The organism is Rhizobium sp. Leaf453 (assembly GCF_001425605.1).
In the GTDB taxonomy this organism is placed as follows: Bacteria; Pseudomonadota; Alphaproteobacteria; order Rhizobiales; family Rhizobiaceae; genus Pararhizobium.
This window is the reverse complement of sequence record NZ_LMRG01000002.1, coordinates 171,748-229,418: the sequence shown is the minus strand read 5'-3', so window position 1 is coordinate 229,418 and position 57,671 is coordinate 171,748. Positions and strand designations below refer to the sequence as shown.

47 protein-coding genes (2 of these 47 only partly in view) are annotated in these 57,671 nt (G+C 60.9%); 12 read left to right on the top strand and 35 right to left on the bottom strand.

The annotated features are described in order from the left end of the window. The 3 genes from ASG68_RS05705 to ASG68_RS05695 form a co-directional block, all read right to left on the bottom strand. Positions 1-466, bottom strand: the start of a protein-coding gene (locus ASG68_RS05705; protein WP_062585358.1) for a M24 family metallopeptidase. Its footprint begins 815 nt before the window's first position; 466 of the gene's 1,281 nt are visible here — the first part of the coding sequence; its start codon is at positions 464-466; the stop codon falls past the left edge of the window. Positions 467-537: 71 nt separating this feature from the next. Then, entirely contained in the window at positions 538-1,572 is a 1,035-nt protein-coding gene (locus ASG68_RS05700; RefSeq protein WP_413813990.1) for an FAD-binding oxidoreductase, read from the bottom strand. 40 nt (positions 1,573-1,612) lie between these two features. Further along, a complete protein-coding gene (locus ASG68_RS05695) occupies positions 1,613-2,866 on the bottom strand; it encodes an aromatic ring-hydroxylating oxygenase subunit alpha (protein WP_062585356.1) in 1,254 nt (417 codons plus the stop codon). A 164-nt stretch (positions 2,867-3,030) separates the two neighbouring features. Here ASG68_RS05695 and ASG68_RS05690 point away from each other — a divergent pair, with 164 nt between their 5' ends. Beyond that, positions 3,031-3,924, top strand: coding sequence for a LysR substrate-binding domain-containing protein (locus ASG68_RS05690; protein ID WP_062585355.1), 894 nt, complete (start codon positions 3,031-3,033; stop codon positions 3,922-3,924). 97 nt (positions 3,925-4,021) lie between these two features. Continuing rightward, on the top strand, positions 4,022-4,651 hold the full coding sequence (locus ASG68_RS05685) for a 5-formyltetrahydrofolate cyclo-ligase (RefSeq protein WP_062585352.1): 630 nt from the start codon (positions 4,022-4,024) through the stop codon (positions 4,649-4,651). Here the strand turns inward: ASG68_RS05685 and ASG68_RS05680 are convergent. The 19 genes from ASG68_RS05680 to ASG68_RS05590 form a co-directional block, all read right to left on the bottom strand. Further along, complete coding sequence (locus ASG68_RS05680) at positions 4,642-5,706, bottom strand: LLM class flavin-dependent oxidoreductase (RefSeq protein WP_413813989.1); 1,065 nt, start codon at positions 5,704-5,706, stop codon at positions 4,642-4,644. The two genes, ASG68_RS05685 and ASG68_RS05680, sit on opposite strands and share 10 nt — an antisense overlap. A gap of 81 nt (positions 5,707-5,787) precedes the next feature. Then, complete coding sequence (locus ASG68_RS05675) at positions 5,788-6,765, bottom strand: ketopantoate reductase family protein (RefSeq protein ID WP_062602483.1); 978 nt, start codon at positions 6,763-6,765, stop codon at positions 5,788-5,790. 61 nt (positions 6,766-6,826) lie between these two features. Further along, positions 6,827-8,008: an acyl-CoA dehydrogenase family protein gene (locus ASG68_RS05670; protein ID WP_062585346.1), complete on the bottom strand. Its 1,182-nt coding sequence runs from the start codon at positions 8,006-8,008 to the stop codon at positions 6,827-6,829. Between the two features lie 96 nt (positions 8,009-8,104). Then, positions 8,105-9,208, bottom strand: coding sequence for an LLM class flavin-dependent oxidoreductase (locus ASG68_RS05665; RefSeq protein WP_062585345.1), 1,104 nt, complete (start codon positions 9,206-9,208; stop codon positions 8,105-8,107). A 170-nt stretch (positions 9,209-9,378) separates the two neighbouring features. Next, positions 9,379-10,461 (bottom strand): LLM class flavin-dependent oxidoreductase, encoded by a 1,083-nt coding sequence (locus tag ASG68_RS05660; RefSeq protein WP_062585344.1) that lies wholly within the window; start codon positions 10,459-10,461, stop codon positions 9,379-9,381. Beyond that, positions 10,458-12,164, bottom strand: a complete 1,707-nt coding sequence (locus tag ASG68_RS05655; RefSeq protein ID WP_062585343.1) for an ABC transporter ATP-binding protein — start codon at positions 12,162-12,164, stop codon at positions 10,458-10,460. Before ASG68_RS05655 ends, ASG68_RS05660 begins: the two co-directional genes overlap by 4 nt. After that, positions 12,143-12,988, bottom strand: a complete 846-nt coding sequence (locus tag ASG68_RS05650) for an ABC transporter permease (RefSeq protein ID WP_062585338.1) — start codon at positions 12,986-12,988, stop codon at positions 12,143-12,145. The genes ASG68_RS05655 and ASG68_RS05650 overlap by 22 nt, the downstream gene beginning before the upstream one ends. Beyond that, complete coding sequence (locus tag ASG68_RS05645) at positions 12,985-13,995, bottom strand: ABC transporter permease (protein WP_062585336.1); 1,011 nt, start codon at positions 13,993-13,995, stop codon at positions 12,985-12,987. Before ASG68_RS05645 ends, ASG68_RS05650 begins: the two co-directional genes overlap by 4 nt. Positions 13,996-14,033: 38 nt before the next feature. Beyond that, entirely contained in the window at positions 14,034-15,686 is a 1,653-nt protein-coding gene (locus tag ASG68_RS05640; RefSeq protein ID WP_062609151.1) for an ABC transporter substrate-binding protein, read from the bottom strand. 117 nt (positions 15,687-15,803) lie between these two features. Continuing rightward, complete coding sequence (locus ASG68_RS05635; protein WP_082478126.1) at positions 15,804-18,206, bottom strand: molybdopterin guanine dinucleotide-containing S/N-oxide reductase; 2,403 nt, start codon at positions 18,204-18,206, stop codon at positions 15,804-15,806. 33 nt (positions 18,207-18,239) lie between these two features. Beyond that, the gene (locus tag ASG68_RS05630) at positions 18,240-19,616 is read right to left on the bottom strand and encodes an FAD-binding oxidoreductase (RefSeq protein WP_062585332.1); all 1,377 of its coding nucleotides are present in this window, start codon (positions 19,614-19,616) and stop codon (positions 18,240-18,242) included. Further along, the gene (sseA, locus tag ASG68_RS05625) at positions 19,613-20,479 is read right to left on the bottom strand and encodes a 3-mercaptopyruvate sulfurtransferase (RefSeq protein ID WP_062585330.1); all 867 of its coding nucleotides are present in this window, start codon (positions 20,477-20,479) and stop codon (positions 19,613-19,615) included. The genes ASG68_RS05630 and sseA overlap by 4 nt, the downstream gene beginning before the upstream one ends. A 77-nt stretch (positions 20,480-20,556) precedes the next feature. Beyond that, the gene (locus tag ASG68_RS05620; RefSeq protein ID WP_062585328.1) at positions 20,557-21,159 is read right to left on the bottom strand and encodes a 2-hydroxychromene-2-carboxylate isomerase; all 603 of its coding nucleotides are present in this window, start codon (positions 21,157-21,159) and stop codon (positions 20,557-20,559) included. After that, positions 21,156-21,740 (bottom strand): TetR/AcrR family transcriptional regulator, encoded by a 585-nt coding sequence (locus tag ASG68_RS05615; RefSeq protein WP_062585326.1) that lies wholly within the window; start codon positions 21,738-21,740, stop codon positions 21,156-21,158. The genes ASG68_RS05620 and ASG68_RS05615 overlap by 4 nt, the downstream gene beginning before the upstream one ends. Positions 21,741-21,924: 184 nt before the next feature. Continuing rightward, on the bottom strand, positions 21,925-23,244 hold the full coding sequence (locus tag ASG68_RS05610) for an NtaA/DmoA family FMN-dependent monooxygenase (protein ID WP_062585325.1): 1,320 nt from the start codon (positions 23,242-23,244) through the stop codon (positions 21,925-21,927). Positions 23,245-23,273: 29 nt separating this feature from the next. Then, positions 23,274-24,125: an ABC transporter ATP-binding protein gene (locus ASG68_RS05605; RefSeq protein ID WP_062585323.1), complete on the bottom strand. Its 852-nt coding sequence runs from the start codon at positions 24,123-24,125 to the stop codon at positions 23,274-23,276. Further along, a complete protein-coding gene (locus ASG68_RS05600) occupies positions 24,122-25,228 on the bottom strand; it encodes a FecCD family ABC transporter permease (RefSeq protein WP_062585322.1) in 1,107 nt (368 codons plus the stop codon). Before ASG68_RS05600 ends, ASG68_RS05605 begins: the two co-directional genes overlap by 4 nt. A 44-nt stretch (positions 25,229-25,272) precedes the next feature. Next, complete coding sequence (locus ASG68_RS05595) at positions 25,273-26,394, bottom strand: ABC transporter substrate-binding protein (protein ID WP_062585320.1); 1,122 nt, start codon at positions 26,392-26,394, stop codon at positions 25,273-25,275. A gap of 304 nt (positions 26,395-26,698) precedes the next feature. Beyond that, positions 26,699-28,024, bottom strand: coding sequence for an MFS transporter (locus tag ASG68_RS05590; RefSeq protein ID WP_062585318.1), 1,326 nt, complete (start codon positions 28,022-28,024; stop codon positions 26,699-26,701). 295 nt (positions 28,025-28,319) lie between these two features. Between ASG68_RS05590 and cyoA the strand changes: the two genes are divergently transcribed. The 5 genes from cyoA (at position 28,320) to ASG68_RS05565 (ending at position 33,333) form a co-directional block, all read left to right on the top strand. After that, the gene (cyoA, locus tag ASG68_RS05585) at positions 28,320-29,438 is read left to right on the top strand and encodes a ubiquinol oxidase subunit II (protein WP_062585313.1); all 1,119 of its coding nucleotides are present in this window, start codon (positions 28,320-28,322) and stop codon (positions 29,436-29,438) included. 88 nt (positions 29,439-29,526) lie between these two features. Next, positions 29,527-31,530 (top strand): cytochrome o ubiquinol oxidase subunit I, encoded by a 2,004-nt coding sequence (gene cyoB / locus ASG68_RS05580; RefSeq protein ID WP_062602479.1) that lies wholly within the window; start codon positions 29,527-29,529, stop codon positions 31,528-31,530. Between the two features lie 4 nt (positions 31,531-31,534). Next, entirely contained in the window at positions 31,535-32,155 is a 621-nt protein-coding gene (cyoC, locus tag ASG68_RS05575) for a cytochrome o ubiquinol oxidase subunit III (protein ID WP_062585306.1), read from the top strand. Next, entirely contained in the window at positions 32,152-32,553 is a 402-nt protein-coding gene (gene cyoD, locus ASG68_RS05570) for a cytochrome o ubiquinol oxidase subunit IV (protein ID WP_062585304.1), read from the top strand. The genes cyoC and cyoD overlap by 4 nt, the downstream gene beginning before the upstream one ends. Before the next feature lie 27 nt (positions 32,554-32,580). Next, a complete protein-coding gene (locus tag ASG68_RS05565) occupies positions 32,581-33,333 on the top strand; it encodes an SURF1 family protein (RefSeq protein WP_062585302.1) in 753 nt (250 codons plus the stop codon). 80 nt (positions 33,334-33,413) lie between these two features. Here the strand turns inward: ASG68_RS05565 and ASG68_RS05560 are convergent, their stop codons facing one another. From ASG68_RS05560 to ASG68_RS05545, 4 genes are all read right to left on the bottom strand, one after another. Then, positions 33,414-37,667, bottom strand: coding sequence for a beta strand repeat-containing protein (locus ASG68_RS05560; RefSeq protein ID WP_062585300.1), 4,254 nt, complete (start codon positions 37,665-37,667; stop codon positions 33,414-33,416). Positions 37,668-37,983: 316 nt separating this feature from the next. Continuing rightward, positions 37,984-39,195: an MFS transporter gene (locus tag ASG68_RS05555; RefSeq protein WP_062585298.1), complete on the bottom strand. Its 1,212-nt coding sequence runs from the start codon at positions 39,193-39,195 to the stop codon at positions 37,984-37,986. A 94-nt stretch (positions 39,196-39,289) separates the two neighbouring features. Next, on the bottom strand, positions 39,290-39,523 hold the full coding sequence (gene rpsU / locus ASG68_RS05550; RefSeq protein WP_062585296.1) for a 30S ribosomal protein S21: 234 nt from the start codon (positions 39,521-39,523) through the stop codon (positions 39,290-39,292). Between the two features lie 119 nt (positions 39,524-39,642). Further along, positions 39,643-42,303: a glycosyltransferase family 39 protein gene (locus ASG68_RS05545; protein ID WP_062585293.1), complete on the bottom strand. Its 2,661-nt coding sequence runs from the start codon at positions 42,301-42,303 to the stop codon at positions 39,643-39,645. A gap of 256 nt (positions 42,304-42,559) precedes the next feature. Between ASG68_RS05545 and ASG68_RS05540 the strand changes: the two genes are divergently transcribed. From ASG68_RS05540 to ASG68_RS05530, 3 genes are all read left to right on the top strand, one after another. Beyond that, a complete protein-coding gene (locus tag ASG68_RS05540) occupies positions 42,560-43,795 on the top strand; it encodes an efflux RND transporter periplasmic adaptor subunit (protein WP_156373712.1) in 1,236 nt (411 codons plus the stop codon). Then, positions 43,792-46,866 (top strand): efflux RND transporter permease subunit, encoded by a 3,075-nt coding sequence (locus ASG68_RS05535; RefSeq protein ID WP_244484114.1) that lies wholly within the window; start codon positions 43,792-43,794, stop codon positions 46,864-46,866. Before ASG68_RS05540 ends, ASG68_RS05535 begins: the two co-directional genes overlap by 4 nt. A 93-nt stretch (positions 46,867-46,959) precedes the next feature. Further along, on the top strand, positions 46,960-47,715 hold the full coding sequence (locus ASG68_RS05530) for a response regulator transcription factor (RefSeq protein ID WP_062585291.1): 756 nt from the start codon (positions 46,960-46,962) through the stop codon (positions 47,713-47,715). A gap of 66 nt (positions 47,716-47,781) precedes the next feature. Here ASG68_RS05530 and ASG68_RS05525 read toward each other — a convergent pair whose 3' ends face one another. Then, positions 47,782-48,630: a MipA/OmpV family protein gene (locus ASG68_RS05525; RefSeq protein WP_062585289.1), complete on the bottom strand. Its 849-nt coding sequence runs from the start codon at positions 48,628-48,630 to the stop codon at positions 47,782-47,784. A gap of 243 nt (positions 48,631-48,873) precedes the next feature. Here ASG68_RS05525 and ASG68_RS05520 point away from each other — a divergent pair, with 243 nt between their 5' ends. After that, positions 48,874-50,196, top strand: a complete 1,323-nt coding sequence (locus ASG68_RS05520) for an ATP-binding protein (protein ID WP_062585287.1) — start codon at positions 48,874-48,876, stop codon at positions 50,194-50,196. A gap of 22 nt (positions 50,197-50,218) precedes the next feature. On the opposite strand, the gene ASG68_RS05515 is transcribed toward ASG68_RS05520, so the two are convergent. From ASG68_RS05515 to uxaC, 8 genes are all read right to left on the bottom strand, one after another. Continuing rightward, on the bottom strand, positions 50,219-50,584 hold the full coding sequence (locus tag ASG68_RS05515; protein ID WP_062585285.1) for a cupin domain-containing protein: 366 nt from the start codon (positions 50,582-50,584) through the stop codon (positions 50,219-50,221). Further along, positions 50,569-51,330 (bottom strand): 2-dehydro-3-deoxy-D-gluconate 5-dehydrogenase KduD, encoded by a 762-nt coding sequence (gene kduD / locus ASG68_RS05510; protein ID WP_062585283.1) that lies wholly within the window; start codon positions 51,328-51,330, stop codon positions 50,569-50,571. Before kduD ends, ASG68_RS05515 begins: the two co-directional genes overlap by 16 nt. Continuing rightward, positions 51,327-52,160 carry a 5-dehydro-4-deoxy-D-glucuronate isomerase gene (gene kduI / locus ASG68_RS05505; protein WP_062585281.1) on the bottom strand — a complete coding sequence of 278 codons (834 nt, stop codon included), beginning with the start codon at positions 52,158-52,160 and terminating at the stop codon, positions 51,327-51,329. Before kduI ends, kduD begins: the two co-directional genes overlap by 4 nt. 19 nt (positions 52,161-52,179) lie before the next feature. After that, positions 52,180-52,962 carry a FadR/GntR family transcriptional regulator gene (locus ASG68_RS05500; protein WP_082478122.1) on the bottom strand — a complete coding sequence of 261 codons (783 nt, stop codon included), beginning with the start codon at positions 52,960-52,962 and terminating at the stop codon, positions 52,180-52,182. A gap of 10 nt (positions 52,963-52,972) precedes the next feature. Further along, a complete protein-coding gene (locus tag ASG68_RS05495; RefSeq protein WP_062585277.1) occupies positions 52,973-54,253 on the bottom strand; it encodes a TRAP transporter large permease in 1,281 nt (426 codons plus the stop codon). Between the two features lie 4 nt (positions 54,254-54,257). Next, complete coding sequence (locus ASG68_RS05490; RefSeq protein ID WP_062585275.1) at positions 54,258-54,872, bottom strand: TRAP transporter small permease; 615 nt, start codon at positions 54,870-54,872, stop codon at positions 54,258-54,260. Positions 54,873-54,995: 123 nt separating this feature from the next. Beyond that, positions 54,996-55,922 carry a TRAP transporter substrate-binding protein gene (locus tag ASG68_RS05485; RefSeq protein ID WP_413813988.1) on the bottom strand — a complete coding sequence of 309 codons (927 nt, stop codon included), beginning with the start codon at positions 55,920-55,922 and terminating at the stop codon, positions 54,996-54,998. 98 nt (positions 55,923-56,020) lie between these two features. After that, entirely contained in the window at positions 56,021-57,427 is a 1,407-nt protein-coding gene (uxaC, locus tag ASG68_RS05480; RefSeq protein ID WP_062585270.1) for a glucuronate isomerase, read from the bottom strand. Between the two features lie 153 nt (positions 57,428-57,580). On the opposite strand from uxaC, the gene ASG68_RS05475 reads away from it, so the two are divergent. Next, on the top strand, positions 57,581-57,671 hold the 5' portion of the coding sequence (locus ASG68_RS05475) for a mannitol dehydrogenase family protein (protein WP_062585267.1). Its footprint extends 1,397 nt past the window's final position; only the first 91 of its 1,488 coding nucleotides appear in the window; its start codon is at positions 57,581-57,583; its stop codon lies off the right edge, out of view.

Sequence of the window (57,671 nt, the reverse complement as noted above, 5' to 3'; positions counted from 1 at the left end):
TCAGGATGTCTTCGATCTCGTCCGCCCAGGCCTTCATTCGGTCTTCGACGAGATTGCCGGCGGTGAAGAAAAGGAAGGATTTGGCCGTGCGCACCTCGTCTATCCCGGGCAAGCTGTCATTGACGTGCTCTGAACCTTCGAATTCGAACATGATCGCCGGACCATCCGCAAGGACCAGCGCATAGCGCGAGGGATTGTGCATCGTCCAGATGCTCATGTTCGAGCAGTCGAAGGCATAGCGGATATTGACGGGATCGTAGAGCAGCAGGGCGGGGCAGTCCCATTCCCGCATCTTCATCCGCAAGCGCTCAAGCCGGTAGAGCCGCGCCGCGTTCAGAGTCGACAGGGGAATCGGGCTGATCAACGGCCGGTCAGCTCCTTCCGGATTGAGATAGGCCTTCTTGCGATCATCCTTGAAAACAGGCGCATCCATTCCGTGCTGCGCACGGTTGACGATTTCGAGCATCTGGCATGTCCTGAAAAGGGAGGGAATGGGCCGCGGCGCCCCATGACCAAATGGCCGGGGCGCCGTCTTCGTCAGCGGTCGATCACGAGATCGCTGAGCGGCTTGGAACAGCAGGGCAGGAACAGGCCGGCGTCGATTTCGCGCTGGCGGATGCCGCCATTGTGGTTCATATCGACCGTGCCGGAAACCAGCTTGGACTTGCAGGTGCCGCAGACGCCATTGGAACAGGAGGACGGCAGCTTGACACCTGCCTTCTTGGCGCAGGAGAGCACCGTCTGTTCGCCGGATACCTCAATCTGGCGTACCTGCTTGGCAAACGATACCTGGAAGGTCCGCGCGGTCGCTTCCTCGATGACGGGAATATCGACCTCGTCGATGACGGCGGCGTCGAAACTTTCCTCGATATAGTTCGACGGTGGCACGCCAAGCTCGGTCGCGATCGCCCGGGCGGCGGCCATGAAGGGAGCAGGGCCGCAGCACATGACGACGCGCTCGGCGACATCCGGCGCCGCGAGCTTCATGTAGTCCGGCGAGATGCGGCCAGTAAGTCCCGGCCAGGACAATTCTCCACTCACCTTTTCCGGCAGGAATTGCAGGCGCAGCCCCTTCATCCGGCTGGCGAGCACGGTCAGTTCGTTGCGGAAAACGAGATCCTTCGGCGTGCGACCGGCATGCAGGAAGACGATATCGGCAGGCTCATAGGTATCGGCAAACTCGCGCACCATCGACATGACCGGCGTGATGCCGGAGCCGCCGGAAAGGAACAGATATTTCTTCGCGTTCGGCCGGACGAAATGGCCAAGCGGACCATTGGCCTTTACCTTGGCGTTAATGGCCAGATTGTCGTGCAGCCAGTTGGAAATCCTGCCGCCTGGAACGCGTTTCACGGTCACAGAGAAGGCATTGGTCCGCCTGGGGGACGAGGAAATGCTGTAGCAGCGGCTTTCCGGTTCGCCGCCGATTTCCAGGTCGAAGAGGAAATACTGGCCGGCCTCGAAGACGAACTGCTTTCCTTCCGGCGACGCGAAGGTGAAGGTCTTCACGTCATGAGTTTCCTGGTGGATGTCGATACAGACGAGATCCTCTCCCGCATCGCGGTTCCACATTTCGCCTTGATGAAGGCGCGGGGCCGGGTTGAAGGTGCTCTTAGTATCCATGAGCACGCATCCGGTCGATGTACCACGTGGCGAACTTGTCGAGGTTCGTCTCGGAGAAGGGCGAATAGGGGCCGGGAATGTAGGCCGGGTCCTCGACGCCGGCATGCGAGCGAGCGACCAGTTCCGCATCCTGTTCAGTCGTGGCGATCCAGACATTGGTCAGCTTGTCGAGATCGTAATCGACGTCCTCGACGGCATTCTTGTGGACGAGCCATTTCGTACGCACCAGTGTCGTGTCGGGCGTGAGCGGGATGACGATCGAGACGACGGCATGGTCGCCCATGAAATGGTTCCAGCTGTTATGGCCCCACAGATGGGTATCGCCGAGATCCTTGCGCGTCATCGTACCGAGCAGTTTCGACGAAGCCGCCGTCGCATCCGGCGTTTGCGATTCACCGGCGCCGGAAATGATCAGGCGCTGGGTGCGGAAGTTTGTGCTGCAATCGACCAGTTGCTCGACGGCGGCGGACGGAAAGCCGTCGGCTTCCCAGCGCTTGGTGCGTTCCTCATAGAGCGCGAAATGCTCCTCGGCCTGCGCCCGGTCCTCGGGGCTCAGGGCATCCGGATCGAAGCCGAAGTCGAGATCGACAAAGGAGACGCAGAGTTCCGGATGGTTGGCCGAGCAATGATAGCATTCGCGGTTGTTCTCGATCGTCAGCTTCCAGTTGCCCTTCTCGACGACATCGACCTCATGGGCGACCTTCGAATTGGCGATATCATAAGGGGCGAGCCGTTCCGCCATGACCTTTTCAAGGTTTACGATATCTTCGGGTGGGTTGTCCGAGAGGCAGGCGTAGACGAGGCCGCCGATCGACTTGAACGACACCTGCTTCAGGCTGCGGCACTCCTTGTCGAAACCCTTGCCCATATGCGGCGCATAGCTCAGTTCGCCCGTCAGTTCGTAGGTCCAGGTGTGATAGGGACAGACGAGCTTGGAGACGATCGACTTGCCGGTATCGAGCAGACGCGACCCGCGATGACGACAGACATTGTGCATGACGCGGATTTCATTGTCGTCGTCGCGCAACAGGATCAGGCTGGTCTTGCCGATATCGACAACTGTCGCGTCGCCCGGCTCCGGCACGTCGCATTCGAGACCGATGCAGATCCAGTGCTTGCGAAAGAAGACGTCCAGGTCGGCCTCGAAGACGTCCTCACGGGTGTAAAGGCCGGCCGGGAGCGAATGGCCTTCGGCGCGTGCATCGAGCAGCGCCGAAATGGAGGAGGCGAACTTTTGCAGCATAATTCAATCCTCATGTCTGCGGATATCAGGAAGTGTCTGAGTGCAGGTTCGCTGATATGCGGTCATCGCTCAACGTCACAAATATGCTTGACAGACATTACCAGATGTAATGCCATGTCTTCAAATCCGCATGGCCGTTCGCGGTGTCGCAGGCAGAGGGAAACATGGCCAATCTGCGCAAGAAAATCCCGCCTTTGACGGCACTTACGGCCTTCGAGGCGGCGGCACGCCTTTCAAGTTTCACGCGCGCGGCGCTGGAACTTGGCGTTACCCAGGCTGCAGTCAGCCGGCAAATCCACCTGCTTGAGGAAGACTTCGGATTTCCGCTGTTCCTTCGACTACATCGGCGGGTCGAACTGACGGAAAAAGGAAAGGTTCTCGCCAGCGCTGCGGGAGAAGCTTTCAATCTGATTGCCGAGACGGTTGCCGATCTCAGGCTGGAAAAACCGGATGACCAACTGGTGATATCCGCGACGATTTCGTTCGCCCATTTCTGGCTGATGCCGAGGATCGGTTCGTTCTCCCAGATGCATCCCGACGTGAAACTCAGGATCATCACACAGGATTCGCGCACGAAGATCGATGACGGGGAGATCGATGTCGCGCTGCGCTACGGCACCGGCACATGGCCGGACGGGCAGGCCGAGTTCCTGTTCGATGACGAAGTCTTTCCGATCTGCAGCGCGGGATATGCCAGGGTAAATGCGCCGGTCGTTACGCCTGCGGACCTGTTGAGGCATCCGTTGATTTCGAGCGATACCGACGACCCGACTTGGACCGGCTGGGACGAATGGCTTGCAGCGCACTCGATCCAGGGCAAGGCTAAGACACGGGGAATTCACTGCAGCTTCTATACCGAGGCGATCTATGCTGCGCTCAACGGTCAGGGCGTTGCGCTGGGATGGAAGCGGCTGGTCGGCGACCTGCTCGATCAGGGCCGCCTTGTGCGCCTGACGGAAGCATCGATCAAGACGAGGGCTGGCTATTTCGTCGTCATTCCCAAGCGCAGGGCCGGTAAGAACTATGTGCAACAGTTCGTCGATTGGCTTGGCCGGTAAGCGCCTGCGATTGTATCTCCAGTCACATCCAAAGTGTTGGGGATTGGGTGTAGAATCCGGAGCAGTCGCAACGTGCCTGAGCCCCGGAGGCCTGCTGATGGACGATGATTCCCATGCTGATAAGCCGCTTTCACAGCCACTCGCCCTGCAAGGCTGGGAGGATGTGAAGTTTTGGCGCAAGGGCGAACGGGAACGTCTCATCGCGGCACGGCTTGCTAAACCAGCCGAAATCCGCGCGGTTCAGGGGCAGGCAATCGCGGCTGCCGTGCTGGCGGAGATTGGCGATATTAGGGACGGCATCGTCAGCGCCTACTGGCCGTTTCGCGCCGAGCCGGACATGCGGTCGCTGCTCGATGAGGTCAACCGGCGTGGCGGGCACACGGCTCTGCCGGTCGTACTGGAAAAAGGGCGGCCATTGGAATTCCATCTCTGGCGGTCGGGCGAGGCCCTTTCGCGCGGCGTCTGGAATATTCCGATCCCAGCGGAAAGCCGGCCATGCGTGCCGGATGTCGTGATCGCTCCGGTGGTCGGCTATGATCCCGGCTGTTATCGTCTCGGTTATGGCGGCGGGTTCTTCGACCGGACGCTGGCCTTTCTCCAGCCTCGGCCGCGCGTCATCGGCGTGGGCTATTCGGACGCGAAGATCGCAAGCATCCATCCGCAGCCACACGATATTCCGATGGATATGATCGTCGTCGAAACGGGAATCTTGCGACCTCAGCCCTGATCGGCGACTTTCGGCCGTGGTCCGCTGAAGTCCCGCAGCAGGGGCAGCAACCAGTCGCCCTGGCGTTGAATCTCCGCGAGATAGGGGGTGTCCGAAAGGATGAAATGGGTGATGCCGGCCTCGTTGTATTTGCGCAGTGACCGGGCGACATCCTGCGCTGAGCCGACCAGCCATGTCGTGCTCGCTCCGCCGCCGCCGAAACGGCCGGGTGCGGTATACAGATTGTCATCGAGCACATCGCCGCGCGCGGCGAGATCCAGAAGGCGCTGCTGTCCGGTCGCGACCATCTGGCGATGATCCTGCCAGCTTCCGGCCTTGCCCCCCGCCATCTTCACCACCTTGGCTTCCGCATCCGCCCAAGCCTGTTCGGTCGTATCGCGCACCAGAGTGGTGATCCTCAGCCCGAACTCCAGCGGCGGCAGGTTACGATCAAGCGACTTGCTCAGCGTCTCCAGCCGGTCGATGCGTTCACGCACGCCATCCAGAGGTTCGCCCCAGAAGAGCTGCACATCGGCTTCCGTGGCGGCCACATGTTCGGCCGCTGCGGAAGCGCCGCCAAAATAAAGCTTGGGGTGAGGGTCACCGTTTCGACCGTCGAACCTCGGCATAACGGTGGAATCCGATACCCGGAAATGGTTACCAGCGAAGGTAACGTTTTCTTCTGTCCAGAGACGCCGGACAAGCCGCATGAACTCCTTCGTCCGGGCGTAGCGGGTCGATTGGTCAGCCTCACGATCGCCGTAGGCGGCAAGCTCATCCCGGCCCGACACGACATTGACCCGCACCCGGCCGCCGCTCAAATGGTCGAGTGTTGCGGCTGCAGAGGCGAAATTCGCAGGGTTCCAATAACCGGGGCGAGCGGCGATTAGCGGTTCGAACGTCGTCGTGCGGGCGGCAAGCGCCGTCGCGACCGTGAATGTATCGGGGCGTCCCCATCCGGTGCCGATCAGGGCACCTTTCCATCCATGCCGTTCGATCGCCTGCGCCTGTGCCGTCAGGGTATCGAGGCTGTTGTGGTCATCGGCGGCGGTATCACCGCGATGTCCGGCCTTCATATCATTGGGAATATACCAGAGGAAATCAGGCGATGTGGTCAAGGCCGATTTCCCTTGGATGATAACTGGGCGCGTTCGTCGTCAGGCCGACCATCGGATGTCCGCAATGTCCAGCGAGCCGGGCGTCCCGCCGTCTCGTGACAGTTTCGCCGCTGCCTGCTGGAACGCAGCGTTCAACGGTACAGGCACGCCATGAAGACGTCCAAGCCGCACGACTTCACCGTTGAGATAATCGACCTCGCTCGAGGTGCCGCGCACAAAGCTCTGCCAGGTCGATTGCTGGCCGCGCTCGATGCCGCTGCCTTCGGCGACATGCCAGGCGGAAATGTCGACTGTTCGCTCGGAAGGGGCGGCTGGATCATATCCGGCGGCCTTGAGGACCGCGCGTGTTTCGTCGGCGAGTTCGGTAGCAGCTTTGGTACGGGCTTCCGCGGTCCCGGCAAAGAGTTCGACGACATTGGTGACGTTGTGGGTGAGCTTCGCGGCCTTCCAGCGGCGGATGTCGGCGCGGGCCTCGGCGAGATATCCGGCCTTTGTCAGGTCAGCGACGATCGCCGTCGCGGTGTCATCCAGACCGGTGGGATAGCGCCCGAGGGTAACGATACCGACATTCGGTGTTCCGCCGACCACGACTTCGCCAGTCACGGTGTAACGCGCCGGGACGAGAATGCTCGCTGCATAGACGCGGTCGAAACGCCGGAGCGCGATGTCCTCGGCGGCCAGACCGTTCTGCAACGTCACGAGTGGCAGTTCGGATGCAAGACCGCCGCCCTCGACGTCGCGCCAGGCCCAGAAATCGGTCGCCGCCTCGACGTCCTGTGCCTTGACGGTGAGCACGAGAACATCGTCCGGCGTGAGAGTTGGAGGTGTTGTTGTGTCGACCGCGTTGAGCGAGACCACGCGGGTTTCACCGGGGCGGCGATAGGAAAGGCCGTGACGGGTGATATGTTCGATCTGCGCGCCCCGCCCGACCAGAACATAGGGAATCTGCTGGCTTTCGAATTGTGCGGCAAGGCTTGCGCCGACGGCGCCGGCTCCGATGATGATGTAGCGTGTCATGTCCGTCTTCCGCAAAGAAAGTTGAGAGGTGGGTGGATGGGCCTGCGTCGTCAGTGTTCGGTCAGGCTGTTTTCAGGATCGGGATATCGGCCGTATAGTGTGATGCCGCGGCCTGCTCCCGGTTCCATTTGTCGAAGGCCGCGCGTCCGAGAATGGAAACGGACGTGTCTTCCTGCGGGGCGTGGACAAGTACGGCCTGGATGTCGCGGAAATGCCGCTCCAGCCCGAGGTCGGCGCCAAGGCCGGGATTGCCGAGGCCGCGAACGGCGACCTGGACCGCCTCGCGCAACTGCCGCCCAGCGGTAAGTCGAGCTCGGATCAACCGTTCGGCGTCGTTGAGACCATTCTTGAGTGCATCGAAGATGATGTCGCGGGCGCCCGAAACCAGCAGGTCGATTTCGCCCGATAGCGTCACGAAGCGTTCGGTGCGGGCAATGGGATGGCCGAGATTGGTCGGGACGCGCTCGTGCGCGAAGCGGATGAACGCCTCCTGCGCCGCCTCCGCCACGCCAAGATAGATGGCGGTCAGGGCCAGCGTCATGGAAGCATGGGCGCGGTTGTCCTGCTGGGCAACGGAGGGATCGACCAGTTCCAGAACGTTTTCCGCCGGGATCTCGACGTCGGTATATTGGACGTCATGCGAACCGGTGGCGCGCATGCCCAGGCTCTTCCAGTTTTCGATAACGTGGATGCCGGGAAGGCCGCTCGGCACGACGAAGGTTCCGACGCGGGCCGGCGTTTCGTCGGTGGTCGCCCAGACGAGGAAATGGGTGAGGCCGTGTGCGCCGGTGACGAACATCTTGCGGCCGGTGATCGACCAGCCCTTGGCCGTGCGGCGGGCCAGCGTCGCCGGCAGTCCGCCTCGGGCAGGCGATCCGAGTTCCGGTTCAACGCGGGCGGCATTGAGCAGCAGCGGCCGGTGCTTCGCTTCCGTCAGCAGCCGCTTGTAAAGATCCTCCGGCCAGTGGTTTTTGCCGGCCTGGCCGAGATGGTTGAAGATCGTCATGGCACTTATCAACGCGACTGACGGATCGCCGCGCCCCAGTGCTGCCAGAATCTGCGCGGCGTCATATAGCGTCCCGCCTCGGCCTCCGTGGCGGGACGCGACGGTGCTTTCGAGCAGGCCGCTTGCATGCACGGCATGAATGCCCGTCCAGGGAAACTGCCCGGTCCGGTCCGCTTCCGGCGCTGCTTCTGCAAGGATCCGGGTCGTGGCGTTCAGAAGGCCTGTGTCATAGGGCATGGTATTCGCGCTTTCCGATAGGCCACCAGTCTCGCGAGGGTTCGCGTGAACTGGTGGCGCTGCAGATTGTGGGGAGACCCCGGCGGGCGGCAACCTTCAGGCCGCCGACTTCTTCTTCGCCTCTTCGCGCTCCCGGATGCCTTCGCGCACCAGCGGCAGCACGTAGCGCCCGTAATCGACGGCATCGTTGAAGTTGTCGTAACCGCGGATCGAGATCAGGTCGGCGCCGAGATCGATATAGTCGAGGATGGAATCGGCAATCGTGCGGGGCGACCCCACCAACGCCGTGGTTGCGCCGCCGGCATTGGTGGCCGTGACGGTCGGATACCAGAGCGCGCGATCATGCACATCGCCACGTGAGGCGATTTCGAGAAGCCGCTGCGACCCGACATTGGCGGGGCGCGGTGCGGACAGGGGCGAGCGTCCGAGGCCCTTCTGACGGTTGTCGTTCAGCCGGTCGAGAACCTGATGCGCCTTTGCCCAGGCCAGCTCATCGGTTTCTGCGACGATCGGGCGGAAGGTCACCCAGATGCGCGGCCGGTCCGTCCGGCCCGCCTTGGCGGCTTCTGCGTAGACGCGGTCGATCTGTTGCTTGGTCTCCGCCAGCGGTTCGCCCCAGAGGCCGAAGATATCGCAGAGCGAACCGCCGATCCGGTAGGCGGCATCCGACGAGCCGCCGAGCGAAATCGGGATCGTTCCGTGTGTTGGACGCACGGCGCTACGGAACTGCTTGAACTGATAATATTTCCCGTCGAAATCGAAGGGTTCCTTCGATGTCCAGGCGAGACGCAGGATACGGATGTATTCCTCCTGCCGCTCGTAGCGCTCTTCCTTGTTGAGGAAATCGCCTTCGCGCGCCTGCTCCTCGTCGCTACCCCCGGCGATGAAGTGGACGACGACACGGCCGCCGCTTAGCTGATCGAGCGTTGCGAGCGATTTGGCCGCCACCGTTGGATAGACGGTGTTCGGGCGGAGTGCGACGATGATCTTGATATTTTTCGTGTGCGCCAGAACGGTGGCGCCGAGCGTAAAGGGGTCGAAGGACGAGGAGGAGTAGGGGATCAGCGTGTAGTTGAAGCCATAATCGTCCAGCGCGCGGGCATAACGCTCCAGATAACGGGGATCCACAGGCGCGTCTGGCAGGGGTTGCAGGTCGTTCGACGCATTGGGGAAACTGACGCTGATGAATTCCGCTGGCATGGGAGCTCCTGTTTTTATCGAAGAATGAGGTCAGGGTAGGGTGTCGGGGGGTGACGAGGAAGACAGGTCATTCTTTTTCTATAGAAATAGTAGAAAATATTCCTTCGCCTTACGCTTTGAATGGTCTTGGGCGACGCCTGCGTCATCGTGGCGATGCAGTTTGGAAGCCTTCAAAAGGATGCCGACCAGCCGAGAGCAGGTGCAACGGTCTCAGCCAGATCCCGCAACAGGCGCTCACTTTCCGAAAGGCCGAATGCGGGCGGAAGGAACAGAACGACTTCATCCGCAGCAGCAAGGCCTGCATCGTTGAAGACAGCCTCGATCACCTGATCGGGCGTGCCTTGGAAGACCGGTGAAATCTGGGCTCCGGCGGGTTGGGCGGGTGGAGCCAGTGCACCCTTTGGGCGGGACGCCGCGATGCCGAGCGTCCGGCGCTCCAGATCATAGGCGGCATATTTTTCCCGAAGCTCGGCGGTCGTGCCGACCAGGATCGAGGCGGCAACGGCCACCGGCGGCGGCTCCGTGTTCCAGAGCCTGCGCCAGGTGCTGCGATAGGCTTCGATGATGCGGGCCTGGTATTCTCCGAAGCTTTCACCCTCGGCCTGATCGTGCTGCACCGTGCCGGAGATCAGCCCGATCCCGAGTTCGGCGGCCTGTATCGCCGAGCTGAGGCTGGCTGAACCCTGACGAATCCGCGAACGCAGTGTTGGGCTGTGCGGCGTCACGCGCAGTTCGGCACCTTGCGGCGCACCTTGGCCAGGTTGAGTGACTGTGTGCAGGATATCGCCCGAGATGGCCGCGAGGAACCGCGCCTGACGACGCTTGGCTTCCGTTCGGGCATCGGTATCGACCGTGCCGAAGACGGCGTCGAAGGCTGCATTGGCGCCGGTCGAGATGGCAAGCTCGAGCCTGCCGTCGATCAACAAATCCGTCGTGCCGGCGGCCTCCGCAAGCAGGATCGGGTCTTGGTAACGCATGGGGATGACGGCCGAGCCGAGCGTGATGTGCTTCGTGTGCTGACCGGCGGCGGCGAAGAAGGGGAGCGGTGAGGAAAGATAATGGTCGAAATGACGCTGATAGGCCCAGCCGGATTGATAGCCCAACTGTTCGGCCGTCCTGAACAGTTCGATACCGTCGCGCAATCCCTGTACCGGCCCGGCATCGTCGTTGAATGAAACGCGCGTGTTGAAACCGAGCCGCTTTTTCGGGCGGAAGGGCAGGGGCTGCGTGCTGGCGGGGGATGATATCGTCATGCGATCTGTTCCTGATGGACGGCACGGCGGATTTGCGGCCTCGGTGCATGAGCGGCCGGAGCGGCGCCGGATGGGATCGATTTCAGCAGGGAGGCCGTATAGGGCTCTTGCGGATCGTCGAAGATATCGCGGACAGCTCCCTGTTCGACGACGCGTCCGCGATGCATGACCGAAACGGTATGTGCGAGCTGCCTGACCAGCGCCAGGTCATGGGAGACGAAGAGGTATGTCAGCCCCAGATTGGCCTGTAGCGACAGCAGGACTTCGACAATATCCGCCTGGACGCTGACATCGAGGGCCGAGGTCGGCTCGTCGAGCACGATCACGTCGGGTTTCAGGACCAACGCGCGGGCGATCGCCACGCGCTGGCGCTGACCGCCGGAGAGCGCATCCGGTTGCCGGGAAAGCAGATGGTCGCAAAGCCCGACATTGGCAAGCGCCTCGCGGACACGTTCATTTCGTTCGTCTCGCGTTCCGATCTTGAAGCGGTCGAGCGGTTCGCGGACCAGTTTTTCGACCGTCCAGGTTGGATCGAGTGAAGTGAACGGGTTCTGGTAGACGAGCTGGAGATGCCGCCAGACAAAGCGCAGGGATTCAAGCGAACGCCCGTTGACCTGCTCGCCGGCAATTTCGATTTTCCCGGTGTCGGGCTGTTCCAGCCCAAGCAGAAGCCGGATTGCCGTCGTCTTGCCGGACCCGGATTCGCCGACCAGGGCATGTGTCGTTCCGGCTGCAACGGCAAAGGATATGTCGTTGACTGCGGTCACGGCCTTGCCATCGACAGAGAAGGTCTTAGTGACTGCGCGGACCTCGATCTTGGGTGTTTTTGTGATATCCGCCTTGAGCAAGCGAAGATCAGGGTCCCGCAGCCGGGCGTATCGATCGGGATTGAGCGCCGGAACATCGGCGTGCAGTTTCCTCGCGTAGGCGGATGTGGGGGAAGAGAAAACAGTTGCCGTGCTTCCGGCTTCCTGGATGGCGCCGTCCTTGAGCACTACCAACGAATCCGCCCGTTCCGCCGCAATCGCCAGATCATGGGTGATGAGCAAAAGGCTGATGTCCAGCTCCTGCTGCAGCTTAGAGAGCAGGTCGAGGATTCGCTTCTGGATCGTGACATCCAGCGCCGAGGTCGGCTCGTCAGCGACCAGCAGCGACGGTCTCGGCAGAACGGCGAGACCGATCAGCACGCGCTGCAGCATGCCGCCGGACAGCTGGTGCGGATAGGAATCATAGACCCGCTGCGGATTGTCTAGTCCGACCTGGGCGAAGGTCTCCAGAATGAGTGCCTTGCGGATCGCTGCATTGGGCTCGTTGAGCAGCGCTGCCGCTTCCTGTGCCTGGGAGCCGATCGTCCGGACGGGATTGAGCGAGTTGCCGGGATCCTGCGGTACGAAACCGATGGCGCGTCCTCGCAGCGGCCGGAAATGCCGTTCCGGCAGACCGAGCACGTCCCGGCCATCGAAATCGACGCGGCCAGATGCATGTCCCTTGCCGGGCAGCAGACGAAGGATCGCTCGTGCGATCGTCGATTTGCCGGAGCCGGACTCGCCGATCAGCGCGAGGCTCTTGCCTCGGTTCAAGCGGAAACCGACATCACGAACGACTTGCTGTGGGCCGTAGGAGACGTTGAGATTTTCAACCTGCAACAGCAGGGGCGTGTGCGGCAGTTTCAAAGGGGCAGTCAGTCGGTCTTGCGGAGCCATCGGCTGATCCTGTTCACTGAGAGGACGGTCGCGATTGTGACGAAGGCGGGGGCATAAACGAGCCAAGGCCATTTGAGGTAATCCTTGCCGATCGAGATCAGCAGACCCCAGTCGGAAGCAGGCGGCGGATCGCCATAGCCGAGGAAGGCAAGGCTGGCGATCACCAGGATCGAGTCGCCGAAATGCAGCACGGCAAGCGGCAGGACCGAGCGGGAGGCATTCGGCAGGACATGCCGCCAGAGGATGTGCCAGCGCGATCCGCCTGCAAGATAGGCCGCCTCGACAAACGTCGCCTGCCGGGTCTTGATCACCTCCGAGCGCATGACGCGGGCAAAGACGGCGACGGCCGAAACGCCGGTGGCGATGGCGGCATTGGTCGTGTCGAAGCCGATCGCGGTAACGACGATGACGGCCAGCAGGAATTTCGGAATGGCGAGCAGTACATCGACCAGCCGGGCAAGCGTGGTATCGACCCAGCCCCCGAGAAAGCCGGAGAGCAGGCCGATGAGACCGCCCGCGAAGACACCGATGAGCACGGCGATCAATGCGCTCGAAACCGAAGAGGCGGTGCCGTAGACGACGCGGGTATAGAGGTCGCGACCCAGATGATCGGTGCCGAACCAGTATTGCAGGCTAGGCCCCAGCAGCTTGTGGGCGGGAACCCCGTTGACCGGATCATGGCTGGTGAAGAGCCCCGGTGCGAGCGACCATGCAATTGCCATTGCGACAATGAGGAACGAGAGCGCAACGGTGAACGGCAGCCGGTCGGACGTGAGCCGGCTCCAGAATGAGAGGCGAGTGGAGTTATAGGTAGCGAAGGTCATGAGGTCACCGCCGTAGGAATGCCCGAGGAGTTGTCATCCGCAGTGACGGGACGGCGCTGTGGAGTGCCAAGCAGCTTCACGCGCGGATCGAGCAGGGGATAGACGAGATCGGCGATCAGGTTGACGACGACGAAGACCACTGCTGCCAGGGAGACGACCGCCTGCAGGACGGGCAGGTCTTGGGTGCTGACGGAGCGTTGCACCAGGCTGCCGATACCGGTGCGGCCGAACACCGTTTCGGTAATCAGTGAGCCGCCAAGCAATTCACCGATGGTGAGCGCGATGACGGTCACGACCGGAAGCGACGAGGGCTTGAGCAGGTGGCGGGCAAAGAGGCGCGCCTTGCTGAGGCCTCGACTGCGGGCGACGGCGGCATATTCCTGGTCGGCCTCATGGTCGAGATTGGCGATCAGCACTTCGGCGATCTGGGCGGAGATCGGGATACCCAGAGCGATCGCCGCGAAGAAGGTCGCCCAGAAGCTGTCGGGTTCGATGACGCGGAAGATGCCGAGTTGAAAGCCGAAGATGTGGATCAGCACCAGGCCGATGACAAAATTGGGCACGGACAGGAACAGCGACGGGAAGCCGCGCAGCAGGCCCTGCCCATAGCGTTTGGGCAGGAACCGGGTTCCGTAGGCGATCACCACCGCCAGAACCAGGGCCACGAGCAGGCCGGAAGCCGCGAGGATCAGCGTCGAGGGCAGAACCTCGCCGATGAGCGTTGCGACGGGCCGATGCGACCGCATGGAAATGCCGAGGTCACCCGTCAGGAAGGCTGATAGAGACGACCAGAGCTGAACCAGAACCGGCCTGTCCAACCCCTGTGCGGCAATGATCTCGGCGATCTCTTCTTCGCTGAAGCCGCTCTGCGGATTGCGCAGAACGTTGGTGATCGGGTCGCCCGGCAGGATGCTGACGACCACGAAAGTGAGGACGTAAGCCAGCAGGATCACGACGACTGCCTGGAAAAGACGCTTTGCGGCATAGGCTCGGTAGGCGCTGTTCATGCCGGATACCTCCTTACTTTCTTCGGGTGCATTCCGGCTTATTCGCTCTTCCAGGCGGTGTAATAGCTGGCATACCCGATGCCGTTATAGGTCACGTTTTTCAGCTTGGGCGACTGGACGTAGATGCGCTGGACGATCTGCGTACGCGGGATGAAGTAGCCCTGCTCAAGAATGTATTTCTGCAATTCATCCAGGAGCGGCGCGCGGGCATCGATCGAGGCAGCGCCGGCGATCTTGTCGCGCAATTCGTTCAGCTTGGCGTCGCGCTCATCAAGGGCAAACCAGTTCTCGCCATTGTTGGCATTGGTCAGGATACCGGCGACGGTGCCGGCGTCGATGAAGCTGCGGGTCACCTCATAGGCCGGGATCGCCGGGCCGCCATACTTCACCTTTTCGCCGAAGGTCACGACGTCATAGGCCTGGATATTGACCTTCCAGCCGATCTTGCCGAGTTGCTGGGCGATGAGTTCATCTACCGACTTGGATGTCGCGAGATAGGGGTTGGAATGAAGCGTCAAGGTCAGAGCTTTGCCGTCCTTGGTGCGGATGCCGTCGGCACCCTTGACCCATCCATCCTCGTCGAGAAGCTTTTCGGATTTTTCGGGATTGTAGGCCAGAAGGTCGCTGTGGTCTGTTGCGCCCGGCACGTTGCTCTGGATGAACGAGGTCGCGAGCTTCCAGTCCGGTGTATAGACGGTGTCGATGATTTCCTGGCGGTTGATGCCGGATTGGAGGGCCTGGCGGACCTTTACGTCGTCGTAGGGCGCCAGCTTGGTGTTGATCGCCAGGCCGTTGACGAAGCCGAGATAGCGTGGTGTCGCGACGGTGAAGCCGTCGTCCTGCAGGGTCACGAGTTCCTGGGGCGAAGCGTTATAGGCCACGTCAGCCTGTTCGGACTGAACCGATGCGACGCGCAGTGACGGTTCGGAGACCAGCTTGTAGGTGATGGAATCGAGATGGGCCGGGCCGGTCTGGCCGACAGCCGCAGGACCCCAGTTGTAATCCTTGCGCTTCACCAGCTTGACGAAATCGCCTTCCTTCCAGGACTCGACCACATAGGGGCCACTGCCGGAGGTCTTGCTGAGATCGGCCTGATCGGTAGCCGGCTGCGCGAGCGTCTTGGGAGAAATGAGGATCGAGCCGTGATAACCGAGCGTCGGAATCAAGCCGAGGGTGGGCTTCTTAAAGATGACCTTCACAGTGGTCGCATCGACCGCTTCGGCATGGTCGTAGGTTTTCGGGAAGAGGCCGATCGGGTTGATACCTTCCTTCTTGCGGCCGGCATACCAGATGTCGAGATTGGCGACCACGGCGGACGCGTCGACGGGCGTGCCATCTGAGAAGGTGACGCCGCTCTTCAGGTGCAGGGTGAATTCGGTGGCCGTGTCGTTCTGTTCCCAACGCTCGGCAATCCAGGGGCTCACCTTGCCGTCGGCATCCACGTAAAGAAGCTTGTCGGTCACATGGCCCCAGATATGACCCTGAAAGCTGGAAATCGCGCTGTTGTTGGGTATCCAGGTGTCGCCGAGGGAATCGATCAGGAAGGTGATGTCTCCGCCTTCGACCGGCGTGTCGGCGCTGAAGGCCGGTGATGGCTGCATCGTTGTGACCAGAGCCGCAAAGGCCAGCGCCGAGGTGGCTGTCAGCAGACGGCGACGGGAAAGCGAGGAGAAAAAGAGACGGTCGATCATGATGCGGTCCTGTTGGTTGTCGTGCTGATCATGATGCAAAGACTAAAGCTGGACGGCGCTATCGAGAAAGACTGGTTGTTCTTTTTCTACTAAATTTATGGATTATTTTCTCCGATTTCAGAGCGTGGTGAGGTCAGCTTTTCCGGGTGGATGATTTTGCCGTCGCTGAAGCTTCCGCGTGCAGTCGTCGCCGACGTCGTTATCGGCGGGTAGCTTCCGGCCAGGCATGGCGCTGTCTGCGAATGTCATCTCCTCAAGAATCCGCACGGCTGGAACATCGCCTGCGAACCGCTCGATCTCCGCCCGTGTCAGTTGGCCCGTACAGGCCTGCGCGAGCTGGGATGTGCCGATATCGCGGGTAAGGATGTTCGGATTTCCGTGCAGGCACATGGCCTTGTCGGCGTTTTTGTCGTGCGGTTCGAACCATGCCCCTGTCGCAAGCTGCATGACGCCCTTGCGGACGTCGTCGCTGATGATAGCGGCTGCGAGGCAGCTGCCACGGGCATTGAACAGCCTGACGATATCGCCGTTTGAAATGCCGCGTGCAGCGGCGTCGGCTGGGTGTATGCGAACCGGCTCGCGGTCCTTGATCTTGGCTGAGCGGCTGAACGCGCCGTAATCCAGCTGGCTGTGCAGTCGCTGGTATGGCTGGTTGCAGACAAGATGCAGGGGATATTGGCTGGCATCCGCGGATCTCTGTGCATACCAGCGCGGATGACCACGGCAGTCGTCATAGCCGAAGCGGTCGACCGTCTCGGAAAAAATCTCGATCTTTCCGGACGGTGTCGGGAGTGCCTCCGCCACCGGATTGTCGCGGAAGGCGCGCGCCGGTCCGCCATCGTCGGGCTCCAGCGGCAGCAGCAATTCGCCGCGCACCCAGAAATCCTCGAAATCAGGCGCTTCGTGACCGCCGGCTGCCAGCGCTTCTCGCGTCGGCTCATAGAGATGAGACAGCCATTCCCGGCTTGTCCGGTTCTCGGTGAAGGCTTCGAACGTGCCCAGACGGCGGGCGATGTGGGCGAAAATCTCGTAGTCGTCCCGCGCTTCGCCGACCGGCTCGATCAATTTCTTCATCGCTACCATCAGCGGATCGCCCTGTGCCGCGCCGATATCGTCACGCTCAAGCGTCGTCGTCGCCGGCAGGACGATGTCCGCGTGGCGGGCGGATGAGGTCCAGGCCGTTTCGTGGACGATGATGGTTTCCGGCCTCTTGAACGCTTCCCGCAACCGGTTGATATCCTGATGGTGATGAAACGGGTTGCCGCCCGCCCAATAGACCAGCCGAATGTCTGGATAGTGCAGTGTCTGGCCATTGTAATTGAAAGCCTCGCCCGGATGGAGAAGAAGATCGGCGATGCGGGCGACCGGAATAAAATCCGGAACGGGGTTCCTGAACTGTCCAAGGGTTGGGAGCCGGACGGACAATTGCCGTTTGCCGGTATTGCCGAGCGCGCCCAGAGAATAGGAATAGCCACCGCCATCCAGCCCGATCTGACCGAGCATCGCCGCCAGCACGATGCCCATCCAGACCGGTTGCTCGCCATGATCGGCCCGCTGCAGCGAATGGCTGACGGTGACCAGCGTTCGGGAATTCGCCATGGTCCGTGCCAGTTGCCGGATGGTCCCGGCATCGATGCCGCAGATGCCGGCCGCCCATTCAGAGCTCTTCGCGATGCCATCGGTCCGGCCGAGCAGATAGTCCTCGAAACGTTCGTAGCCGACGGTGTAACGATCGAGGAAGGCCCGGTCATGCCGTCCGTCCATGACCAGTGTATGCGCCAGGCCCAGCATCAGCGCGACATCGGTGCCGGGCTCGATCGGCAGCCATTCCGCATTTGCCTCAGGCGGAAAATCATCGCGGAGCGGGCCGACCAGAATGAAGAGCGCACCGCGTTCGCTGGCGCCCTTCAGCCTGTCACGAACGATGTGCTGACTGTTGCCGCCGCCATGCACATCGGCATTCTTGATCGCCATGCCACCGAAGGCGACGACCAGTTCGCTGCTGCGCTCGATCGCGTCCCAGGTGACGCTTTTGCGTTCGAAATGATCGTATGGTCCCAGCACATGCGGAATGATGACCATAGCTGCGCCGGAACTGTACGTGTTGACCGAGCGCACATAGCCGCCGAGCAGGTTCAGGAAACGGTGAACCTGGCTTTGCGCATGGTGAAACCGTCCCGCGCTTGCCCAACCATAGGAGCCGCCGAACACGGCTGTGGGACCGAACGTTCCGTATACGCGCTGAAGTTCCCTGGCGACAAGGTCCGAGGCCTCCTCCCAACTCACCTCGACAAATTCATCGGCGCCACGGTTTTTGGCATGACCGGGTCTGCCTTCCAGCCAGCCGCGCCGGATGGCGGGATGCCGGATGCGGACCGGGCTGTCGGCAATCGCCGGCAGGTTGCCGAGCAGAGGCGACGGGTTCGGATCATGCGGATGCGGGCGGATTTCGAGCTTGCCATCCCGGTAGCGGCCGGAAAACGCGCCCCAATGGGAGCTGTGGCTTTTGAACGATGTCATGGCGTTAGCTCTCAGTGGCAATTTAGACAGATGCTATTCGGGCAGGATCTTGCCCGGGTTCATGATGCCCTTCGGGTCGATAGCACTCTTGATGACTGCCATGAGATCGACGGCATCGCCGTGTTCCTGGCGCAGATAGGCGATCTTGCCCGTGCCGACGCCGTGTTCGCCCGTGCATGTGCCACCGACCGAAATGGCGTATTGAACCATCTTCTTGTTGATCGCGGCAACCTCGTCGCGTTCCGCTTGGTTATCCGGATCGATGGCGAAGACGACGTGATAGTTGCCATCGCCGACATGGCCGAGAATGGCTGCGGGAACGCTGCAATTGTGCAGGAGTTCGCGTGTCCTGATGATGCAGCCGCTGAGTTTCGAGACGGGGACGCAGACATCGGAAGACCAGCCCCTGGCATTCGGCCGCTGCGACACGACGGCATAGAATGCGTTGTGGCGGGCCTTCCATAGCCGGTTGCGATCCTCGGGCGCATTGGCCCATTCGAAATCCTTGCCGCCATTGTCTTCGACGATGGCGGAGACCATCTCGACCTGCTCCTGTACACCGGCGGGAGAGCCATGGAATTCGAAGGCGAGCGTGTCCTCGATTTTCAGCGACAGGTTGGAATAGGCGTTGACGGCCTGGATGAGCCCGCGATCCATCAGTTCCATGCGGGCAACCGGGATGCCGAGTTGCACGACAGCAATCGCCGCCTTCACGGCCTGTTCGACACTTTCGAACGAGCAGAGCGCCGCCGAAATCGTCTCGGGAATGCCATAGAGCTTCACCGTCACTTCGGTAATGATGCCGAGCGTGCCCTCGGAGCCGACGAACAGCCGGGTCAGGTCATAACCGGCCGATGACTTTCGCGCCCGGCCACCGGTGCGGATGATCTGGCCGGTCGGCAGAACCACGGTCAGGGACAGGACGTTTTCCCGCATTGTGCCGTAGCGCACGGCGTTCGTTCCGGAGGCCCGCGTCGACGCCATGCCGCCAAGCGAGGCGTTGGCGCCGGGATCGATGGGGAAGAAAAGGCCGGAGTCGCGTAGATAGGTGTTGAGCTGTTCGCGCGTGACGCCGGCTTCCACCGTGCAATCGAGATCGTCTGCGCTGACACGTATGATCCGGGACATGCGCGAAAGGTCGATGGAAATACCGCCCCTCACGGCCGAAAGGTGGCCTTCCAGCGAGGTGCCGGCGCCATAGGCGATGACCGGTACGTCCTCGGCGGCACAAAGCCGAACAATTTCGGCGACTTCCTCGGTGCTTTCCGCAAAGATGACCGCATCCGGAATTGCCGGCGTGTGATGGGACTCACCACGACCATGCTGTTCGCGCGCCGCTTGCGAGATGGAAAAGCGATCTGCGAAACGGCTAAGAAGCGTTTCGCTCAGGTTGGCCGGCAGTGAGCTCATGGCTTGCCGGTGCCCGTCTCGACCGGCGTATCCCCCGGCTGGCCCCATTCCGTCCAGGCGCCATCATAGATCGCAACATCGTCCTTGCCGGCCAGATGCAGCGCGAAGGTCAATGCGGCGGCGGTGACGCCTGACCCGCAACTGGCGATGACCGGCTTCGAGAGGTCGAGGCCCGCCTTTTCGAACGCCGTGCGGATCTCGTCCGTGCCGATGACTTCGCCCGTCGCCGGATTGGTCAAGGCGTTGAACGGCAGGTTCAGGCTGCCGGGGATATGACCCGATCTCAGCCCCGGTCGTGCTTCCTTCTCTTCTGCCGTGAACCGGCCAACCGAGCGGGCGTCGATAACCTGTTCGGCGTGGCTTTCCAGATTGTCGAGAACCTGTGCCTTCGAACGAACGGCACTGGGATCGAATTTCGCCTGGAAGATGGCGCCGGCGAGCGGCGGTGTTTCGGTCGTCACAGGGCGGCCCTCGGCGAGCCATTTCTTCAGCCCTCCGTCCAGGATCGCAACGTTGTCGTGGCCGAAGACGCGCAGGGTCCACCAGACCCGCCCCGCCGACATCAGGCCGGGCGTGTCATAGACCACGACGACACTGTCGTTCGAGATACCCAAGTCTGAGGCATGACGCTCGAAATCCTCGGCAGACGGCAGCATGTGCGGCAGCGACGAGCTGTGATCGGCGACCGCGTCGATGTCGAAGAAGCGCGCGCTGGGAATGTGGCGAGCCGCAAAATCCTCGGCGGCGATCGGCATCACGCCGGGCAGCTTGAACGACCCATCGAGAATGACGAGATTGGGGTGATCGAGATGCGCCGCCAGCCATTGCGTGGTGACGAGCGAGCCCGGCAGGGAAAGGGACATGAAAGGCTCCGGAATTGGTCTGGAGAAATGGTTCGCATGGGCGCAGCCTAAAGGCCGCGCCGCGCTACGACATATGGTCAGGCGACGAGCTTTTCGCCCTTCAGGTGACGCTCGAGGAACGGCAGGCTGTCCTGACCCCAATAGAGTTCGCCATCGAAGCGGAAGGTCGGCAGACCGAAGACGCCGGCAGCCTTGGCGGTCTCGACGTTCGACTTCCACACTGCCTGCACCGCATCGCTCTGGGCAAGCGCGTCGAGTTTCGCACCATCCAAGCCTGCCGCATTTGCAATCGCCTGACGGACCTCGGCCTTGCCGATGTCTTCACCACGCGACCAGAAGGCTTCCTGAAGTGCCGCCGTTAGCGTCAGCCAGTCGGCGCCGCTTTCAATCGCGGCGATGACCAGATGACCGGCGGGCGTAGGATCCGAAAGGGCCGCGCGGTTTTCGAAGTTCAGCACCTTGCCGCGCAAAGCAGCCCAGCGCTTCAGGTCCTTGGTCCAATAGGCCCGGCGCGCTTCCGGACGATTGCGGGAATAGACCGCGCCATTGTCTTCGATCAGCGGGATGACATAGGGCCGGATCGTGGCGCCATACTCGCTTGCGAGCGCCTTGAACGGCGCAAACCCGATGAAGGCCCAGGGAGAGCCGATGCCGAAGAAATAGTCGATGGTCTTGGTCATGCCGGGGCCTTTTCGGAATGTCTATGGGAATGAATTTGGGCGTCGAAGACGGACAGGGCACAGGCACGCGCGACGAGGACTGCCTGCGGATCGCGGCCGACGGCAACTGTCGAAAGCGCGCCTTCATAGAGAAGCGAAAGGTGCGCAGCGATGTGATCTGACTGTGCGCCGGCTTTCGCCATGATCGAGCGGAAGATGTCGCGCACCGCTTCCTTGTGCGTGCGGGCGACGGATATGACGCGTTCGGAATCGCCGTGTTCGGCGACCGCAAGCGCGAAGGCGCAACCCCGAAATTCCGGGCTATCCGCCTTTTCATGCAGGCGTTCAAAAATCAGCTTGATCTGGTCCCGCGGCGCTTTCACCTGCTCCAAAACAGCATGCAGAGAGCTGACAACGCGCTCGTGCCGATCCTGGAGATAGGCGGCGACCAAGTGGTCCTTTGAAGGATAATGACGATAGAGCGTTGCCTTGGCGACATTCGCCTCTTCAATAATGCGGTCGATGCCCACGGCGCGGATACCTTCACGGTAAAACAGCGCGCCAGCGGCAGTCAGGATTTGGTGGGAGATGGGCTCTTTCATGGAACTGCTTCAAGTTTGAAAATGGATGGATGGTTACGCTCCAGCGGTAATGCGCAAAGGTTACGGCGCGCAATAGAAAAGAGACAGACAGATCATTCTTTTTCTTCTCGGTTTGAAGAAACGGTTTCGCGCTCGCGGTCTTGTCGCGATCGCCACACCGATGATCTGACTTGCCTTTGCAAACTCAGACCCCCAGGTTTTGCCTCAGTGTTTCGTGCTGATAGTCATGATGGAAGATGCCGCGCCGCTGGAGTTCGGGAATCAGGTGATCCGTCACCGCCGTCAGGCCGAGTTCGTATTTCAGGGTGAAGGCGAGGAAGTTGAAGCCGTCGGTGGCGCCGCGTTCGTAACGGTCCTGAAGCTGGTCGGCGATGTTCTCGACGGAGCCGATCGGGAACCAGTGGCCGGCACCGCTGGAATGATAAATGATCAGGTCGCGGACGGTGCGCACCTTGCCGGTTTCGACGAGATTGCGGAACACGCCGAAACGCGACCGGCGTCCCTGAACATCGGCGGTCTGCGGCAAGTCCTGGAGCGGAATTTCGTCATCGAGGTCGATGCCCTCGAAATCCACGCCGCCGAACTGGCTGGCCAGTGACTTGCGGCCTTCTTCGAAATCGATGTCGTCGATGACATCGCGCCAGAAACGGTGGGCTTCTTCGTCGGTGGAGCCGATGACGGGAGCAACGCCGGGGAGGATCTTGATGGAATCCGGCGAGCGGCCGAAGGCGGACGCCCTTTGCTTGAAATCCTTGTAGAGTTCGATCGACGGTTCAGTCTCCGTCAGGCCGGTCGTGAAGATCACATCGGCGATACGCGCGCCGAGTTGACGCCCCTCGTTGGAGGAGCCTGCCTGCGCAAGGATCGGTTTGTCCTGCGGACTGCGAGAGACATTCAGAGGCCCCCGAACGGAGAAGTGCTGGCTGCTCCAGTCGATCCGGTGAACCTTTTTCGCATCGACGCGCTGGCGACCACTGTCGTCATAGGTGACGGCGTCGCGCTCCCAGCTTTCCCAAAGCGCCTGGACCACCCCGGCAAACTCTTCCGCGACGGCATAACGGTCGTCATGGGCAGGCAGCGGCTTGCCGAAGTTCTTCTCGCCGGCAGATGATGTGACGAGGTTCCAGCCGGCACGCCCGCCCGAAATGTGGTCGAGGGACAGGACCTGACGGGCGAGGTTGTAGGGCTCGGTGAACGAGGTCGAGATCGAGCCGATCAGACCGATCCGGGATGTCAGGGCGGCCAGTGCGCTGAGCAGCGTCACCGGCTCCAGTCCCGGCTTCGGTGCCGTCTCGCTGGTGACGAGGGCATCGGCGAGGAAGATCGTGTGGATCTTGCCGCGCTCGGCCTGCTGCGCCTGTTCGATATAGGCTGTGATGTCGAGAAGATTATCGGTCGGCCCGTCCCGCCCGGGCTTTTTCGTCTGGCCGGTGCCGCCGAGAAGCAGGCCCAGCACCAGTCCCTGGCCGCGCTCGCTTGTGCGGCCTCCCCATTTGTTCGTCATGGTGGTCGTCCTTCAAAAAATGGTGCGGCTCAGGCGTGCAGTTCCAGACGCGCTTCGGCGAAGACTGGCGTGTAGGCCGGGGCAACCGGCGGCGTCCGCAGCAGGTGTTCGGCGCGCTCCGACAAGGGATGCACCTGTGCGAAGCCCTTGTAGGTGGAGATTTCGACGTCGACGCCGTAGACCCGCTTGATCAGCTCAGGTGAATAGACATCAGCCGGTCGGCCATCGCCGATCACCTCGCCATCGTGCAGGAAGACGACGCGATCGGTGAAACGGGCGGCCTGGTTGAGGTCATGGATCGCGATAACGCCGGCTACATTGTTCTTCCGCGTGACTTCGCGTGCAACGCTGAGTGTCTGCCACTGATAGCGGATATCGAGCGCACTGGTAGGCTCGTCCAGAAGCAGGATTTCCGGGTCTTGCGCCAGCGCTCGGGCGATCAATACACGCTGACCCTGTCCACCGGACAGTTCGGTGACGTTGCGGTCGCCGAGTTCGTCGAGCCCGAGCAGCCGCATAGCGGCTTCGACATGTTGCCAGTCCTCGTCGCGTGGCTTCGTTCCGAAATAAGGCGTGCGACCCAGAAGAACGGCTTCCTTGATATCGAGGGCGAAGGAGAGCCCGATGGACTGGGGCACATAGGCGACGATCTTGGCCAACTCCCGCCGTGGCAGGTTGGCGAGGTCGGTGCCGCCGTTCCAGGTGATGGTGCCCCTGGTGTGGCGGTTGATGCCGGCGATGGTCTTGATCAGGGTGGATTTTCCGGAGCCGTTCGAGCCGAGCAGGCCGACCAGTTCGCCTTTGCTGACGTCGAGAGTCGCGCCCTTGACGACCTCTCTCTTTCCGTAGCCAACAACGAGGGAGTCAATGGTGAGGGTCATTCGATCGCCTTTTGCCGAGTGAGGATGAGGTAGAGGAAGATGGGCGCGCCGACCAAGGCATCGATGATGCCGACCGGAATGACGCCCGGCGAGATGACGAGCCGGCCGACTGCGTCGGAGACGACAAGCAGCAGGGCGCCGATAATGGCCGAGAATGTGGTCAGGAACCGGTGGTTGGAGCCGACCACAAGCCGCGCGATATGGGGCGCGACGAGGCCGACGAAACCGATGATGCCGGTAAACGCGATCGTGACGGCCGTCAGCGTGGCGGCGATCGCGATCGATTCCAGCCGGACGCGGGAGACGGCGACGCCGAGCGTCTTGGCGGAATCGTCACCGGCAAAGGCGATGGCGTTCAGCGCGCCGCTGCGGAAACGGATGTAAGGAAAGGTGATCCCCAGCAGCACCAGCAGTACCAGTACCTGATACCAGGCGGAATTGTTGACCGAACCCCAGGTCCAGCGAACGATCGCGGCGAGGATTTCGTCTTCCGCGAAATACTGGATGCAGGCGGTGAGCGCGCCGAACAGTTGCGACAGTGCGATCCCGACGAGGATCAGCGAGGTCGGATTGAGGTTTCGTGTCGAGGCCAGCGAAAGAACCAGCGCCGTGTTCAGAAAGGAAAACAGCAGCGCGCCGATAACCAGCGAAATGGTGGCGCTGCCCGCCGTCGCCCCGAAGATCACGATAGCGAGTGACGCGCCGAAGGCAGCGGCCGGTGCGATCCCGAGCGTGTAGGGGCTGACGAGCGGATTGCGCAGCAAGCCCTGAAACAACGTCCCTGCGACGGCGAGCGCGGCGCCACCGAAAATGGCGAGCAGCACGCGCGGCACCCGCAATTCCCAGATGACGGTCTGGACCTGAAGCACGGCGCGATCGGTCGGGACGACGCCGGTGATCTTTCCCCAGAATGTCTCCAGGACATTGACGAAGGTCGCCCCGGATGTTCCGATCTGCACCCCGATGATCGCGGTGACAAGCACCGCAACGAGACCGAGCGCGATCGCTGTGTTCTGATAAGCGTACCGGTCGCGCTGGCGCCGGGGCCGTCCCCCACCAGCCGGCGTGCCGACCAGAGTAGGATCTGTCTGAATTGAACTCATTGCGGTCCTCGCTGATCGATTGTTCGCTGCGGTGCCGACAGCGCTTAGCTGCCTAGCTTGTAGACGTAGTCGGCGATCGGGCGAGGTTTCACGCCCTGCGCCTGCAGCCAGCGTGCAAAATATGCGTCGACATCGACATCGGCGAGGCGGTCCGGATAGAGCCATTTGGCGACGGCGAGAGCGCCGACCTGCTTGCCGAGCGACGAAAAGAAAAAGTTGCTGAAGACGAAGACATTCTTGTCCTGCACGGCCTTGATCGCATCCCATCCGGCACGTCCGGCAATGCGTTCGGACTGATCAGACAAGAGCTTCTTGTCCCAGGGCTCGTAACCGGATGCCTGGCCGTCGACGCCGTTGTGAATGATCACATCGGGATTGCGGCCGATGATCTCGACGGGGTCGACCGTGTAGGTGTGAACCGAGGCACTGCCGGTATTGGCGATCTTGATATCGCCGAAAATGTTCTTGCCGCCACCGAGAACGATCGTGTCATTCCAGCCGGAACCGGGCAGGGAGGTCACGAAGTCGGCGTTGTTCTCGAAGTAGACCGTCTTTGGTTTGACACCCTGCAGTTTGTCTTTCAAAACCTTGTCGATATCGTCATAGAGTTCGGCGAGGTCGGCGGCGCCCTTTTCCTTGCCGAAGATCGTGCCGATATTGGGCAGCTGCGCCCGCAGCACCTTCGGGTCCCAGGTGCTGACAACGACGACCTGAATGCCGAAGGGCTTCAGCTTCTGTTCGGCATCCTGCCAGGGCGAGTTGCGGCGGGCAAAAAACACTTCGGCGCCGGATGTTGCGATCGTTTCCCAGTTCGGGCCATCGAACTTGCCGGCATCCGGCACATCCGCGAACTCGGCGAAATAGTCCTTGTTGGCGGCGTTCTTGCGCGGATCGGCGGTCTGGTCGACAGCGACGATCGTGTCGCCGGCGCCAATCGCCCGGACGATTTCCGTCTGGTACCAGAGATCTGGATAAACGGCCTTGATCGGAACCGGAAGCGTGACTTCACGACCGAGTTCGTCGGTGATCGTTACCGTCTTGCGGTCATCGGCCTGGGCGGTGGTTACGCCGAAAAGTCCGGTCGCACCAAACGAAAGGGCGGCCGACAGCAGAAGGGCCGTGCCCCAGCGCTTGCCAGGCCGGGATTTCGATAATTCAATGGACATGGTCGCTTCCTCTCGCTCGAGTCCCCCGAAACAGGCTCGACGATGGAAAGCGTTTCGCCATCTCGTTGAGCCTGCTTCGACAATAGGGGAGCGAATGAAGGCTGAGAAAGACTGGTCTTTCTTTTTCTATAGATTTAGTAGAATATTATCCCATGGTGCGGCGAAGGCAAGAGATTGTGGTCTTCAAGCAGATTAGAGAGGGGAGGTTTATCGGGCTGCAGTGAATGATGATCTGCCACAAACAAAAACGCCATCCGCGGAGGCGGACGGCGTTTGTTGTGTTGAATAAGCCGACACCTGTTTTCTATTGAACGTCGAGCGTCCGTGTCAGGGTCAGTGCCGCAATGGTGCAGATGGCGCCCGAGATCAGGTAGCCGCCGATGAAGATGATGCCGAAGCTGCTGGCAAGACCGAGCGCGACCAGCGGCGCGAAGCCCGCGCCGAGCAGCCAGGCGAGGTCCGACGTCAAGGCTGCGCCGGTATAACGGTAATATTGCGTGAAGCGCGAGGAAACCGCACCGGATGACTGGCCGAAGGTGAGGCCGAGAATGAAGAAGCCGATCAGGATATAGGCATCCTGGCCCTTGCCGCCGGCATCGAGCAGGAACGGCGCCGAGAAGCTGAAGATGGCGATGAGGATCGCGCCGACCATCAGCTGGTTGCGGCGGCCGATCCTGTCGGCGATAACGCCGGACAGGATGATGCCAACAGCGCCGAGCGCCGCACCGGCCACCTGGACCCAGAGGAACTGCGCCGCCGACTGACCGCCATAAAGGGTGATCCAACTCAGCGGGAAGATGGTGACGAGGTGGAACATCGCGAAGCTCGCGAGCGGCACGAAAGCGCCGAGAATGACGTCGATGGCGTGTTTGCTCAGCATTTCGAAGATCGGCCGCGCCTGCAGTTCCTGGGCTTCCATCGCGGCACCGAATTCCTTGCTGGCGACGATGCGCAGGCGGGCAAACAAGGCCACGACGTTGATCGCGAAGGCGACGAAGAACGGATAGCGCCAGCCCCAGGCGAGGAAGTCGGCCTCGGACAGGCTAGTGACCATGTAGCCGAAGAGGATGCTGGCCAGCGCAAAGCCGATCGGTGCACCAAGCTGAGGAATCATCGCGTACCAGCCACGGCGATTTTCAGGGGCGCTAAGGTTCAGAAGCGAGGCCAGGCCATCCCAGGCGCCGCCGAGCGCGAAACCCTGTCCGAGCCGGAATAGCGCCAGAAGCGCCACGGCCCAATAACCGATGGTCTCATAGCCGGGCAGGAAGGCGATGGACGCCGTCGAACCTCCGAGAATGAACAGGGCGATCGTCAGTTTCGTGCCGCGTCCATAGTTGCGGTCGATCCACATGAAGACGAAGGAGCCGATCGGACGGGCGATGAAGGCCAGCGGAAACAGGGCAAAGGCCATCAGCGTCGCCGCAACCGCGCTCGGCGCGAATGGGAAGATCAGCTTCGGAAAAACGAGGATCGAGCCGAGACCGTAGACGAAGAAGTCGAAGAATTCCGATGTTCGGCCGATCACCACGCCGATGGCGATATTGCCCGGCGACAGCGGCTTGCCGTCGGCATGCATCTGCCGGGCGTCCTGTTCGAGACCAGTGGATGTTGGGTTGACGGCCGAACTCATGAATTTCTCCGAGCGATGTGCGCCATGTCCTTCGAGTGTTGACTAATTGACTTCCAATATCAAGAATTAGCTCAGCATTCGAATTTCGGGGCAGATGTCGATAACCAGTCGGCCTGCTTCCACGGCAGTGCAGCAAAACCGACACGTCTATTGCGCTATTATAAAACTGCGGCAACGCGAAATGAAAAGCAGCTCTTGCACTGCGACAGAATGCTGCGGTGCGACGAACCACCTCATTCCCATGTGCGACCGTGCCTGATTATTGGCAAGAAACATAACGCAAGTTGAGCCGGAAATGCCGATGAAAATCGCCCAACGATCGATCATCCTGACGCTCATGCTGCTGGCCCTGACAGGGTGCAACATGGTCGTCATGTCGCCATCCGGCGACATCGCCGCGCAGCAGCGGGACCTGATCGTCATCTCGACGATCCTGATGCTGATCATCATCATACCCGTCATCTGCCTGACGATATGGTTCGCCTGGCATTACCGCCAGTCGAACACCTCGGCGAAATATGATCCGGAGTGGCATCACTCCACCGGCCTTGAAGTCGTGATCTGGTCAGCGCCGCTGGCCATCATCATCGCGCTGGGCGCCATTACCTGGGTCAGCACCCACAAGCTCGATCCTTACCGGCCGCTCGACCGCATCGATGCGTCACGCCCGGTGACGTCGGAAGTCAAGCCGATCACGGTCGAAGTGGTGGCGCTCGACTGGAAATGGCTGTTCTTCTATCCGGACTACGGGATTGCAACAGTCAATGAAATGGCAGCACCTGTCGATGTGCCGATCAATTTCAAGCTGACGGCATCCTCGGTGATGAACTCCTTCTACGTTCCCGCATTGGCCGGCATGATCTACACCATGCCGGGAATGCAAACCAAGCTGCACGCCGTGATCAACAAAGCTGGCGAATACGAAGGCCTGTCCTCGAACTATAGCGGCGATGGCTTCTCCCACATGCGCTTCAAGTTCCACGGTCTTGACCAGGTGGGCTTCGACAGCTGGGTCGCACAGGTCAAGCAGAACGGCACGGCGCTCAATCGCGACGCCTACCTGAAGCTCGAAAAGCCAAGCATCAAGGAACCTGTTCGCTACTATGCTACGGTTGAAAACGGGCTTTACGATGCCGTTCTCAACATGTGCGCGCGCCCCGGCCAGATGTGCATGAAGGACATGATGCATATCGACCTGATGGGCGGTGCGGGCCTCGAGAGCCATGAGAACAAGGCCAAGCTCGAGCACGACAACCGGCATGCGGACAGCGCCGGAGGCCATGGCGAAGAGGCCGCACCCGGCGCCACGTTCCCGGATACCGGCAATCCCGCGCGCAGCGAAGAGCCGGCCGAAGGCATCAAGGACGGGCAGGAAATGCCCGCCGAGATGAACCACGAGATGCACACGAAGTAATCGGGACGTTCGCGCCCGCCGGCTGCGGCGTGCTCGAAGCAACCTCACGAGGCCTTTGGCCTGCATTCGAAACGATATTGGATACCCCATGTTCGGCGATATCAGCCTCACGAAATTCCTCTTCGGTCGGCTTTCCCTGGAAGCGATCCCCTATCACGAGCCGATTCTCGTCGTGACCTTCGCGGTCGTCGCGCTCGGCGGCATCGCCGTCCTTGGCCTGATCACCAAATTCAAGCTCTGGGGCTATCTCTGGAACGAGTGGTTCACATCCGTCGATCACAAGAAGATCGGCATCATGTACATCATTCTGGCGATCATCATGCTGCTGCGCGGCTTTGCCGACGCGATCATGATGCGTATCCAGCAGGCGATCGCCTTCAACGGCAACGAGGGTTACCTCAACCCGCATCACTATGATCAAATCTTCACGGCGCACGGCGTGATCATGATCTTTTTCGTCGCCATGCCCTTCGTCACCGGCTTCATGAACTATGTCGTTCCGTTGCAGATCGGCGCGCGCGACGTTTCCTTCCCGTTCCTCAACAACTTCTCGTTCTGGATGACGACGGCAGGCGCCATAATCATCATGATGTCGCTCTTTGTCGGCGAGTTTGCGCGCACCGGCTGGCTGGCCTATCCGCCGCTTTCGGGATCGGACTACAGTCCCGGCGTCGGGGTCGATTATTATATCTGGGGCCTGCAGGTGGCAGGTGTCGGGACCACGCTTTCAGGCATCAATCTGATCGCGACCATCGTCAAGATGCGCGCGCCGGGCATGACCTTCATGAAGATGCCGGTCTTCACCTGGACCTCACTCTGCACCAACATCCTGATCGTCGCCACCTTCCCGATCCTGACGGCGACGCTCGCGCTGCTGTCGCTCGACCGCTATGTCGATACGAACTTCTTCACCAATGACCTTGGCGGCAACCCGATGATGTACATCAACCTCATCTGGATCTGGGGTCATCCGGAAGTCTATATCCTCGTGCTGCCGGCCTTCGGCATCTTCTCCGAGGTCGTCGCGACCTTCTCCGGCAAGCGTCTGTTCGGTTATGCTTCGATGGTCTACGCCACCTGCGTGATCATGATCCTGTCCTATCTCGTGTGGTTGCATCACTTCTTCACGATGGGTTCCGGCGCCTCGGTCAATGCCTTCTTCGGCATCACCACGATGATCATCTCGATCCCGACCGGGGCGAAGATGTTCAACTGGCTCTTCACCATGTATCGCGGCCGTATTCGCTACGAACTGCCTATGCTGTGGACCATCGGCTTCATGATCACCTTCGTCATCGGTGGCATGACCGGCGTCATGCTCGCCATCCCGCCCGCCGACTTCGTGTTGCACAATTCGCTGTTCCTCATCGCGCATTTCCACAATGTCATCATCGGCGGCGTGCTGTTCGGGCTGATGGCAGGTCTCGTCTACTGGTGGCCGAAGGCTTTCGGTTACAAGCTCGATGTCTTCTGGGGCAAGATGAGCTTCTGGTTCTGGCAGATCGGCTTCTTCTTCGCCTTCATGCCGCTCTATGTGCTGGGCCTTATGGGCGTCACACGCCGCGTCTCGCAGTTCGAGGACCCGTCGCTGCAAATCTGGTTCATCATCGCCGCCTTTGGCGCCGCCCTGATTGCCTGCGGTATCGGCTCCTTCATCATCCAGCTCGTCGTCAGCTTCCTGAAGCGCGACCAGTTGCGTTGCGACAGCGGCGATCCGTGGGATGGCCGTACGCTGGAATGGTCGACTTCGTCGCCGCCGCCGGACTACAACTTCGCCTTCACGCCGGTCGTGCACGATCATGACAGCTGGTACGACATGAAGAACCGTGGCTATGAGCGTCCGCTCACCGGCTTCCGCTCGATCCATATGCCGAAGAGCACCGGCACCGGTGTCATCCTCGCAGGCATCAGCGTTGTATTTGCCTTCGCGATGATCTGGTACATCTGGTGGCTGGCGGCCCTGTCTTTCGTCGCCATCATCGCGGTTTCGATCGCCCATACCTTCAACTACGATCGTGACTTCTTCATCCCCGCCGAGACGGTGACGGCGACGGAAGATATGCGCACGAAACTGCTTGCAGAACGGACCTGAGCCCATGAGCGCGACCCACGTCCAGGAAACCGAAAAGCCGCAGTTCTATCTGACGGAAGATCATCATCCGGAAAACAGCACCATGCTGGGTTTCTGGCTCTACCTGATGAGCGACTGCCTGATCTTCGCCGTGCTGTTTGCAACGCACGGCGTGCTCGGGCGCAACTATGCGGCAGGCCCGTCGCCGGCGGATCTGTTCGATCTGAACATCGTCGCCGTCAACACCGCCATGCTGTTGTTCTCGTCCATCACCTATGGCTTCGCCATGCTCCAGATGGAGCGCAACGCCAAGATGGAAACGTTGTTCTGGCTGGGCGTCACCGGCGTGTTCGGCGCGATCTTCCTGGCGCTGGAGATCTATGAGTTCCATCACCTGATCCAGGAAGGCGCCGGCCCGACGCGCTCCGCCTTCCTGTCATCCTTCTTCACGCTGGTCGGCACCCACGGCCTGCACGTGACTTTCGGCATGATCTGGCTGATCACGCTGATGGTGCAGGTCAGCCGGCGCGGCCTCGTTCCTGAAAACCGCCGTCGGCTGATGTGCCTGTCGATGTTCTGGCACTTCCTCGACGTCATCTGGATCGGTGTGTTTTCCTTCGTCTATCTGCTGGGAGTTCTCGCATGAGTGCACCATCGCATCAGTCATCCCACGGACACGGCGCGGATGCGCATCATGGCCATGGTCACGAGGCCAGCCATGGATCCCTGAAGAGCTACATGATCGGCTTCGTTCTGTCGGTAATCCTGACGGCCATCCCCTTCGCGCTGGTCATGGGCGGCGTCCTGGACAGCAAGCTGCTGACAGCTGTGATCGTCATGGGCATCGGCGCCGTGCAGATCGTCGTGCATATGGTCTGCTTCCTGCACATGAACCCGCGCTCGGAAGGCGGCTGGACGATGATGGCGCTGATCTTCACGCTGGTGATCGTCGGCATTGCGCTCGCCGGATCGCTGTGGGTCATGCATCACCTGAACGCCAACATGATGCCGATGACCCACGACATGATGAAGAACATGCCGTGACGGCGTGAGGATGGATCCGGTGCTGTCATGAACAGGGATCGGCCTGCGGGAGAGGCGGAGGCGCGTGCTTCGTCGTTCCGTTCCCGTCTGGGGTTTGCCGGTCTCATGCTTCTGCTTACCTTCGTGTTCGTTGGTCTCGGCACCTGGCAGGTCCAGCGCTTGTTCTGGAAGCTCGATCTCATCGAGCGTGTAGAGACGCGTGTCCATGCCCCGGCTGTGCCCGCACCATCCCTTTCCGAATGGGCAGAAGTCGCAGCCGCCACGGACGAATACCGGCACGTCACCGCCAAAGGGTTCTTCGATCACGATAAATCGGCCCTGGTGCAAGCCGTTACGGAGCGCGGCGCGGGCTTCTGGGTATTAACGCCGCTAAGAGTGAATGACGGGTCGACGTTCCTGGTGAATCGTGGCTTCGTGCCGGCCGACCGGAGCGCCCGGGATGCACGTCTCGGCAGCGAACTGGCGGCTGGGCCTGTATCCGTCACGGGCCTTTTGAGGATCAGCGAACCGGGCGGTGGCTTTCTGCGCTCCAACGATCCAGCCAATGACCGCTGGTTTTCCCGCGACGTGGCTGCGATAGCCGAGGCAAAGGCGCTGAAGGATGTCGCCCCCTATTTCATCGATGCGGATGGGACACCCAATGCTGGTGGTCTGCCGATCGGCGGTCTCACAGTCGTCGCTTTCCGAAACAGCCATCTCGTCTATGCTCTGACCTGGTACTCCCTCGCGATCATGAGCGCAGTTGCGGCCTGGTTCATCCTTCGCCGACGGGTTGCCTGACGCCAATGGCAAGAAGAACGGGGCGTTCTTGCAAACGCCCCGGTCCAATCATCTCGATTCGTCGTTGCGTTTGTTCAGGCCTATGAGCCCTTGTGGTCATCATAGGCTGCGACGATGGCCGCCATCTGTTCGGGAGACAGGGCCTGCATCTGCGAGGACGTCAATCCCTGCAACTGGGCGAGGCTGAAGTTGCGCGCCTGCGCCAGCGTCAGGCCCGGCAGTGCGGACAGGCTGATCGCGCCGATATCGGCACCGGAGAATGTGGCAAGCGCCGCCGGGCTGATGGCCGTGATCTGCGATGCGCTGAACTTGGCGATCTGTGCTGGCGTGAGCGCCTCTGCCTGCGCCGCTGTCAGGCCGGAAACGGTTGTTGCCGCCAGTCCGCCGATGGAGCCGGGTGCGATTCCGGCGATCTGGGCCGGAGTAAGACCGGCGATCTTTTCCGGGCTGAAGGCAGCGATCTGCAAGGCAGTGAAATTGCCCATCTGCGCCGGTGTCACGGCAGCGAGCTGTGCCGATGTCAGGCCATTGACCTGGTAATAGGTCAAGTTGGCCATCTGTGCACCGGTCAGGCCCGCGATCTGATCGGGATGAAGCGCTGAAACAAAGGATTCCGGCAGGCCGGCGATGGCCGAGGCGCTGATCGCCGCGATATCCGTTGCGGAGAAAGTGGAGACGATCGTGCTGCCCAATGCGCCGATCTGGGTCGCAGTCAGCGCGCCGATCTGCGCGGTGGTCAAGCTGTCGACCTGTCCGGCGGTAAAGCCTGCAAGTTGCGCCGCCGTCAGGCCGGGAATGGCCGCGACGGTGATGGCTTCGATCTGTGTCGAGGACAGCACCGCGACGCTTGTGGGGGGCAGTGCCGCGATCTGGGTGGCGCTGAGCGCCTTGATCTGTGTCGCCGTCAGCCCGCTGACCTGGCTTGTGCCGAGATTCGAAATCTGGTCGGCTGTCAGCCCGGCCATCTGGGCGGCCGAAAGCGCGCCCAACTGATCGGCGCTGAGATTGGCAATCTGCGGTGCGCTGAGACCCGCGAGAGCGCTAGCACTGATGGCGGCAATGTCGGCGGCCGAGAAGGTCGCCAGCGCCGCCGCCCCGAAATTGCCCATCTGCGTCGCTGTGAGCGCGGCGATCTGGGTCGTCGAGAGGCTATCGACCTGGGAAACCGAAAGTGCACTGATCTGGGCAGCTGTCAGTCCGCCAACGGCCTTTGCGCTCAGTGCGCCGATCTGTTCGGGCGTCAGTGCGGTGATCCGGTCCGTCGAGAGACCGGCGATCTGGGCGGCACCAAACGCTCCGAGTTGAGCATTGGTCAGGCCGTTCATTTGCGCGGCACTCAGGCTTCCTGCCTGACTGCCCGTCAGCGCGCCGATCTGGCCCGCCGTCAGCGCGCCGACCTGTTCAAGGCTGAGACCTGCAATGCCGTCCGCGGTGAGGCCGGGAATGGCGGATGCGCTGATCGCGGCAATCTGCGCGGTGGTAAAGCTGGAGAGTGTGCTGACCGGCAGCGCCGCAACCTGCGTCGAGGTCAGCGCGCCGACCTGCGCGGTTGACAGGCTGGCGACCTGGACGATGCTGAGGGCGGCGACCTGTGTGGGCGTCAACCCTGCGACGGCCTTTGCCGACAGCGCGGCGATCTGGTCGGTGGAAAAGGCGGCGAGACGATCGGTGGGCAGGGCAGCAACCTGCGTCGCGGTTAGCGCCGTAACCTGCGCATTGGTCAGTCCATCAACCTGCGAGGCGGTCAGTGCCGCGACCTGCTCCGGCTTCAGCGCCGCAATCTGGGCAGGCGTGAGGGCGCCCATCTGCTGCGGAGTGAGGGATGCCATTGCCGCGGCCGTCAGACCGGTGATTGCGGTGGTGCTGATCGCGGCGATTTCTTCCGGGCTGAAGGTGGCAAGCCCCTGCGGGGTGAGGGTGGCGAGTTGCGTCGCGGTCAGGCCGTTGATCTGGGTCGTCGTCAGTGCCTCGATCTGGGCATCCGTCAGACCACCGACCTGGACCGGGGTCAGTCCTCCGACGGTCTTTGTCGTGAGCGCTGCGATCTGGTCGGTCGACAAGGCGGCAACGCCTTCCGCCGTGATTGCCGCGGCTTGCGCCGGTGTCAGGGCACGGATCTGCGAGGTACTCAGCGCGGCGACCTGACCGGGTTGAAGGTCAGCGATCTGACTGGGCTTCAGGGCCGCGATCTGACTGGATGTCAGTGCGGCAATCTGCTCCGGTCCGAAGGCTGTCAACTGCGCTTTGGAAAGGCCGGGAATAGCCGCCGGCTTGATGGCGGCGATGTCGGCGGTGGAGAAGGTCGCCAGGTCATCCACGGTCAGTGCCGCGACCTGCGTCACGCTGAGGCCACCGACCTGCGAGGACGTTAGGGCTTCTGCCTGGGTTGTGGTGAGTGCCGCGATCTGTGCCGTGGTCAGGCCGCCGATGGCCGCCGTGCTGAGGGCCGCGATCTGGTCGGTGGAAAACGCCTTGATCGCATCGACGCTGAGCGCTGCGACATGGCTGGCGTTGAAACCCTTGATCTGGGTCGTCGACATCGCTTCGATCTGGGCCGGCGTGAGCGCGCCAACCTGCGTGTTCTTCATGGTGCCGATCTGGCCGGCCGTGAGTGCCGAAGCCTGCTCGAGCGTCAGACCATTCACGTTTTCCGGAGACAGCCCGGTGACGGCTCTTGTGCTGATCGCCTGGATTTTCGCAGGCGTGAACGTTTCCAGCGCGGAAGGCGTCAGGGCCGCGATCTGGGCGGTGCTGAGAGCGGCGACCTGTCCCGTCGTCAGCGCCTCGGCCTGGCCCGGCGTCAGCGCTGCGATCTGGGCTGGTGTCATCCCGGCGACGGACTTGGCATTGAGTGAGCCGATCTGCTCGGGGGAGAGGACGGCGATCTTGTCCGTGCCGAGTGCCGCCACCTGCGTGGCGCTGAGGGCGCGCAACTGCGTCGTCGACCAGACATCGACCTGCTGCGGCGTCATCGCCGTGATCTGGATCGCCTGGAAGGCGCTGATCTGCGTTGGCGTCAGGGCGGCGAACTGGTCAAGCTTCAACGCCGCGATCTGGGTTGCGGTAAAGCCCGGAATTGCCGCCGGCTTGAGGGCGGCGATATCCTCAGCCGAAAACGCGGCCAGCGCCTCCGGGCTGAGGGCGGCCACCTGCTTGGCGCTGAGGTTGCCGATCTGCGCTGACGTGAGTGCATCGATCTGTGCGGTTGTGAGAGCCGTGACCTGGGCCGATGTCAGGCCGGGAATAGCCTTGACGCCGAGAGCGGCGATCTGCGTGGTGGAAAGCGAAGCGATCTTGTCCGGGCTAAAGGCGGCGACCTGAATAGAGGTCAGCGCGCGCATCTGGTCTTCGGTCAATGCCCCGACTTGCGCCGTGGAAAGGGCTGCCACGTGAGTTGGCTTCAAGGCCGAGACCTGGGCCGGGGTGAGGGCAGCGATCTGGCTAGTAGAGAGTGCGCCAATCTGCTCGACCGACAGGCCCGACATCGCGGACGGCGTCATCGCCGCGATTTTAGCCGTGGTGAAGGCCGCCAACGCAGCAGGCGTCAACGCCGTGAATTGGCGGGCGCTCATCTGCCCGACCTGGCTTGACGTCAGGGCAGAAGTCTGTGTGGCGGAAAGCGCGGCCAGTTGATCGTAGCGTAAACCGGTTATGGCTCTGCCACTGAGCGCGCCGATCTGCGCTGCGGAGAAGGCGGCAACGCTTGCGACTGGCAGGCCGGAAATCTGTGTTGCGCTCAATGCGCCAACCTGCTGTGTGGTCAATGCACCGATCTGGGCGGCGGAAAAAGCACCGATCTGCGTATCCCGCATGGCGGCGACCTGCGCAGGCGTCAGGGCGGCAATCTGACTGGTGCTCAGCGCTCCGATCTGATCGGTGGTCAGCCCACGGATCGCCTTCGTGTTGATAGCTGCGATATCGTCCGTCGAGAAGGCTGCGAGATCTTCCGCGCTGAGGGCGGCGATCTGGGCTGAGCTCATGCTGGCGATCTGCGAAGGATTGAACGCTTCGGCCTGTGCGGTGCTCAAGCCAGTGATCTGAGTGGTCGTCAGAGCCGCGACCTGCGCTGCGCCAAGGCTGGAGATGGCATCCGTTGAAATCGCCGCAAGCTGGTCCAGCGTCAGGCCAACCATCGCCTTCGGCGCGATCGCGGCGATCTGGGAATTGTTGAGGCTGCGAACGCTGTTTTCCTGCAGGGCCGCGACCTGAATGGAGGACAGCGCGCCAAGCTGCGAACTCGACAGGGCGGCAATGTCATCGGAATTCCAGGACGCAATGACCGAAGGTGAAAGGGCCTTGATCTGAAGAGGCGTATAGGAAGAGATCGTTGTCATATCGCAGACTTTCAGCCGGTATCGAGAATTTTTCCTGGTGTCATCGACCGTCACATGGAAGCCATGGCCTTCGACACGCACAGTGACGCTATCCCCATGCTAGGGGCGAACGCTTGTGTCAGGCTGGTCTGCTCTCGTGTTCGTTGTGGCTACAGGCATGAAATGCAAGCGCTTTGGACGACACCCTCATGTCTGTTCGCGCACTCGTCCGAGCTGCGCGGCGACGGGCTTTGGCCGAACGGCGTCGTGTTCGAGCGTGGAGTGTGGAACCGCGCGGATTTGGCTCCCTTACGAAGCCAATCGCGTCATCGGCTAATCAGCCTCTGCCTTCGTCGATCCTTGGCAGGAACCAGGCGAAAAGGCCCGCAAGAGGCAGGAACGAGCAGAAATAATAGACTGTTTGCACACCGTAGCTGTCGGCGAGAAAACCGAGGAGTGCTGCGGCAATGCCACCCAGTCCGAAGTTCAGGCCGTAGAACAGGCCGCCGATCAATCCGATTCGATTGGGCAGCAGTTCGATCGCGTAGATCAGGATCGAGGCGAACGCGCTCGCCATGATCAGGTTGATCATCACGGTCAGCACTCCGGTCCAGAACAGGTCGACATGGGGCAGGATCAGCGTCAATGGGAGCGGCCCCAGCACGGAAATCCAGATAATCCGGTAACGCCCGATCCGGTCGCCGACGATACCGCCGATCAGCGCGCCTGCAGCAGAGGCCAGGAGGAAGATGAACAGCATCATCTGGGCCGAGGGAATCGAAAGGCCGAATTTTTCCATGAGATAGAAGGTGTAGAAAGACCGGAAGCTTTCGCCATAGGCATTCTTAACGAACATCAGGAAGGTCAGGACGACCAGGCCGACGCCGATCGTCACAGGCGCATGCCGCACCGTACCTCCTTTCGTCTTCCCTTTTGCCCGCATCGCCGCGAATTCGGCGCTGATCTCGCGCTGCTTGCTTCCGATCCAGGTGAGAAGCATCATGGCAAGAAGGGCTAGGGCCGCAAACCAGGCAAGGCTCGGCTGGCCCCAAGGAACGATGATGAACGCAGCGAAAACCGGACCGAGCGCGCCTCCAGCCTGCCCTCCGACCTGGAAAAGTCCCTGCGCCAGTCCTTGCCGGCCGCCGGCGGCGTATCGCGCCATGCGGGTCGCTTCCGGATGGAAGATCGACGATCCGATGCCGATCAGGGCAACCGACACAAGGATGATCGCATAGCTATGGGCGAAAGCGAGGCTGACGAGGCCGGAAAGGGTAAACATCATTCCCACGACCGGCGAATAGGGTGCGGGATGCTTGTCGGTGATTATGCCGATTGCCGGCTGCAGCAGCGAGCCGGCGATCTGGAATGTCATGGTGATCATGCCGATCTGCACGAAATCCAGCGCATAGGCATCCTTGAGGATCGGGTACGCAGCCGGAATCAGCGATTGCATCAGGTCGTTCAGCAGGTGGGTCAGGCCCAACACTGCCAGAACGGCGAGATACGTCTTCGAGGAAGTCCTGGTGGTCGCAGCGGCAACTGTCATCGGTGGTTTCACTATCGCAGAGGCGATGCGATTCCAGTGCGGGCGCTACGCCGTCTTTTCATTGCGGTGACCGCGCAGGGTCACGCGAACTGGATTACTTGCCGGGCTTCTTCTTCGGTGCCGGCAGCAGGCCATCACGCTGCATCTGCTTGCGGGCCAGCTTGCGCTGACGGCTGATGGCTTCGGCCTTTTCACGGGCTTTTTTTACGGACGGCTTTTCGAAAGCTTCACGCATGCGCATCTCGCGAAAGATGCCTTCGCGCTGAAGCTTCTTCTTCAAGACGCGGAGCGCCTGATCGACATTGTTGTCGCGAACCAGTACCTGCATTGGATTCCCTTTGAATCGTCAAAAAATGGTCGGACGCAAATTACAAATTTTGGCTCTTAAACCAAGGGGAATCTCAGGTTCGGGTGGATAAATTGTGATATTTCGGTTTGAACCGCCGATTATTCCATAGGAATTGGCTTTAGGCCGAAGCCCAGACGGTAGCGAAAAAGCCCCATCCACTCCCCGTCTTTCAGCACAACCCTCTGCTGCGTATCGCCCAGGGCGTCAAAATGCCGTGCGAGAGCGGGATCATCGAGGGTATTGGTGTCGAACGACAGCAGGATCGCATCGCGCCCTCGAAAATCCTCGGGCCTGTGCCAAAAGCCGTACATCAGGCTGGGGGGCTGCCCGATGACACCGCGACCGACCGAGCCGGCTCCTTCTTCATTCCTGCTTGCGTAGAAGGCGAGTTCGCTCGCGACGTTGTACTTGTCCATTGCAATGAGGATTGGCGTCCTGCCCGTCTCGCGTTCCACCGCATCGCGGATGTCCGCGACCTGACGGCCGAACTCATTCCATGCGACGGGTTGTTTCGGCAGGCTGAGATTTCCTTGAAGCGCGGGGGCAAAAGCCATCAGGTTCAGGACCAGCCCGAACAACAGAACGCTGATGCCGATCGTCGCAACAGCGGCTTGCCTGGCTGTGCGAGCGAAACGGGTCTGCCGCTCGGCCAGAGCCACGATCGTTGCCGCGATGGATGGGATCGCCATCAGCCAGACCGGCCCGGTCCAGTTGAGCTTCGTGTCACCCAGAAAGCTGGCGATGACGAAAATTCCGAACGGCACTGCTAGAAAGCTGACTGCAAAGCAGGCAGTTCGACGCCTGTTATCTGCGTCACCGATCTCCCGCAGTCGATGGAACAGGATCGCGAGCGCGGCCACAAGGCCCGTCGGCGTCAGAAGGCCCGCGGCATTGATCAGGAGGGCAGGCAGGTTGAAGCTGATTTCACCTTCCAGCCGTTCCGTGCTCTGGAAGGAAAAGGATGCAAGTCCGTTCTGCGCGTTCCAGTAGATTACGGGTGAGAAGATCAGAAGTGCAAGGCAAGCGGCAAGGTAGGGATGCGGCCGCTTGAACCACCGGCGGGCATCGGGATCTACCAGCATGACGGCCAGTGCAGCCGGGCCGAGAAGCGCAATGGTATATTTCGAAAGCATGCCGATACCGATGCAAGCGGCTGCGCCATACCAGCCGCGAGTCTTGCCATCGATCATGGCGCCGTGGAGACAATAGAGAGCGCCGGCCCAGGCTGCCGTCAGCGGAGCGTCCGGCGTCATCACGAAGCCGATCGAAAAGAAGAATGGCAGTGTCGCCATGAGCATGAGGCTGACGATGGCTGTCGTCGTATCGAACAGCCGGAGCGTTAGCCGGAATGTGAACCAGGCTGCGATGGCCCAGCAGACGCTGGCCATGATCCTGACACCGAATTCATTGTTGCCGAAGATCGCGGTGCTGCTCCAGATGAGCCAGGCGACCATGGGCGGATGATCGAGATAACCGATATCCAGATGCTGTGCGTAGTTCCAGTAATAGGCTTCCTGCGGGATCAGGTCGATCACACCGATGAAGGTCAAGCGCAGAAGGATGGCGTAGGCGACAATGCCGAGCGCCGCGATCCGCCATCTGATGACGCTGCTCCGGCGCGGGTAGGGCGGCTGCCAGACAAAAAGAGTTGATCCGATGAAATTGACCGCAGATGCGGCACCGATCGCGACGAGCATCGCCAGCGGCACAGGCATTAGATCCACGCTCGTCAGACCGGCCAGAACCCCGCCGCGGATGGAAAGCGCCAGCATGCAAATTGTAAAGTAGCGTGCGGAGAGAACCAGCCACTCCTGTGCCGATCGTTCACGCACCTTCGACAGCCATCGCGATCCCAAGAGCAAATTGGATATGGTTGCGGTGGCGAAGCTGATGATATGGGCGATGGCGATCGACATCCCCATGTGCCGTAGAACCTGAAATGTCAGGAGATCGACCCCGACCCCGATCAACCCTGTCAGGGCGAATAGGGCAAGGCTGTCTACCGAGACCCGACCACCGGCGAGAACAACGAGCCTCTGCAGATAGGCAAACAATTGCGAGAAGCCGATTTTCGAATGGCCAAGCGTGCGGTCAATGAAGGAGATCGGGATTTCTGTGGTCCTCAATGTTCCGCCGCCGGCCGCAATGATCTCCAGCCCGATCTTGAAGCCGACAGCCTGCGGGTCGATGGCCAGCAATCGCTCACGCTTTACCGCGAAAAAGCCCGACATCGGGTCGCGGACATCGGTCAGGGGCCGCGCCATAAGGCCGCCGAGACGCGAGAGCAGACGGCGGTGCATTGGCCAGCCCGGCGTTTCACCGCCCGGCACATAGCGGCTTCCGATCGCCATATCTGCCATGTCATCGAGAACGGGTTCGACCAGCGCGGGAAGGCGATCGGCCGGGTGACTGAGGTCGGCATCTATGACGACGATCACATCGGATGTTGCGAGCGCGGCTGCATCAAGCACATCGCCGGCCAGTCCCCGTTTGCCATCACCTTGGACGAGGCGGACATTCGCATGCATCTGCCAGCGGTGCACGCAATCAATCGTGCCGTCGGTGGAGCCGCCATCAGCGACGAGGATCTCAAATGCGAGATCATGACGTTCCTGCGCGGTAATCGCCAACAGGACGCGGTCGATATTCTCAACTTCGTTCAGCGTCGGCACGATAACCGAGACACGACGTACCGAGGAGGAAGAGGAATAGGGAGAAGTAGTTTCGTCCGCACGTGGGACAGACACAAGCTGGAGCATCGATAGCGCCTGGATTGGTTCAAGGGCTTCCAGAACTAGGCAATCGCGGGCATCTCCATCGCTACGTTTTGTTGCGAAATATTTTGGCTTCGGGCGAAATTGCGGCGGCCCCTGATCGTCACACTTGCTGGAATCCGTCGCGGGCCAGCGTCGCAACATTTCTTAAAACGATGAAACGGCGCTCCGGCCGATCCTCCCTATGCTTTGCCATGAATTGCGCGCCGCAAGGGTTCAGCGCTGAACGGAAGGATCGATAATGGTACGGCTTCGGATGGAATATCTTTCGCAATGGTGCGCCATGAGCTGCTTCAGCGCCGCAATCGCGGTGATGTCGCCAACAGTGGCGAACGCGCGCGATGGCATGCCGGTCACAGTCGTTCGTGCCGAACGCAGCGATATCAGCGAGAGCATTTCGGTTGTCGGGCGGCTGGCGGCGCGTGAAGAGATCGCCGTACATCCGCTGGTCTTCGGCAAGGAAGTTACTGATGTTCTCGTCGATGCCGGAGATGTGGTCGAAAAGGGACAGGCCCTGGCGATCCTCGACACGATTGAGGCGCGTATCCTGCTCGACAAGAATGCGGTCAACCGTCTTCGTGCACAGGCGGCCGTCCTTGTGGAAGATCGAAAAGTCGAAGTCGCCCGCGTGGCAGAGCGCGATGCCTTGCAGCGGGTACAGCGAAGCCGTGCTCTTCACACCAAGCAGGCGCTTGCCGAACAGGTTCTCGACGAACACGAAAACGCTTATGCCCGCGCCGTCGCGGAACTGGAGCTTGCACGCCAGTCCTTGGCACTTGCGCATGCGGACGAGAAACTGATCGAGCGCGAGCGGCGGGAAATCGAACTCACGGTTGAACGAAGCACCGTGCGTGCGCCACGCGCCGGCAGGATCCTCAGCCGCGACGTACGTATAGGCTCGACGACATCGGATGCGCCACCGCCGCTTTTCGTTCTGGGCGAGAACGACACGATCGAGATGCTCGCCGAGGTGACGCAGAACAATTTCGTCAGCCTTCAGGAGGGAATGGCGGCCAGGATCACGATCCCCGGAGAAGACCGATCGATCGAGGGCACGATCAGATTGAAGGCCGCCAGGCTCGATACCGCGACCGGAAGCGCGGTGGTTCGCATACAGCTCCCAAATGCGGCCGATCTCGTGCCGGGCATGTTTGTCAGGGCTGCGATCGATACATCGGCGAGGAACGGCGTTCTCGTTCCGGCTTCCGCCGTCAGGAACACAGGGACGGGACCGGTCGTCTACGTCGTGAAAGATGATAAGGTCGCCATGCGCACGGTATCCACTGGCCCCCGACAGGACGATCGGGTCGAAATCCGCGACGGGCTGAGTGCCGGGGAACTGGTCGTGCTCAAGGCGGGCGGTTTTTTCAAGGGACGCGAACGCGTCCAGCCATTGATCGCGGATGCCTCTATCGATCTGCCGCAGGATGTCTCGGCGACCGTGGTTCTGCAGGATCCGGTGGAGGCGGTACGGTGATCAAGGCCAATATTTCCGCCTGGGCGATCCGCAATCCGCTGCCATCAATCCTGCTTTTCGTGATTCTGACGGTCGTCGGCCTGTACAGCTTCAGCCGTCTGCCGGTCACCTACTTTCCCACTATCATCACGCCGACAGTCAAGGTCACAGTCGAGCAATCCGGCACCACGCCAACGGAACTGGAGACTGAAGTCACGCGTCCGGTCGAGGACGCGATCGCGAGCCTGCCCGGCATCGATGAACTGACCTCCAGTGTCGTACAGGGCGTTTCGGTGACGACCGTGGAATTCGAACTCGGCGTCGTATCGCCGGACAGGGCGATCGCGGATGTGCGGGACGTGGTCGCGAAAATCCGCTCAGACCTTCCGGCCGATATCGACGAGCCGGTGATCGAGCGCGTGGAGGAAGAGGCGCAGTCCGTGGTGAGCTATGCCGTGACGGGCAAGGGCATGAGTGCGGCGGAGCTTTCCTGGTTTATCGAGGATGTCGTTGCGCGTGATCTTCAAGGCGTGGTCGGCGTCGGCCGCGTCGATAGAATCGGCGGTGTCGACCGCGAAATCCAGGTCGAACTCGATGCTACGCAGATGCAATCCCTGTCCCTGACGGCTGCAGCGGCAACGCAGGCGCTGTTTCGCACCCAGGTCGAGCGATCGGGCGGCAGGACACAGCTTGGTGAACGGGAACAAGCCGTCGCCACCATGGCCGCTGCCGGCTCGGCTGGCGAACTGGCGGATCTGCACATTCCCCTGCCGGACAATCGAAGTGTCCGTCTGGGCGATCTCGGCCGTGTAACCGACACTGTCGCCGAGCCCCGATCGTTCGCGACCTTCGATGGCTCCGATGTTGTCGGCTTTTCCGTCTACCGCACGCAAGGGGCAAGCGATGTCAGTGTTGCTGCCGCCGTTGCCCGGGCCATCGACGATCTTGAAGCGCAACACACGAGCGTCGGCTTCCGGTTGGTCGAGGACAATGTCGCCTATACGATCGGAAATTACCGCTCGGCAATGCAGACACTGATCGAGGGCGCGGCACTTGCGGTCGTCATCGTGTTCATCTTCCTGCGGGACTGGCGCGCGACGCTGGTCGCCGCCGTCGCGCTGCCCTTGTCGGTCGTCCCGACTTTCTTCGTCATCGCCCATCTCGGCTTTTCCTTGAACATATTGAGCCTTCTGGCGATCACGCTGGTGACCGGCATCCTTGTCGATGACGCGATCGTCGAGATCGAAAACGTCGTGCGCCACCGCAATATGGGCAAGTCCGCCTATCGTGCCGCCCTTGATGCCTCCGACGAGATCGGCCTGGCTGTGATCGCCATATCGGCAACGATCATCGCCGTTTTCGTGCCGGTCGGCATGATGACGGGTGTCGTCGGTCTCTATTTCCGGGAATTCGGCCTGACGGTTGCGATCGCGGTGTTCTTCTCGCTTGTCGTCGCCCGGCTGATCACGCCGATCATGGCTGCCTATCTGATGAAGGGTCATGCGGCCTCGGCGGAAAGGCAGGGACGCGTTGCATCGGCCTATGAACGTCTCCTGCACGTCAGCCTCCGCTGGCGCTGGACGACGGCCGGAATTTCCATCGGCGTGTTCGTGGCGGCGGTGATGATCCTCGCCTCCGCGCCCACCGGTTTCCTGCCGGACGAGGACAACGGACGTCTAACTCTGACCGTGGAATTGCCGCCGGGATCGACCCTCGACGATACCCGCGCCGTCACCGACGAGATTGCGGCGCGTCTCGGACAGGATGAAGATGTCGAGGGTGTGTTTGCCCGCGCCGGATCGAGTATGGGCGGGCAGGCGGATGTCCGCTATGCGGTTATGCTGGTTGATCTGACGCACAAGTCCGAACGCAAGCGGTCCCTGCCGGAAATCGAGAAGGATCTGGATACACGGCTGGCATCGCTGCCGGATGCCAAGATGCGCTTTCTCAACAGTCGGGGTGCACGGGATCTATCTTTTGCGGTTCTTGGTTCGGATGGAGAAGCCGTCGAGGCGGCAGCGAATACGATTGTCGAAGCACTGTCTGCCGATAGTGACTTTATCGATCCGACCGCCGACGGCGCCCTGACCAGCCCGCAACTGACAATGGATGTGATGGCCGACAAGGCCGCCAGCTTGGGCGTATCACCCGCAGCCGTTGCGGAAGCCATTCGCGTATCGACGGTTGGCGATGTCGATGACCGGCTGCCGAAGCTGATCGATGGCCGCCGCCAGATTCCGATCCGCCTGCTTCTGGACCGGCGCCAACGCGACGATCTCGCCTTTCTGCAAAACCTGTCCGTTGCGTCCGTCACAGGCGCCAATGTGCCCTTGTCGGCTGTGGCGACATTTTCGTTCGGTGAGACGATATCGTTCATCGATCGGTTCGATCGCCAGCGTCGCATCGAGATCGGCGCAGATATGGCGAACGGGCTGACGCCAGGGCAGGGGCTGGAGCGTCTGGATGCACTTCCGGCGGTCAAGAACCTCGCCGGTGGCGTGACCATCCAGGCGACGGGAGATTCCGACAGCGAGGGCGATGTGTTCGAAAGCTTCATCGTGGCCATGGTCGCCGGGATTATGCTGGTGCTGTGCGTACTGATCCTCCTGTTCGGCAACGTTCTTTCGCCCCTCACCATCCTCGCCTCCCTGCCGCTGGCGATTGCCGGCGTTGCCGCCGCGCTGTTTATCAGCGGCGGCGCCGTTTCCCTTCCGGTCGTTATCGGAATTCTGATGCTCATGGGTATTGTTACCAAGAACGCGATCATGCTGATTGATTTTGCCATCGAGCGGGAACGGGAGGGTCTGCCCAGGGTCGAAGCGATCCGCAGGGCATGCATGGAGCGCGCGCGGCCGATCGTGATGACGACGCTGGCAATGGTCGGCGGCATGTTGCCGTCGGCCATTGGCGTCGGTGATGGCGGCGAGTTCAGGTCTCCCATGGCAATCACGGTCATAGGCGGGCTGTTGGTTTCTACCGTGCTGTCGCTGATGGTGATCCCGGCGCTTCATCTGATTGTATCCAGTTTCGGCGATCGAATTCGGCAGATGACACGGGCGTTTTTCGACGGGACGGAGCGGGAGGCTGCGTAAAGGATAAGGCTGCCCGTTGTTTTTGGCGACGGAACGGCTTGCCTTCGCAACAAAACTTAACACATTGAAATATTAAAGGCGGTGCTTGGGCGCATGTTTCTGACATCGGGAGTGGGGCAGGCGGAAATGCAATCAGGATCGGGAAGCGCGCAGATATTGATCGTTGAAGACGATCCCGAAATCGGCAGGCTGCTGGCCCTGACCATGCAGGAAAACGGCATGATCCCGACCGTCGTTGAGGACGGTCATGTCATGCAGGCCCTGCTTCGGAAAAACGCCTACGACCTGATCATCCTCGATGTGATGCTTCCCGGCGAAGACGGAATAAGCCTCTGCCGCAAGATCAGGTCTGAGAAGACCATTCCGATCATCCTGCTGACGGCGCTTGGTGAGGAAATCGACCGGATCGTCGGTCTGGAGGTCGGTGCCGACGATTACGTCACCAAGCCGTTTAGCCCCAGGGAAGTGGTCGCCCGTGTCCGCAGCCTGCTGCGGCGGGCATCCTACGGCCTGGTGGAAACCAACAGCCAGCGCAAACTGCGCTTCGACGGCTGGCAGATCGACCCGCTTCGCCGCCAGCTTCATGATCCCAGCAACGCCCGTGTCGCCCTGACCACGACGGAATTCGATCTGCTACTCGCCTTATGTCGCAATCCGGGCCGGGTGATCACGCGAGAAGAACTCCTGTCGCTGACACATTCCGGTCTTGCCGGACCGATCGAGCGCAGTGTCGACGTCCATATCAGCCGGCTGCGTCAGAAGATCGAGCGTGACCCCAAGGAGCCCACGCTGCTACAGACCGTGCGTCTCGGCGGTTATACGTTTACCGCGATGGTCGACGAAGCCTGAGAGCTTCCCAAAATGAAAAGCCCGACCAAAAGGCCGGGCTCTCGTTCTTGACTGGCGATGACTTGCTCAGAATTTGTAGCCGACGAAAATCGATGTCGAGGGCTGGACTTTCTCCTTCACGATCGGGCTATCAGCCGCATCGCCTGTCAGGACGCCGACACCCGCTTCGCCGCGAACCATCCAGTGTTCATTGATGAGGTAGGTGGCGGACAGGCTGACATCGACGCGCTTCAGGCCTGCACCTGCATCGTACTGGGGAAGGTCGGATGCTGCCGATTGGTCCGCGTTGACACCGAAATAGGCATCCATGTGCTTGCCATTGGCGATGGTCGCCTCGACGCCGGCGCCGAGGATGAGTTGCTCGGTTACGGGGGCGGTGTATTCCGCGCCGATCGTTCCGATCAGGCTTTCGCTGCCGCCGATGGTCTGGTCGATCGCCGCGTAGATTTCGAGCGGCCCCATTTCATAGGCAGCCTTGAGGCCGACAGTTGCGGCGAAATCGATGTCGCCAAGGCCCTTGAGTTCGTCGGCATCGTCTTCGTCACGGCCGGTCTCGTAGCCGACACGTGCGGAGAGGGAAAAACCGTCCCGCTCGAAGGCCTTGATCGTTGCGCCGGTGGGGTCGATTTCAAGCCATTCGCCATAGGTGAAGATGAAGACCGGGATAGGGTTGATGGCAAATTTGTCGCCGCCCTCATATTCCGGCTCGAACATGGCGCCGGCGCCCAGGATGAGGCTCCAGTTCCGTGATGCGGGGTCCTTGGCAAAACGCTCGCCGTCGAATTGCTGATCAGTCGGCTGCGGATCCTGCGTCAGATCGGCGGCCCGCGCGTTCAGCGTCGTTCCGGCGAGCGCAAGCGCCATGCAAAGCATGTGACGCGAAACGCGTTGTTTGGCGGGGTACAAAAAATCCATGTTTGCTCCAGAGTATATAGCCAAGCCTGTCCGATCGTTTCGGACGGAGATGGGGGACCCTGGTTTTCTGGCATGTGCCGCTGAAGCAGTGCGTGTTGTTGTGTTGCGCTATGTTACGGACGCGGATGCGTCGGCTGTAACAAAACTTAACGTGCTCGCCGGGCAGGCGACTGTATGGTGTTGCGGATAATCGATCCGCCAGCGCAGGGATGCGCGCGTCTGTCTATTGGTTTTGGAGAATGTATGCGTTTTCGGTTGTCCCTTTGGCCATCGACGATCAACGGTCAGATCACCTGGATTATCGTCCTTGGTCTGCTGATCGTGATCGTCGGCGGCCCGGTGCTTGAGCGGGCAGTGCGGACCGACGCGGACATATCGGACATCGAGCGAATGTCGGCTCGCGTTCATGCAATTTCGAGTATTCTTGCGAATACGGCACCGGAGGAGCGTCCTATCATCATGGATGCCGCGAAGCGGGATGGCCTGCAACTGGAACTGTTGCCCCTGTCCGATTTGGCCTTCTTCAGGAGTTCCTCATCCACCGAGCCGATGATCCAGGTCATACTGGAATGGATTTTCCCGCCGGACGATATTCCTGTTCCGCTGCAGGGTTGGAGAACGTTCCTGAACGATCAGCGCGTGATTGCTGCCAAGGTCGATGACCAAACCATGGTGGTTTTGAGCGAACTGCCGAAGACATTCTTCTGGAGCGATGATGTTCTTGGCCGGGGCTCGAACTATCTTTTTGCCTTGTTGACGCTGATCGGCCTGTTCTCTGCGTTTGCCGTCTGGGCAATCACGCTGCCCTTGCGTCGGATCGCGGCTGCCGCAATCAATGCTGATGCCTCGACCGGTCCTCCGATTTTCGAGGAGCGCGGCAGCGTCGAGATTGTCGCTCTGGCACGGGCGCTGAACGATATGCGCAGCCGTATTTCGGATATGGTGGAGGGACGCACGCGCATGTTGCGCGGTATCAGCCATGACCTGCGAACCCCGCTGACGCGAATGAGATTAAGGGTTGAGCGAGTCACAGATACAGGGCTGCGAGACGCGCTTCTGAGCGACATCGAGCAGACCGACCGCCTCTTGTCCGAAAGCCTGAATTATCTGCGTGACGACTTCAAGCGCGAAGTGCCCGAGCGCGCGGACATTGCCTCCGTGGTCAGGACCATTTGCGACGAGTTTCAGGATATCGGGCATTCCGTCGATTATGCGGGGCCGAACCGGCTGGTCGCGAATTTCAAGCCGATCGCATTGAACAGGGCGGTTTCCAACCTCTGCGAGAATGCAACGAAGTTCGGCACGGAAGTCAAGGTCGGTCTTAGTTCGAAAGACGGGTTCATCACGATCGAGGTTGCGGATAATGGCCCGGGCATCCCGGCGGACTTGCACCGCAAGGTGCTGGAGCCATTTTTCAAGGGCGATCCCGCGCGCACCGGTTCTGACAAGGGGTTCGGCCTCGGTTTGTCGATCGTCTCGGAGATTGTGCAGGCGCACCAAGGCGAACTGCATCTCGAAGACCAGCAGCCGCATGGGCTCATCGTTCGCGTCACGATACCGGCGTGACGCGAAACGCGCAAAGCGCTGCTCAGGCCGGCTTCAGGAAATCCGAGCGATGCGGCGTGAAGCAATCCACCAGACGACCCTTTTCCAAGGCCTTGACGCCATGCTTCAGTCCGGAGGGCACGATGAAGCTATCGCCTGCCTTCAGTGTTTCCGTCCGCCCGTCGATGGTGACCTCGAACGCACCTTCCGCAACGTAGCTCGACTGCACATGCGGATGAGAATGGATCCAGCCTTCTCCGCCCTTTTCGAAGGCGAATTCGACCATCATCAGTTCGTCGGTATAGCAGACGATGCGACGCAGATTGCCGTCGGGTGTGGTGTCCCAGACGCCTTCCGACGCCCGCATGAAAATATCGGCACTCTGAACCATGATCACCTCGCAAGCCATCCGCCGTCCACCGGAAGGACAGCTCCATGCATGTAATTGGATGCCGGCGCGAGCAGGAAAACCGCTGCATCGCCGATATCGTCCGCGACACCCCAGCGCCCTGCCGGAATGCGTTCGAGAATGGATTTGCTCCTGTCCGGATCGTTGCGAAGCGCTTCCGTGTTGTTGGTCTCGATATAGCCCGGCGCGATGGCGTTCACATTGATGCCTTTGGCTGCCCATTCGTTGGCCAGCAGGCGCGTGATGCCAAGGACACCGTGTTTTGAAGCCGTATAGGACGGTACCCGGATGCCGCCCTGGAACGAGAGAAGCGAGGCGATGTTGACGATACGGCCGAGACGCTTCGCCTCGATGCACTGGCGGCCGTAGGCCTGGCACAGGAAGAACACAGACTTCAGGTTGACGTCCATGACGGCATCCCAGTCCTCTTCGGTGAAGTCCACCGCATCGGCGCGGCGGATGATACCGGCATTGTTCACCAGGCCATCCAGCGGACCGGATTCCATGAGGTCTTTGAGCATGGCGACGGCAGCATTGGCGTTACTGATATCAGTCTTCCGCGAAAGGAAGGTGGCGCCATTGGCTTCGACGAGCCGTGCGGTTTCATCCATGGCGGATCTGCCGATGCCGATGACGGTGCCGCCGGCGCGTGCGATGGAGATGGCAATACCCTGACCGATGCCGGTATTGGCTCCCGTCACGGCAATGCGCTTTCCGGCGAGGCTGAAAGCTGAAAGATCGCTCATCGCATGTCTCCGATCGCCACTGCATCGACATCGGTATAATCGACATTGTCGCCGGCCATGGCCCAGATGAAGGCGTAATTGGAGGTGCCGCAGCCCGAATGGATGGACCAGGACGGTGACAGGACGGCTTCTTCGTTCGCCATCACGATATGACGCGTCTCGGAAGGTTCTCCCATGAAATGGAAGACGCGCGCGGCCTCGGCCAGATCGAAATAGAGGTAGGCCTCCATGCGGCGGTCATGCACATGCGCCGGCATCGTATTCCATACAGAGCCCTTGGCGAGCTGTGTCATGCCGACGACGATCTGGCAGGTTTCGATCGTCGTGGTGAACTGGAAGATCGAGCGTTCGTTCGAGGTGTCCTGGCTGCCGAGATCGAGGCGTTTCGCTTTGTCGAGTGTCATGAGCTGCGTTGGGCACTTGCGATGTGCCGGTGCCGACAGGATGTAGAATTTCGCCGGTGTTGCGGCATCTTTAGAGGAGAAGGCAACCTCTTCCCCAAGGCCCACATAGAGCATGTCGCGTGTGCCGAGCGTATAAGCGGTATCACCGACGGTGATCTCGCCGGCACCGCCGATATTGACCACGACCAGTTCGCGCCGTTCCAGGAAGGATTTCGTTCCGACCGGCTTGATGGTTCCCAGTTTCAACGTGGCGTGGGTAGGAAAGGCGGCGCCCACGATCATGCGATCATAGTGCGTATAGGTCAGGGTGATCTGGCCCGGCTCGAAGAGATTGCCGATATGGAAGTTATGCCGCAATTCATCTGTGCCCATTGCGGCGGCCGCGAATGGATCGATCGCGAAACGGATGGAATGTTCGATTGTCATGGTTCTCTTCTTCTGCGGTTCAAAACGTTCGGATACGACTCTGTGGTGAGATGAGTTCGGAGTAATCCGCCTGCTGACCGGAAAGCCGCTTGCGGTAACGCTCCTGGGCCGCAAGCAGGTGAGCCCGCATGGCGTCGCGTGCCGCATCAGGATCGCCAGCCGAAATCGCCTGCAGGATGCGCAGATGCTCGCGCTGCAAACCGCTAAGATACTCCGGCGATAGGACTTCGATAGAATACCACGGGGAATTTCTGTCGCAGGGAATGGTCCGATCGCCCAGCGCGTCGAGAATTTCGACATAGAATGGGTTGTTGGTTGCCGAAGCGATCTCGCGATGGAATGCGAAGTCGGCCTTGCCGGTTGGTTCGCCCAGTTTCAGCAGATGTTCGAATTCGAAGAACGCTTCCTGAATGCGTGCTTCCTGCGAAGGGCTGCGCCTTTGCGCAGCAAGGCCCGCGCTTTCGATCTCAATGCCCATACGGACTTCGAGCACGTTCACGGCCTGGCTGATGCGGTTACCCATATCGGCGGTGATGGCGCTGATCTTGCGCATGGGATGATCGACGACGAAGACGCCAGCACCATGCCGCGCCTCTACAAGGTTGTCGGCAGCAAGGGCGGCCACGGCTTCACGGACGACCGTTCGGCTGACGCCGAAGATCTCGGTCATGCGCTGTTCCGTCGGCAGCCGTTCGCCGAGCTCGAAATCGCCGGCGAGGATCTGCGATCGCAGGGCTTGCGCGACATTCTCCGAAAGCTTCGGCTTCCGTTCCACGCGCTTGTCGGTTGGGTTCTCGCTCATCACCTGTTCCCTATTTGAAGACGCTCGGCAGCCAGAGCGACAGGGCTGGTATATACGTGACCAGCAGCAGCACAACGATGCCGGCGCCGTAAAATGGCCAGATCGAGCGCATGGCTTCCCAAACCGATATCTTTCCGACCGCACACGCCACGAACTGTACGCCGCCGACCGGTGGCGTATTCAGCCCGATACCGTAGTTCAAGATCATGATCACGCCGAAATGCACGGGATCGATACCGTAGGCGGTTGCGATCGGCAGGAAAATCGGCGTGGTGATGATGATCGTCGGACCCATGTCCATGAAGGTGCCAAGCACCAGCATCAGGACGTTAAGCAGCAGCAGGATCATGATCGGATTGTCCGACAGGGTCTGCATCCAGGCAACCAGCGTTGCCGGAACCCTGAGGAATGCCATGAGCCAGGAGAAGGCAGCCGCGCAACCGATGATCAGCAGAACCATCGCCGTGGTGCGCACCGCGCCCATCGTCGCATGGACGAAGTCCGCCCAGCTGAGCTGCCGGTAGATGAGAAGCGTGACGAGCAGGGCGTAGATCACGGCAACGCACGAACTCTCCGTTGCCGTGAAGATGCCTGAGCGCACGCCGCCGAAAATGATGGCGATCAGCATGAGGCCGGGGATCGCAACGGCCAGCAGATGCAGTGCGGTCGCGAAGCCGGGAAACTTCTCGGTCGGATAGCCGCGCTTGCGCGCAACGATATAGGCCGTGACCATCAGGACGGCGGCGAAGAGCAGGCCAGGGACGATGCCGGCCGTGAACAGGTCGGCGATCGAAATCTTGCCGCCCGCCGAGATGGAGTAGATGATCATGTTGTGTGACGGCGGCAGCAGCAGCGCGATCAGCGCCGCCATCGAAGTGACGTTGACCGCATAGTCGGCACCGTAACCGCGCGCTTTCATTTGTGGGATCATCAAGCCGCCAACGGCGGCCGCTTCGGCGACGGCCGAGCCGGAAATACCACCGAACAGAGTGGAGGTCAGGATGTTGACCTGCCCGAGACCACCGCGCAGATGCCCGACGATGGAGGCCGCGAAGGCGACGATGCGCCCGGCAATGCCGCCCCTGACCATGAGGTCGCCGGAATAGATGAAGAAGGGAATGGCGAGCATGGAGAAGACGCTCATGCCTGAATTCATGCGCTGGAACACGACCAGCGGCGGCAGGCCCATGTAGACGACGGTTGCGAGACTGGAAATGCCGAGGCAGAAGGCGATCGGCGTTCCAATCAGCATCAGCAGCGTGAAGGTGCCGAACAGGATCCAGAGTTCCATCGTATCAATTCCCCTTCGCCACGCCGGGCTTGTCCTTGGCCGCAAAATCTGCGGCGTCGTTGCGGACATCATCGATATTTTCAAGTTCGACGGCGATTTCTGTCGGCGCCATTTCATCCAGCGCATCATCGATCGGGGCGCCGGTGGCTCTCAGGACGATACGCTCAAGGGCGAATAGTGTGATGAGGGCGCCGCCACCGATCAGCGGGGCGTAATCCCATGCGCCGGATATGCCGAGCGCCGGTAGCGTCGTTGCCCAGGTCAGGCCGACGAGATTGCCGCCATACCAGACCATCCCCAGCCCGAACACGAAGATGACGATGTCGGAAATCATCCGCAGCCACTTCTTGCCGGCAGGCGGCAGGACGTAGAGCAGCACGTCAAATCCCATGTGGTTGTTTTCGCGAACACCGACGGCGGCGCCAAGAAAGATGAACCAGCTCATGAGGATCACGGCTCCGGCCTCGGTCCAGCTTGGGGAATCGTTGAGCACATAGCGGCAGAAAACCTGCCATGCGACGATCGCCGTCATGACGACCAGCCCCACGCCAGCGATGTAAAGCGCGGCCGTGTTGATCTTCGTCAGTATGGGTACGCCTGTTCTGATTTGGATAGACATGGGTTTCAGCGTCTCCTGACCTTTCCGGTTTTCGGAAAGGAGTGGACCCGACGGGTCCCGGACAGTGTTGCGCACAGGCGAAACCCCTCCCGCACATTGCGCGGGAGGGGAAATTCAGCGGGCCTACTGGACGGCCTGCACGTCCGCGACGAGCTTTTTCAGGACTTCGTCGGTGATATGCTTTTCGTAGACGGGCTTCATGGCATCGATGAAGCCCTGCTTTTCGACTTCGTTGATGGCGGCGCCGGCCTTTTCAACATTGCCGCGCGATTCCTGCGTCTTGGCGGCCCACAGCTCACGCTGCTTGGCAACGCTGTCCTTGGCGGCCTGCTTGAAGATTTCCTGATCTTCCGGCGTCAGCTTGTCGAAGGCGGCCTTGTTCATGACGAACACTTCCGGAAGGATCGTGTGTTCATCCAGCGAGTAGTTCTTGGCGACTTCGTAGTGTTTGGCGGTGTCGAAGCTCGGGAAGTTGTTTTCCGCACCGTCGATAACGCCGGTCTCGATCGAGGAATAGACTTCGCCGTAAGGCATCGGGGTCGCATTGGCACCGAGGGCGGCGACCATATCGACGAAGATGTCGGACTGGATGACGCGGAACTTCAGGCCCTTCATGTCGGCCACGGTCTTGATCGGCATCTTCGAATTGTAGAAGGAGCGTGCGCCTGCATCATAGAAGGCGAGCGCGACGAGACCGGCCGGCTCGAACGCCGCCTTGATCTGGTCGCCGATGGCTCCATCCATGACCTTGTGCATGTGCTCTTCCGATCGGAAGATGTAGGGCAGCGCCGGAACGATAGACTCCTTCACCGTGCCGTTGAACGGCGCCATGGACACGCGGTTGAGTTCGATGACGCCGGAGCGGACCTGTTCGATCGTGTCCTTTTCCTCGCCCAGCTGGGCGGAGTGATAGACCTCGATCGCATAGCGGCCGCCGGTGCGCTCCTTGACGAGTTCGCCGAAATACTTGACGCCCTCGACCGTCGGATAGCCGTCCGGATGCGTGTCCGATGATTTCAGCACGGTTTCGGCCGATGCCGTGCCCAGCATCAGCAAGGAAGCGAGCGCGACGCCCGTCCAGAGTTTGGTGATTTGCAACATTTTCTCCTCCCAGTTGGCGAGCTGAGCCCGCTGTTGCAGTCATGACTTCACAGATTGTATGCCCTCTTGACGAGGCCATAGGTGAGCTCGTGCGCCAGCTCATGCGCCTCCTCTTCCCGAAGGCGATGTTCAGCAACAAGCCGCCCAAGGAAAGCGCAGTCGACCCGGCGCGCGACGTCGTGTCGTGCCGGAATGGATGGGAAGGCCCGGGTGTCGTCGTTGAACCCGACCGTGTTGTAGAAGCCGGCGGTCTCCGTCGTCATTTCGCGGAAGCGGCGCATGCCTTCCGGGCTGTCGTGGAACCACCAGGCGGGGCCGAGCTTGAGGGCAGGATAAACGCCAGCCAGCGGCGCAAGTTCGCGCGCATAGCTGGTTTCGTCGAGCGTGAAGAGAATGACCGAGACGCGCGGATCGGTGCCAACAGCATCCAGCAAAGGCTTGAGCGAGCGGACATAGTCCGTCTGCGTCGGGATATCGAAACCTTTGTCACGGCCGAATTTCTGGAAGACGGCCGGCGAATGGTTGCGCCAGGAGCCGGGATGAATCTGCATGACGAGACCGTCGTCGGCGCTCATCTTTGCCATTTCGGTTAACATCTGCGCACGAAACAGTGTGCGCTCCGCATCGTCGGCACCACCGGTACGCACCTTGTCGAACAGGCGGGAAGCCTCACCTGTGTCGAGATTGGCTGTTTGCGCCGAGGCGAAGCCATGATCCGTCGCGGTCGCGCCGAAAGATTTGAAATAGTCGCGGCGATTCCTGTGCGCGTCCAGATATCCCTGCCATGTCCCGGTATCGCAGCCGCTGATCTCGCCGAGTGTGTTGAGGTTTGAGAGAAAACCTTCGAAATCCGGATCGATCACGGAATCCGGGCGATAGGCTGGAACCACGCGGCCTTTCCAGCCGCTGTCCCGGATCATGGCATGCCACTTCAGTTCGTCGAGCGCGCCGTCCGTTGTCGAGATGGCTTCGATATTGAAGCGCTCGAACAGGGCGCGCGGGCGGAATGCGTCTGTTTCCAGCAACGCGGCAATCGTGTCATAGTAAGTGTCAGCGTTGTCGGCTGTCAGCGGTGCGGTCAGGCCGAACAGATTGGCAAAGGTATAGTCCAGCCATAGCCGAGTCGGCGTGCCGCGAAAGAGATGATAGTTTTTCGCAAAGAGGTTCCAGATGCGCCGACCGTCCGTCTCGACCGGCGATCCGTCGAGGGGCGGCACGCCAAGGTCTTCGAGCCGGATTCCCTGGCTGAAAAGCATCCGGAAAATATAGTGGTCGGGAACGATCAGAAGCTGGGCGGGATCGGAAAAGCGCTTGTTCTCGGCATACCAGCTCGGATCGGTATGGCCATGCGGACTGATGATCGGCAGGTCTCGGATCGCGGCGTACAGCGACCGTGCCACGGCACGGGAAGCTTCATCACCCGGAAACAGTAAATCTCGTGCAACAAGGGTCATCACAACGGCCGCTCCTCCTTCGGCGCTGAATTTGGTATGGTGAAAAAGAGATCATGTCAACATACAAAAAAACGTCAGTCGTATGATGACTTTTGCCTTGACGATACAGGGGTCGTTCGGGCACATCTGCCGTCCAGCCGAATGGGAGGAGCCATGACGGATCATCTTGTGGCGCCTCGCGCGCGCCTCGCTAGCAGGACACTTCCAAACCTGCCTGCCGATGTCTCGCGGCCTTCCTATGACA

Excerpts from the sequence above, each read along its gene's own strand:
- kduI (WP_062585281.1), bottom strand. The coding sequence starts at position 52,160 with ATGACAATCGAACATTCCATCCGTTTCGCGATCGATCCATTCGCGGCC.
- ASG68_RS05640 (WP_062609151.1), bottom strand. The coding sequence starts at position 15,686 with ATGATCGACCGTCTCTTTTTCTCCTCGCTTTCCCGTCGCCGTCTGCTG.
- cyoC (WP_062585306.1), top strand. The coding sequence starts at position 31,535 with ATGAGCGCGACCCACGTCCAGGAAACCGAAAAGCCGCAGTTCTATCTG.
- ASG68_RS05615 (WP_062585326.1), bottom strand. The coding sequence starts at position 21,740 with ATGAAAGAGCCCATCTCCCACCAAATCCTGACTGCCGCTGGCGCGCTG.
- ASG68_RS05645 (WP_062585336.1), bottom strand. The coding sequence starts at position 13,995 with ATGAACAGCGCCTACCGAGCCTATGCCGCAAAGCGTCTTTTCCAGGCA.
- kduD (WP_062585283.1), bottom strand. The coding sequence starts at position 51,330 with ATGAGCGATCTTTCAGCTTTCAGCCTCGCCGGAAAGCGCATTGCCGTG.
- ASG68_RS05485 (WP_413813988.1), bottom strand. The coding sequence starts at position 55,922 with ATGCTGGGCACGGCATCGGCCGAAACCGTGCTGAAATCATCGGACACG.
- ASG68_RS05665 (WP_062585345.1), bottom strand. The coding sequence starts at position 9,208 with ATGCCAGCGGAATTCATCAGCGTCAGTTTCCCCAATGCGTCGAACGAC.
- ASG68_RS05500 (WP_082478122.1), bottom strand. The coding sequence starts at position 52,962 with ATGAGCGAGAACCCAACCGACAAGCGCGTGGAACGGAAGCCGAAGCTT.
- ASG68_RS05590 (WP_062585318.1), bottom strand. The coding sequence starts at position 28,024 with ATGAGTTCGGCCGTCAACCCAACATCCACTGGTCTCGAACAGGACGCC.
- ASG68_RS05595 (WP_062585320.1), bottom strand. The coding sequence starts at position 26,394 with ATGTCCATTGAATTATCGAAATCCCGGCCTGGCAAGCGCTGGGGCACG.
- cyoA (WP_062585313.1), top strand. The coding sequence starts at position 28,320 with ATGCCGATGAAAATCGCCCAACGATCGATCATCCTGACGCTCATGCTG.
- ASG68_RS05690 (WP_062585355.1), top strand. The coding sequence starts at position 3,031 with ATGGCCAATCTGCGCAAGAAAATCCCGCCTTTGACGGCACTTACGGCC.
- ASG68_RS05555 (WP_062585298.1), bottom strand. The coding sequence starts at position 39,195 with ATGACAGTTGCCGCTGCGACCACCAGGACTTCCTCGAAGACGTATCTC.
- ASG68_RS05530 (WP_062585291.1), top strand. The coding sequence starts at position 46,960 with ATGTTTCTGACATCGGGAGTGGGGCAGGCGGAAATGCAATCAGGATCG.
- ASG68_RS05540 (WP_156373712.1), top strand. The coding sequence starts at position 42,560 with ATGGTACGGCTTCGGATGGAATATCTTTCGCAATGGTGCGCCATGAGC.
- ASG68_RS05605 (WP_062585323.1), bottom strand. The coding sequence starts at position 24,125 with ATGACCCTCACCATTGACTCCCTCGTTGTTGGCTACGGAAAGAGAGAG.
- ASG68_RS05670 (WP_062585346.1), bottom strand. The coding sequence starts at position 8,008 with ATGCCCTATGACACAGGCCTTCTGAACGCCACGACCCGGATCCTTGCA.
- ASG68_RS05515 (WP_062585285.1), bottom strand. The coding sequence starts at position 50,584 with ATGGCTTGCGAGGTGATCATGGTTCAGAGTGCCGATATTTTCATGCGG.
- ASG68_RS05650 (WP_062585338.1), bottom strand. The coding sequence starts at position 12,988 with ATGACCTTCGCTACCTATAACTCCACTCGCCTCTCATTCTGGAGCCGG.
- ASG68_RS05600 (WP_062585322.1), bottom strand. The coding sequence starts at position 25,228 with ATGAGTTCAATTCAGACAGATCCTACTCTGGTCGGCACGCCGGCTGGT.
- ASG68_RS05520 (WP_062585287.1), top strand. The coding sequence starts at position 48,874 with ATGCGTTTTCGGTTGTCCCTTTGGCCATCGACGATCAACGGTCAGATC.
- ASG68_RS05635 (WP_082478126.1), bottom strand. The coding sequence starts at position 18,206 with ATGACATCGTTCAAAAGCCACAGCTCCCATTGGGGCGCGTTTTCCGGC.
- ASG68_RS05685 (WP_062585352.1), top strand. The coding sequence starts at position 4,022 with ATGGACGATGATTCCCATGCTGATAAGCCGCTTTCACAGCCACTCGCC.
- ASG68_RS05675 (WP_062602483.1), bottom strand. The coding sequence starts at position 6,765 with ATGACACGCTACATCATCATCGGAGCCGGCGCCGTCGGCGCAAGCCTT.
- ASG68_RS05560 (WP_062585300.1), bottom strand. The coding sequence starts at position 37,667 with ATGACAACGATCTCTTCCTATACGCCTCTTCAGATCAAGGCCCTTTCA.
- ASG68_RS05630 (WP_062585332.1), bottom strand. The coding sequence starts at position 19,616 with ATGAGCTCACTGCCGGCCAACCTGAGCGAAACGCTTCTTAGCCGTTTC.
- rpsU (WP_062585296.1), bottom strand. The coding sequence starts at position 39,523 with ATGCAGGTACTGGTTCGCGACAACAATGTCGATCAGGCGCTCCGCGTC.
- ASG68_RS05610 (WP_062585325.1), bottom strand. The coding sequence starts at position 23,244 with ATGACGAACAAATGGGGAGGCCGCACAAGCGAGCGCGGCCAGGGACTG.
- ASG68_RS05660 (WP_062585344.1), bottom strand. The coding sequence starts at position 10,461 with ATGACGATATCATCCCCCGCCAGCACGCAGCCCCTGCCCTTCCGCCCG.
- ASG68_RS05680 (WP_413813989.1), bottom strand. The coding sequence starts at position 5,706 with ATGAAGGCCGGACATCGCGGTGATACCGCCGCCGATGACCACAACAGC.
- ASG68_RS05495 (WP_062585277.1), bottom strand. The coding sequence starts at position 54,253 with ATGGAACTCTGGATCCTGTTCGGCACCTTCACGCTGCTGATGCTGATT.
- ASG68_RS05695 (WP_062585356.1), bottom strand. The coding sequence starts at position 2,866 with ATGCTGCAAAAGTTCGCCTCCTCCATTTCGGCGCTGCTCGATGCACGC.
- ASG68_RS05545 (WP_062585293.1), bottom strand. The coding sequence starts at position 42,303 with ATGCTCCAGCTTGTGTCTGTCCCACGTGCGGACGAAACTACTTCTCCC.
- ASG68_RS05565 (WP_062585302.1), top strand. The coding sequence starts at position 32,581 with ATGAACAGGGATCGGCCTGCGGGAGAGGCGGAGGCGCGTGCTTCGTCG.
- ASG68_RS05490 (WP_062585275.1), bottom strand. The coding sequence starts at position 54,872 with ATGTCTATCCAAATCAGAACAGGCGTACCCATACTGACGAAGATCAAC.
- uxaC (WP_062585270.1), bottom strand. The coding sequence starts at position 57,427 with ATGACCCTTGTTGCACGAGATTTACTGTTTCCGGGTGATGAAGCTTCC.
- cyoB (WP_062602479.1), top strand. The coding sequence starts at position 29,527 with ATGTTCGGCGATATCAGCCTCACGAAATTCCTCTTCGGTCGGCTTTCC.
- ASG68_RS05525 (WP_062585289.1), bottom strand. The coding sequence starts at position 48,630 with ATGGATTTTTTGTACCCCGCCAAACAACGCGTTTCGCGTCACATGCTT.
- sseA (WP_062585330.1), bottom strand. The coding sequence starts at position 20,479 with ATGTCCCTTTCCCTGCCGGGCTCGCTCGTCACCACGCAATGGCTGGCG.
- ASG68_RS05655 (WP_062585343.1), bottom strand. The coding sequence starts at position 12,164 with ATGGCTCCGCAAGACCGACTGACTGCCCCTTTGAAACTGCCGCACACG.
- ASG68_RS05620 (WP_062585328.1), bottom strand. The coding sequence starts at position 21,159 with ATGACCAAGACCATCGACTATTTCTTCGGCATCGGCTCTCCCTGGGCC.
- ASG68_RS05700 (WP_413813990.1), bottom strand. The coding sequence starts at position 1,572 with ATGTGGAACCGCGATGCGGGAGAGGATCTCGTCTGTATCGACATCCAC.
- cyoD (WP_062585304.1), top strand. The coding sequence starts at position 32,152 with ATGAGTGCACCATCGCATCAGTCATCCCACGGACACGGCGCGGATGCG.